Source organism: Streptomyces sp. NPDC002306 (genome assembly GCF_053593435.1).
This window is the reverse complement of sequence record NZ_JBSFCK010000014.1, coordinates 1-57671: the sequence shown is the minus strand read 5'-3', so window position 1 is coordinate 57671 and position 57671 is coordinate 1. Positions and strand designations below refer to the sequence as shown.

Sequence of the window (57671 nt, the reverse complement as noted above, 5' to 3'; positions counted from 1 at the left end):
TACTGGCGGCCTACGCCGACTGGCGCTGGATCTTCCTGGTCAACCTGCCGATCGGCGCGGTCGCGCTGTGGCTGATCGTGCGCCATCTGCACGAGCCGCGCCGGGAGTCGCGGCGCGCGTCCGGCGCACGCGCGCGGATCGACTGGGCGGGCGCGCTGACGGTGTTCGCGTGCGGTGGCGTCCTGCTGACGGCGCTGGTGCAGGGCGGGGTGGCGTGGCCGTGGCTGTCGACGCCGTCCATGGCCCTGTTCGGCACCGGACTCGCCCTGGTCGCGCTGGTCGTCGTGGTCGAACGCCGGGCCGCCGAGCCGATCATCCCGGGGTGGGTGTGGCGCCGCCGCACGATCGCGGCGGTGAACCTCGCGCTGGGGGCGCTGGGCCTGCTGATGGTGGCACCGACCGTGTTCCTGCCCACGTACGCGCAGTCGGTGCTGGGCCTGGCTCCCGTCGCCGCCGGATTCGTGCTGTCCGTATGGACGTTGAGCTGGCCGGTGGCGGCCGCGCTCAGCCAGCACGTGTACCGGCGGATCGGCTTCCGCGACACCGCGATGCTGGGCATCGGCGTGGCCACCCTGATCCTGTTCGCGTTCCTCTTCCTGCCCTATCCCGGCCAGGCCTGGCAGCCGACGCTGCTGATGCTGCTGCTCGGCGCCGCCCTGGGCCTGTTCCAGCTCCCTCTCATCATCGGCGTGCAGTCGACGGTCGGCTGGGCGGAACGCGGCACGACCACCGCGTCCGTGCTGTTCTGCCGGCAGACCGGCCAGACGATCGGCGCCGCCGTCTTCGGCGCGGTCGCCAACGGGGTGCTCGCGGCGCACCTGGGCGGGACGGGCGACCTGGACTCCGTCACCCGGGGACTGGACGGGGGCGCGGCGCCGGAGGCCACCCGCCGGGCCGTCGCGGACGCGGTGCACGCGGTGTACCTCGGCGCGGCCTGCGCCGCCGCGCTCGCCTTCCTGGTGCTGCTGTTCGTGGCACCACGCCGTTTCCCGGTACTGCGGAACTCCGCCGACCGGCCCACCGCGGAGGCCGGCCCGCCCACTTCGGAGACGGACCGGCCGGCTCCCGGCAGCGAACGACCCGCTCCGAAGACCGACACCATCCCGGGACCGGCCGACACCCTCCCGGGAACCGACTGATCCACTCCGGAGACCGACCCGACCCGACCCCGGAGGCCGACCTCGCCGACCCCGGAGGCCGATCCCATCCGCCCCGGAGGCCGACGCGGCCCGCGCCCCAAGACCGGCCGATCCGCGCCCGAAGACCGGCCGATCCGTTCCCGGAGACCGGCCGGCCCCCTCCCGGGTTAACGCGGGTAACACCGCAGGTCGCACGGGCAAGCGCATACCTACCGCCCAGTTCGGCGAAAAACGCCCGCACGGGAATCGGCCCGAGTAGCGTGCGGGAACCGCACCCCCACCTCCCTGCGGTCCGCCGCCACGGACCCGAGCCACGCAAGGAGCCCGGGATGACACATGACCCGTACTCGTCGTACCCACATCACCCGCACCACCCTCAGCACCCGCACCACCCGCCGCAGCAGCCCCCCACCTACCCCTGGCAGCCACAGCGGCCGCCGGAGCCCGTCCCGCGCCGCCGGCCCCGCCGCGAGTCGCTCGGCCGCCACAGCGACCTGCGGATCCTGCGCGGCGCCTACCGCCGGCAGCGGCGCGTGGCCACGCTCACCGCACTCGGCTACTTCACGGTGTTCCTGCTGCTGTCCGCCCTGGCACCGTCGTTCATGACCCGCCCGGTGACCGACGGCCTGCCCGCGGGACTGCTGCTCGCCCTGCTCCAACTCCCTGTCACCTGGCTGGCGATCGCGCTCTACGAACACACCGCCCGGCGCCATGTCGACCCGCTCGCGGACCGCATCCGCAGACTGGCCGAACTCGACGCCAAGCGGGGGGCCGCCCGATGACCGGCTTCAGCGACAGCGCGCAGAGCATGTCCCTGATCGCCTTCACGGCCGTGGCCACCCTCACCCTGCTGCTGTGTGTGATGACCGGCCCGGACAACGACGACCTCGACGCGTTCTACACCGGTTACGGCTCGCTCTCCCCGCTACGCAACGGCCTCGCGATCGCCGGTGACTACATCTCCGCGGCGACCGTCCTCGGCACCGGCGGGGTGATCGCCCTGTGCGGCTACGACGGGGTCGTGCTCGCGCTGAGTACCGCGCTGTCGCTGCTGCTCCTGATGTTCCTGCTGGCCGAACCCCTGCGCAACGCGGGCCGGTTCACCATGGGCGACGCGTTCGCCCGCCGGATGCCCGGACGTACCGTGCGGATGGCCGCGTGCGCGGTGACCCTCGCCGCGCTGCTGCCGCTGATGCTGGTGCAGCTCGCGGGAACCGGCCAGTTGCTCGCCTTCATCCTCGGCTTCTCCGGCGACTCCCTGAAGACGGCCTGCGTCCTGGGACTGGGCGCGCTGATGATCAGTTACGCGGCGATCGGCGGGATGAAGGGCACCGCCCTGATCCAGATGCTGAAGATCGTGATGCTGCTCGGCTCGGGCGCCGTGGTGGCCGTACTGATCCTCCAGCGCTTCGACTGGAACCCGGGCACCCTCTTCGACGCGGCGGCGCGGCAGAGCGGGGTCGGCGCCGCCTTCCTGCACTCCGGGCTGCAGTTCACCGGCGGTGCCCATCCCCGGCTCGACATGGTCACGTCCGAGTTGACCGTGGTGCTGGGCGGCGGCTGCCTGCCCCACATCACCATGCGCATGTACACCGCCTCCAGCGCCCGTCAGGTGCGCCGTTCGATGTCCTGGGCGGTGTCGGGCGTGGCCCTGTTCGTCCTCGTCATCACCGTCGTCGGCTTCGGCGCGACCGCGCTGCTCGGCCGGGCCGCGATCGCACGCGCCGACCCGCAGGGCAACACGGCCTATCTGCTGGGCTCGCGCGCGGCCTTCGGTCCCGACGTGTCGACGGCGGAGACCCTGCTGTTCACGACCGTCACCACGGCGATCTTCCTGACGGTGCTCGCCTCCGTCGCCGGGATGATCCTGGCCTGCGCCAACTCGCTGGCCCACGACGTGTTCGCGGCCCGGGCGCGGGAGATGACCCCGCGCCGCGAGATGCTGCTGGCCCGCCTCTTCGCCCTGGCGGTCGGCATCCCCGCGGTCCTGCTGGCCACCCAGGTCCAGCACCGCAGCCTCCAGCCGCTGATCACGCTCTCCTTCTGCCTGAGCGCCTCGGCCATCGCCCCCGCCCTGGTCTACGGCCTCTTCTGGCGCCGCTACACCCGGACCGGCCTGCTGTGGACGCTCATCGGCGGCTCGCTCTCGGTCCTGCTGCTGATGCCGGGCACCAACCTGGTCTCGGGCTCGCCCGCCTCCGCCTTCCCCGAGGCCGACTTCACCTGGTTCCCGTTCACCACCACCGGCCTGGTCACCATCCCGCTGGGCTTCGCCCTCGGCTGGCTCGGCACGGTCGTCTCGGGCCGCCGGCAGGCGCGGGAGCAGCGCCGGCAGTACGAGGCGGTGGAGGGCCGGCTGCTGGCGGGAGCGGTACGCGGGGACGAGTGAGACGCGCGAGACAAGTGAGACGAGCGAGCGGGTGGCGGGCCCACGGGCGGCGGGCCGGCGGAAGTGACCCGGCGTGCGAGCGGGCGTGGGGGCTACTCCACCGGTGCGCGGCCGGTCAGGGCGGTGAGGCTGCTGCGTACATGGTCCATGTGGGCGCGTACGTCGTCCCACCGCTCCCCGTGCTCCCGCAGCACCTGCTCCGTGTCCCGCGCGATCCGGTCGGCCCTGACCCGGGCCTCGGCCAGCAGCTCGGCCGCGCGCGCCCGCGCCTCCTCCTGCCCGCGATGCGCCGACCGCTCGGCGTCGGCGCACGCCTGCCGCGCCTCGCCGAGCCCGGCCTCGGCGCGCGCGACCAGGCCGGCGTGGCGGGCGTCGAGCGCGTCCGCGTGCTCGACCGCCACCCGCTCCGCCTCGGCCCACCGCCCGGCGTGCTCCTCGGCCTGTTCGGCGAGCGCCGCGGCGGTGCGCCGGCGCGCCTCGCGCAGTGCGGACAGGGCCTCGCTGCGGGCCTCCTTCACCTCCCGCCGGGTGCCGATGCGGAGCCCGTCGGCTTCGGCGCGTGCCACGAGCAGCCCCTGACCGGCGCTTTCCTCGGCCTCCTCGCGGATCCCGTCCGCGCGTTCCCGCGCCGTCCGACGCACCGCCAGGGCATCCTCCTCGGCCTGCGCGACCTGCTGCCGCGCCGCACCGCGCGCGTCTTCCCGCACCGCCGCCGCCTCTTCCTCCACGAGCCGGAACACCCGCTGCGCACGCTCCCCGAGCGACTCGTACGTCTGCGGGGCGAGCCGCGCGACCGTCTCGCGCAACCCGGCCGCCGCCGTCTCCATCTCCTTGGCGAGCACCGTGAGCCGGGCGGCGCGCTCCCAGGAGGCGTCACGCTCGCGGGAGAGCGCGGCCGTGCGCGCGTCGACCTGCTCGGGGCGGTAGCCGCGCCCTCGGACGGTCACGAAGCCGTGCGGCGACACCGATGCGCTGCTCATCCCGGGAGCCCCTCTCCACCATGCACACACGGCATGACGATGTGGCGCACATCCTGATATACCGGGCGCAAGTGTTCATAACGCGACACTCCGCAGACACGTCACGGCAGGAACGGACACAGAGCCCAAAAGGACGGCGGCCCCGGTCACTCGACCGGGGCCGCCCCGCTTGTCCGCTGGATCCGCCGCTCCTACCCGGTCAGAGCAGCCCGTCCCACATCTGCTCCAGCAGCACCGACCACCAGCTCTCCGGCGAGCCGAGCGCCGCCGGGTCCAGCGAGGCCAGCTGCGCCTGGAAGTCGACGGTCCAGCGGCCCGCCTGCTCCTGGTTCAGGCCGAAGCGCAGCCGCCACATGCGGCCGAGCAGTGCCAGACAGCGGGCGAACTCCGGCAGACCCGTGTTCACGAACTGCGGCGGCACCGACACACCGCCGGGCCCCGCCTCCACGGGCACGGCGACGATGTTCGCCGTGCCGTACTGCACACAGATCGCCTTGCCGAAGTCGCTGCCCATCACCAGGTAGGAGCCCGCGTCCGGCGACGGCTGCACACCACGCTCCTGCGCCAGCTCCGCGAGGGTCGGCACCGGCCGTCCCGGCTGGGCCTGCGCCCAGAAGAACGGGCCCATGTCCGCCGGCAGACCCGCCACCACCAGCGTGTGCGCCACGACCGGCGGCACACCCTGGCGGGACACCGCGGCCTGCTCGAACCGGAACACCCCCGGCCCGAACGCCGCCGCCAGCTCCTGCGCGACACCCTCGGGCGGGATCGGCGGCGCCGCCTGCACCGGCGGCAACGGTGCGCGCACCGGCGCCGGGCGCGCGGGTCCGTCCGCCACCTGATGCAACTCGCCCTGATGCGCCAGCAGTTGCCGCATGCCCTGCTGGCGGCTCGCGTGATCCGTGCCGTACGGCGCGATGCTCGCGATCCGTGCCTGCGGCCACTGCTCCCGGATCATCCGGGCGCAGTACGCACCCGGCAGCTCGCACGACTCCAGCTCCGTGTGCAGCTCCAGCACCTGGTCCGGCGGGACGTTCATGCCGCGCAGCTCGTGGAAGATCTGCCACTCCGGATGCGGCGTACCCGGCGCGGAACGCCGGATCAGCTGCTGCTCGGAACCGTCCTGGGCTCGGTAGCGCAACACGGCCTGGTAACCCGGACCGACCGTGGGCGGCGCGCTGGGCGACGGCATGGGCTGAACCGGCGGCGGCACGGCACCCGGCGCCATCGGCTGGGGCCCGCCCGGAGCACCCGGCACACCGGGCATACCGGGGGCGACCGGCGCGGGCGGCGGCGGGAACGCGCCGGGGCCACCCACCGGGGGCCCGGCCAGCATGGTCTCCGCGTGATGCACGGCACCCTGCCCGCCCCCTACGGAACCGGGGGCACCGGGAACACCCGGGACGCCCGGAACTCCCGGAGCGGCGGGTGCGCCCGGGAAACCGGGGACGCCCGGCGGGTGGGGCGCACCCGGAGCGCCGGGCGGATTCGGCGCGGTCGGCCCACCGGGAACGCCCGGAGGCTGCGGCGCGGGCGGCGTACCCGGGGCGCCCGCACCGATCCGGCCCGGGTCGGCCAGCATCGTGGCGGCGTGGTGGGCACCCCCCGGCGGTGTACCGCCGGGTGCGCCCGGCGCGGGCGGCATCCCGGGGGCGCCGGGCCCCTGGGGTCCCTGGGGCCCTTCGGGCCCGAGCGCCGACACCAACTGCGTGGGTACGTATCCGCCCGCCGGAGCCCCCGGCGCACCGGGCGCGCCGGGACCGGCCGGCGCGGCGGGCGACGGGCCGTCCGGCCGCGCACCCGGGACGCCCGGAACGCCCGGCGGAGGCGGCGGCGCACCGGCGCCACCGCGCGCACGACGCGGCGGTGCCGCCTTGCTGGTCGCGGCGTCGGCGATGTCCCCGGCGTTCGGCGGCAGCGGCCGGGGCGAGCCCTGCGGATTCCCGTACGCGGACGCCCCAGGCGCGGGCGCGCCCTGCGGCGGACCGGCGGGCGCGCCCGGCCCGCCGGGGGCCCCCGCACCCTGTGGATACCCGTACTGCGGGGCACCCGGCGGCGTACCCGGAGCGGGCCGCTGTCCCTGCGGATACCCGTACGTCTCGGCACCCGGCGGCACGGGCGGCGTACCGCCCGGCACGGTCCCCGGCACCGGCGCACCCGGAGCGGCGGGCGCACCCGGACCCTGCGGATATCCGTACGTCGCGGCCTGACCGCCCGGAGCCTGCTGCTGCCCCTGCGGATACCCGTACGGCGCGCCGGGCGCCCCCGGCGGGAACGAACTGTCGAGCACGGGCGTCACCGCCGTCGGCGGGAGCTGGCTGCCGCCCGACATCAGCGCCGTCTCGGCGTCCGGCCGCGCCGGGGACGGCGGGCCGTCGTCGGCGCCGCTCAGCGGCGGCGCGAACACGGTCGCGGGCAGCGGTACGGAACGGTCGTCACCGGAGTCCCCGTTGGTGTCCGTACCCGCCCAGGGCGTCGCCCCCGCGGGCACACCAGGCGCTCCCGCGCCGTCGTCACTCCCCGCCCCCGCGGCGGGCCACGACACCCCGCTGCCGGACGCGCCGCCCTGCGGGCCCTGCACGCCGGGCGCACTCAGCCCACCGCGCGCCCCCGAATGACCCGACGCACCAGCGGACGCGGCCGCCGCCCCCGGCACCCCCACCTGAGTCTCCGGAAGCGAACTCCCGCCCCCCGAAACCCCGTCGGGACCACCTGCGGCCGCCCGGGCGCCCTCGCCCCGACGGTCCGGAATGCCCAGCCTGTCCGCCGCCTCCTGCAACCACTCCGGCGGACTCAACAAGAACGACGTCTGGTTCAGATCCACCCGCGCCGCGGGCGCCGGCACCGCGTCGGCCACCGCGTCCTCGACACGGCCGTACTCCTCCTCGTACCGGCGGATCACCTCACCCACCGGCAGCGCGGGCCACAGCGTGGCCTCCCCGCTGTCCCGCGCGATCACCAGCCGCTGCGCGCCGCCGTCCGAACGCGGCCCGTCCGCGCGGTCCTCGGCCCACACCACGAACCCGAGGCCGAACTCCCGCACCCGCACCTCACGATGCTGGTACGCGGGGACGTCCCCGTTGACCCACTCCTCCGCGCGCTCCTGCGCCTGCGCGTACGTCACCATCGCCGAAGTCACTCCCCCACCGAAGCCGCTGACACGGCGGAAGCCGCCGAGGACACCGGCACCGCCCGCGCGAACCCGCCGTCCACCATCAGGTTCGCCACCGTCTCCAACTCCGGCGGGCTGCCCGCGAGCCGCGACAGGAAGACGTCGAAGTCCTCACCGCAGGGCAGCAGCAACCGCTCCACCCGCTCCGCCGGCGCCCAGCCCGGATCCGCGTCCCGCACATCGTCGTACGCGCAGAACCACACCGAACCGATCCGGTCGCCCTTCGCCTTCACGGCCAGCAACCCGCCCTGCACGAAACCGACCCCCAGGAAATCCTTGGTCAAATGGTCCCGCAGGCACTTGTTCACATACACCAGGTCGTTGACCGCCGCCTCGTCCCGCACCGTGAAGAACGGCTGGTCGATCAGCAGCCCCAGCTCCGCGTCCAGCGCGGTGCCCACCGGCGCACAACCGCCGGCCGCCTTCAGGAACGACCGGTACGCGCCCGGCAGCCGGTACCCCAGGTCCTCCTCGACCCCCTGCACCTGCTGCTCCGACACCGCGGCACCCGACTTCGGCAGCCCGAAGTGCGCGGGCCGCGTCTCCTGCAACGGCCGCGTCCCCCGCTTCCCCTGGTCGACCGACGTCGTCGCGATCCCGGCGTGGTGCCGCAGCAACGCCTTCACCTCGACCGGCACCAGCTCCAGACGCCGCGAACCCACCACGTGATGCCACGTCCAGCCATGGGGAGTGGCCACGTCGGCCACCGTGTCCCACAGTTCGTGCCCCGACGCCGACATCGCCGCGTTCGCCGACACGTAGTCCGTCAACCGCAACTCGTCGACCCCGAAACCCTCCGGCGGCTCCGCGATCTCCGCGGCGGCACGCGCGTACGGCGAGAAGTCGGGATAACCGTGCTCGTCGACCCGCACCCCCCTCGGGTGGCGGGCGGCCCGGACCGGATCCGGGAAGTGCACGACCTGCCCGGCATAGGCCGCGTTCGGCGGCGCGGCTTGCCCGAGCCGACCTGTCGTCATGGCGGTTGCCCCCTGCGGCACTCTGTACGACCCCCAGCGCTCCGGTTCCGCTTCCGGCTCCGGCGCACCACGGCCCGTATCGGACTGTCTCCTACGGTCGCGCACGCGCGTTGACCGCGCGCAGCACGGTGGCGACAGCCTATGCGGTACGACGACACCGGTCACCGGGCCTCCAGTTCCGTGACCAGCCGTCACCCCGCCGTGACAGCCCGCCCAAACCCGGGCGTGTCGCACCGCCCCAGCTTCCGCACCAGCCACGCGATTTGGCACCCTGGGTCCGCCGGGGGGATGCTCGGGAGGGGATGACGATCATGAACGCGACGCAAACGGGGCCGCACGCCGGGCCACGCTCAGCCACGTCCGGGGACCCACGGGTGGGCTGGAGCGCCACCGAAACGGCCCACGCGCCCACGCTCCACCACCGCCGCGACGGCATACTCCCCACCATCGCCGCCGCCCTCTCCGTACGCGGCGCCACCCTCACCGGCACCGCCGCCCGCGGCGACCAGCCCCCCGCCCTGCACCCCCTGGTCCAGGACTTCCTCGACACCCTCGGCAGCGCCCAGCGCGACCGGTTCACCGGCCGCTGCGCCGAGGCACTGCTCATCTCCCGCCACCTCGGCGCCGCCGACGCCGCCCGCAGCAAGCGCGCCGCCCGCAAACCGATGACCAACGGCGAAGCCCGCAAGATCCTCAAGGGCGCCAAACTCACCGCCCGCCACATCCGCGAGGACGGCGACCCCCTCCACGGCGGCTTCGCCACCCCCTGCCGCGCCTGCACCACCCTCAGCGCCCACTTCGGCGTCCGCGTCGTCGACCCCGCGGAAACCGTCGACTGACCCCCCTCACCCCCCCACAGGCTTCCCCCGCACCACCCCATGACCCCGACGAACGCAGGGCAGATGCACCCGGACCGCACCTCGACCACCCGTTTTCCCGTCCCCGTCGACGCCGCCCTGCGCGCCGCCGGCTGGCAGCCCGGACGGTGGGACATCAAACAGGCCGAGATCTGGGCCGACACCCTGCGCGAACACACCTCGCCCGCCGGACACCGCCACACCGTGTTCCCGGCCGCCGTGGAAGCCTGGGCCGAGTTCGGCGGCCTGCACCTGACACCCCCCGGCCCCGGCCGGGGGGTGACCCCCACCGCGCTCCACCTCGACCCCCTGCACGGCCTGCACATGGCCCGCACCCTCGGCGACCTCGGCCGCGCCCTGGACACCGAGGTCTGCCCCCTCGGCGCCGAGACCGACTCCCAGGCCGTCCTCACCATCGACACCGAAGGCCGCGTCTACACCCTCGACCACACCGGCGACTGGTACCTCGGCCCCGACCTCGACCAGGCCCTCGCCGTCCTCGTCTGCGGCATCGAACCCGTCCGGCTCACCGCGGGGTGAACCGCCGCGCCGACGCGACCGGCGGCACCGACGGAATCACCGCCGACACCCGGAAGCCCCCCGCGTCCGTCGGCCCCGACACGAACGCGCCCCCGAGCGCCGTCACCCGCTCCTTCATCCCGACCAGCCCGTTGCCCCCCGACGGCAGCCGCGCCGACGACGCCGAGGACCCCTCCGACGGCGGCTCGTTCTCCACCTGCATCGCGATCTCCGACCGCCGGTGCGCCAGCCGCACATACGTCTTCGCGCCCGCCGCGTGCTTGTGGACGTTCGTCAACGCCTCCTGCACCACCCGGTACGCCGTCTGCTCCACCTCCGGCGGATACGACCGCGACTCCCCCTCCACCGACAGATCCACGACCATCCCCGCGGCCGCCGACTGCCCCACCAACTCCTCCAGTTCCTCCAGGCACGGCCCCTCCGCCTCGTCGGCCGCCCGCGAGGCCGCCGCGGCCGCCGCCGCCCCCACCGCGGCCAACGGCACCGAGGGGCGCTCGCCCCGCCCCGCCGCGCCGTCACCGCTGCGCAGCACACCGAGCATCTCCCGCAGCTCGGTCAACGCCTGCCGCCCCATGTCCCCGACCAGGGCGGCGTTGCGCACCGCCTTCTCCGGATCCTTGCGGGCCACCGCCTGGAGCGCGGCCGCGTGCACCACCATCAGGCTCACCCGGTGCGCGACGACGTCATGCATCTCCCGCGCGATCCGCGTCCGCTCCTCGTTGCGCGCCCACTCCGCCCGCTCCTCCGCCCGCTCGGCCAGCAGCTGAAGCTCCCGCTCGAGGCTGTCGGCCCGCTCCCGCAGGCTCTCCATCAGCCGCCGCCGCGCCCCCACGTACAGGCCGAGCAGCACGGGCGGCGCCGTCAGCCCCAGCGACGTCGTGATCGAAGCGAACGGTATGAACCAGTCACCCAGCGCGAAATCCCCGCGCGCCATGTCCTGGCGCACCCGCACCAGCATCACGATCAGCGTCCCCACCAGGGACATCCCCGCCAGCGAGGCGATGATCCGACGGGGCAGCTCCGACGCGGCCAGCGTGTACAGGCCCACGATGCCCATCAGGTAACCCATCTGGGCCGGCGTGATCGCGATCGACACCAGCACGACGGCGATCGGCCACTTCCGCCGGATCAGCAGGACCGAACCGGCCAGCAGCCCGAACCCCACCCCCGCGGCCAACGGGATCCCCGCGTCCCGCCCGAATCGCACACCCTCGAACGCGCATTCCACCGCGGACAGCGCCGCCAGCGCCCCGTCCAGCGCGGCACTACGCCACCTCGCCCACCACCACGGCCCCGTGCGGGCCGCGGCGCGGTCTTCCCCCGTCGTGGTCATGTCCCCAGCCTACGGGCGGCGGCCCGGCCTTTTCCGGCGAGTTTCCACGACTGGCCCACACCACACCCCGCCATCGAAGAGCAACGAAACCCCCCGGTATCGCTCGAACTCCTGAACCACCACGTGTTCGACCACGGAACCTCACATTCCGTCCGGACGGCACGCCCATGGCACATGCGAGCGACGAGCACGCGGACGTCGAGGGGTTCGTTCTCCCCGCGGGTACGCCGGACCCGTCGGCGTCGAGAGCGCGATGTCGTACCGTCGCATGGAAGGCGCCTGGTACGGCATAGTGTTGGGTGCCAACTCGGCGGCCTGACCAAATGTCTGGTTCAGCCGATATTGTTCCCCCGTGGTGTAATTGGCAGCACTGTGGCTTTTGGTGCCATCTGTCCGGGTTCGAGTCCTGGCGGGGGAGCCGCAACACACAACACGCGTCCGGGCCCTGACAGCACTGTCGGGGCCCGCTCTCATGTCTCTCACGAAACGCCCCGGTATCCTGCGGATGTCCCCACCCTCCACAGCCGAAGGGCAACCCCGTGAGCGCCATCCGCCCGGCCGCCGTCGTCGTCCTCGCAGCGGGTGAGGGCACCCGTATGAAGTCGGCCACACCCAAGGTCCTGCACGACATCTGCGGTCGCAGTCTCGTGGGCCATGTGCTGGCCGCCGCCCGTGAGTTGAACCCCGCGCACCTCGTCGTCGTGGTCGGTCACGCCCGCGAGAAGGTCACCGCGCATCTCACCGAGATCGACCCCAAGGCCCGTACGGCCGTGCAGGAGCAGCAGAACGGCACCGGCCACGCGGTCCGCATGGGCCTGGAGGAGCTGGGCGAGACGGTGGACGGGACGGTCGTGGTCGTGTGCGGCGACACCCCCCTGCTCTCCGGGGAGACGCTGCGCCGGCTCGCCGCGACGCACGCCGAGGACGGCAACGCGGTGACCGTGCTGACGGCCGAGGTGCCGGACGCGACCGGGTACGGCCGCATCGTGCGCGAGGACGCGTCGGGCGCCGTGACGGCGATCGTGGAGCACAAGGACGCCAGTGACGCGCAGCGGGCGATCCGGGAGATCAACTCGGGTGTCTTCGCGTTCGACGGCCGGCTGCTTGCGGACGCGCTGGGCAAGGTGCGGACGAACAACAGCCAGGGCGAGGAGTATCTGACGGACGTGCTCGGGATCCTGCGTGAGGCGGGACACCGGGTGGGTGCCTCGATCGCGCGGGACCACCGGGAGATCGTGGGCATCAACAACCGGGTGCAGCTCGCCGAGGCGCGTCGCATGCTCAACGACCGGTTGCTGACCGCGGCGATGCTCGGCGGGGTCACGGTGGTGGACCCGGCGACGACCTGGGTGGATGTCACGGTGACGTTCGGGCAGGACGTGATCGTGCACCCGGGCACGCAGCTCCAGGGTTCGACGCAGCTCGCCGAGGGTGCGGAGGTCGGTCCGAACAGCCGGCTGAAGGACACGAGGGTGGGCGCGGGGGCCCGGGTGGACAACACGGTGTCCGACGGGGCGACCGTGGGTCCGGGGGCCAGCGTGGGGCCGTACGCCTATCTGCGGCCGGGGACGCGGCTGGGCCCGAAGTCGAAGGTCGGCACGTACGTGGAGACGAAGAACGCCTCGATCGGCGAAGGGACGAAGATCCCGCACCTGTCCTACGTCGGTGACGCGACGATCGGTGAGTTCACGAACATCGGTGCCGCGAGTGTGTTTGTGAACTACGACGGGCAGGACAAGCACCACACGACGATCGGCGCGCACTGCCGTACCGGTTCGGACAACATGTTTGTGGCTCCCGTCACGGTGGGGGACGGTTCCTATACGGCCGCCGGCTCCGTGATCACGAAGGATGTGCCGCCCGGTTCGCTGGCCGTGGCCCGTGGCCAGCAACGGAATATCGAGGGTTGGGTGGCTCGCAAGCGTCCGGGGAGCGCCGCGGCGAAGGCGGCCGAGGCGACTTCCCGGGAGCCGGCCGGCGAAAGCTGACCGGAAACGGGTGCGTCTGGGACGGCGTACCGTGATAAGTGCACACCCGCACCCCACCAGCTGAGACGGCCGTTCATAGTCAGCTGAGCAGGCCTCTCGACACCCAGCTGAGACACCTCTGAGGAGACAGTGCTGTGACCGGGATCAAGACGACCGGCGAGAAGAAGATGATGTTCTTCTCCGGCCGCGCCCACCCCGAGCTTGCCGAGGAGGTCGCCCAGCAGTTGGGTGTCGGGGTTGTCCCGACGAAGGCCTTCGACTTCGCGAACGGCGAGATCTACGTCCGCTACCAGGAGTCGGCACGTGGCGCGGACTGCTTCCTGATCCAGAGCCACACGGCTCCGATCAACAAGTGGATCATGGAGCAGCTGATCATGATCGACGCCCTGAAGCGTGCGTCGGCACGCTCCATCACGGTCATCGTGCCGTTCTACGGTTACGCGCGGCAGGACAAGAAGCACCGTGGCCGTGAACCGATTTCGGCGCGTCTGGTCGCGGACCTGATGAAGACGGCGGGTGCCGACCGCATCCTCACCGTCGATCTGCACACGGACCAGATCCAGGGCTTCTTCGACGGGCCCGTCGACCACCTGTTCGCGCTGCCGCTGCTCGCGGACTACGTGGGGCGGAAGGTGGACCGCTCCAAGCTGACCGTCGTCTCGCCGGACGCCGGCCGGGTGCGGGTGGCGGACCGCTGGTGCGACCGGCTCGGTGCGCCGCTGGCCATCGTGCACAAGCGGCGCGACAAGGACGTGGCGAACCAGGTCACCGTCCACGAGGTCGTGGGTGAGGTCGAGGGCCGGGTCTGTGTGCTGGTCGACGACATGATCGACACGGGCGGCACGATCTGCGCCGCGGCGGACGCGCTGTTCGCGCACGGCGCGGAGGACGTCATCGTGACGGCGACGCACGGTGTGCTGTCGGGTCCGGCGGCGGACCGTCTGAAGAACTCGCAGGTCAGTGAGTTCGTGCTCACCAACACCCTGCCGACGCCGGGTGAGCTGGAGGTGGACAAGATCACGGTGCTGTCCATCGCGCCGACGATCGCGAACGCGGTGCGTGAGGTGTTCGAGGACGGTTCGGTGACGAGCCTGTTCGACGAGCAGTAGTCAGCGGCGCCGTAAAGATCCTTTTGGGAACGGCCTCCCTGTCCGAGTAGACTGTCGAAGTTGCTCGGCGAGGGAGGCCGTTCTCCGTTCTCATGCGGGGAGTTCGGCTGTCCGTTATCGACGCGCTCTTCGTAGCAGGCCGTTCGTGGCCGGGTGACCACGTCCGCCTTTCTGACACTACGAGGAGTGATCATGTCCGAGATCAAGATCTCCGCCGAGACCCGTACCGAGTTCGGCAAGGGTGCCGCCCGCCGTATCCGCCGTGACCACAAGGTTCCCGGTGTGCTGTACGGCCACGGTTCGGACCCGATCCACCTGACGCTGCCGGGTCACGAGCTGCTGCTGGCGCTGCGTACGTCGAACGTCCTGATCTCCCTGGACATCGACGGCAAGTCCAACGAGCTGGCGATCCCGAAGTCCGTCCAGCGCAACGCCGTGCGCGGCGCGCTGGAGCACGTCGACCTTCAGCTCGTGAAGCGCGGCGAGAAGGTCACCGTCGAGATCCCGGTGCAGGCCGAGGGCGAGCTGGCCGCGGGCGGCAACCTGCTGGAGCACGTGCTCAACGCGCTGCCGGTCGAGGCCGAGGCCACGCACATCCCCGAGTCGCTCACGGTGTCCGTCGAGGGCCTGGAGGCCGGCGCCTCCGTCCTCGCCAAGGACATCACCCTGCCGTCCGGCGTGACGCTGAACGTCGACGGCGACACCGTCGTCCTCCAGGTGCTGGCCGCGCAGGCGGAGGAGGCGCCCGAGGGTGCCGAGGCCGCGGGCGACGAGGCCGCCGAGGCCTGATCCTCGCCGTCGTCGTTTTCTCTCGTCAGCCGCTGTTCCCTTCAGGGTTCTGAAAGGGAACGGCGGCTGGCGCGTATCCAAGGAGACATGCAGGTGACGACCGACGCCAACGCCCCCTGGCTGATCGTGGGGCTGGGCAATCCCGGGCCGGAGTACGCGATGAACCGGCACAACGTGGGGTTCATGGTGGCCGATCTGCTGGCCGAGCGGATCGGGGGGAGGTTCAAGCGGGCGGGCAAGGCACAGGCGCAGGTCGTCGAGGGCCGGATCGGTCCGCCGGGTCCGGCGAGCCGGCGGGTGATCCTGGCGAAGCCGATGTCGTTCATGAACCTGTCGGGCGGCCCGGTGAACGCGTTGCGGGACTTCTACAAGGTGCCGCTCGCGCACGTGGTCGCGGTCCATGACGAACTGGACATCGACTACGGGGTGCTGCGGCTGAAGTCGGGCGGCGGTGACAACGGGCACAACGGGCTGAAGTCGATGACGAAGGCGATGGGCGCGGACTATCACCGGGCGCGCTTCGGGATCGGCCGGCCGCCGGGGCGGATGCAGGTGGCGGATTTCGTGCTGAAGGACTTCTCGTCGGCGGAGCGCAAGGAGCTGGACTACTTCGTGGACCGGGCGGCGGACGCGGTGGAGTGTCTGGTCATCGAGGGCCTGGAGCGGGCCCAGTCGACGTACAACTCGTAGCGGATGTACGGCTCGTAGCGGACGCGGCGCCCGTAGCGGACGTATGGGTCCACGTCACGCACCGCATTGACTTTCCGCAAGGCGATGGCCAAGGATCGCGGCCATGCCTTCTGCCGTCCGCTCCACTCAGGGTGCCCAGGCCGCCATGCGCTTCGGCCGGTTCGCGGCGATGGGCACGGTCGCCGTGCTGATCCTCATCGCGGGGGTGTGGGCGTCCTGGGCGACCGCCCAGCACGTGATGCTGACGAAGGGCCGGGAGAGCGGCACGGTCCTGATCACCGGCTGCGGCACGGACACCTGCACCGGCCCGTACACCCCGCTGTCGGCCGGGTCGACGGCCCGCGCGGCGGTCGTCATCAAGAAGTCGGTCGCGGTCCGCAAGGGCCGGACGTACGACGTCGTGGTGAAACCGGACGCGGACGAGGTGGTCCGCTCGGGGCCGGCCGGAGTGCTCTACGCCTGGGTCCCGCTGGGCGGGGCGCTGCTGCTCGCCTCGGTGGTGGTCGCGGGCGGGCTGCGGCGGACCCGGGTGGCGTGGGTCATGGCGGGGGCGGGGGCGCTGCTGCTGACGACCGCGTTCGTGGCGGTGCAGTAGGCGCGGACGGCCCCGCGGACACGGATCGGCCCCCACGCGGCCGCACGGATACGCATCGGTCCCCACGCGGCCCCGGCGGACACGGATCAGCTCCCACGCGGCCCCGCGGACGCCCGGGGCCGGAGCTCCGGACACACCGGTGCCCCCGGACCCGTGCGGGTTCGGGGGCACCGGTGTGCGCGGACGCGGGTCAGCCGGTGTTGCGCAGGCCGGCCGCCACGCCGTTGACCGTCAGCAGCAGCGCCCGGGACAGCAGCGGGTCGGGCTGCTCGCCGGCCGCGGCGGCGTCGCGCTGCCGCTTGAGCAGGGTGACCTGGAGGTGGGAGATCGGGTCGAGGTAGGCGTCGCGGATGGTGAACGTCTGCTTCAGCACCGGCGTCGCGTCGAGCAGCTCCCGCTCGCCCGTGATGCGCAGCACCTCGCGGACGGTGAGTTCGTGCTCCGCCCTGATGGTGTCGAAGACGTGCTTGAGCTCGTCCGGGACCAGGGTGTCGACGTAGTGCCGGGCGATCCGCAGGTCGGTCTTCGCGAGGGTCATCTCGACGTTGGAGACGAAGTTTCGGAAGAAGTGCCACTGCTCGTGCATCTCGTCGAGCACGGTGTCGAGGCCCGCCTCGCGCAGCGCCTTCAGACCGGAGCCGACGCCGTACCAGCCGGGGACGATCTGCCGGGACTGGGTCCAGCCGAACACCCACGGGATGGCCCGCAGACCGCCGAGCCCGGCGCCGGTGTCGGGCCGGCGGGAGGGACGCGAGCCCAGGTGGAGGTCGGCGAGCTGGTCCACCGGGGTCGAGGCGAAGAAGTACGCCGGCAGGTCAGGGTCGTCGACCAGACCGCGGTAGGCGGCCTCGGCCGCTTCGGACACCACGTCCATCGCCGCGTCCCAGCGCGCCAGCGCCTCCCCCGACTGGCGGGGGGCGGTGTGCAGCGCGGAGGCCTGGAGGGTGGCCGCGACGGTCAGCTCCAGGTTCTCCCGGGCGAGGGAGGGGATCAGATACTTGTCGGAGATCACCTCGCCCTGCTCGGTCACCTTGATCTCGCCCTCCAGGGTGCCCCAGGGCTGGGCGAGGATCGCGTCGTGCGAGGGGCCGCCGCCGCGGCCGACGGTGCCGCCGCGGCCGTGGAAGAGGCGCAGCCGGACGCCGTAGCGGTGGGCGACGTCGCGCAGCCTGCGCTGAGCGCGGTGGATCTCCCACTGGGAGGTGGTGATGCCGCCGAACTTGGAGGAGTCGGAGTAGCCGAGCATGACCTCCTGGACGTCCCCGCGCAGCGCGACCAGGCGCCGGTAGGACGGGTCGGAGAGCATGTCCTCCAGGATCGTGTCGGCGGCCTTGAGCTCGTCGGTGGTCTCCAGCAGCGGCACGATGCCGATCCTGGCCCAGCCGCCGTGCAGGTCGAGCAGACCGGCCTCACGGGCCAGGACGGCGGCGGCGAAGACGTCGTCGGCGCCCTGGCACATGGAGATGATGTACGACTCGACGACCTCGGGGCCGAACACCTCCAGGGCCCGCTTGACCGTCTGGAAGACACCGAGGGTCTTCGCGCCGGCCGCGTCCACCGGCGCCGGGGTCGAGGCCAGCGGGCGCCGCGAGCGCAGCTCCTTGGCCAGCAGCTTCGTACGGTAGACGCGCGGCATGTCCGCGTACCGCCAGGACTCCTCGCCGAGCCGGTCGAACAGCTGACCGAGGGCGTGGTGGTGGGCGTCGGCGTGCTCGCGGACGTCCATGGTGGCGAGCTGGAGGCCGAAGGCGGCCAGCGTCCTGATGGTGCGGTCCATGCGGCCGTCGGCGAACAGGCCGCCGCGGTGTTCGCGCAGCGAGGTCTGGATCAGCGTCAGGTCGTGCAGCAGCTCGGCGGTGCCGAGGTAGTCGTGGCCGGGGTCGTGGGGCGTGCCCTTGGCCAGGCGCAGCTTGGTGTTCTCCAGCTTCTGCCGGATGCAGGTGGCCTTGAGCCGGTAGGGCTCCTCGGCGTTGAGCCGCTTGTAGCGGGGGCTGATCTCGGGCAGCCGTTCGAGGTCGGTGCGCAGGGAGTCCAGGAGCTCCTCGGTGGCGCCGGTGTAGCGGATGGAGTTCGACAGGAAGCCGCGCAGCTCGTCGATCATCTCCAGGGCGTCGTTGATGCCGTGCTCGTGCTGGAGGATCAGCACCTCCCAGGTGACCTCGGGGGTCACGTTGGGGTTGCCGTCGCGGTCGCCGCCGATCCAGGTGCCGAAGGTGAGCGGACGGGAGTCGTCGGGGAGGCTGACGCCGACGCGCTCCAGCTCCGCCGTGAGGTCCTCCAGGACGTCGCCGACGGCGCCCGCGTGCAGCTCGTCCAGGTAGTAGATGGCGTTGCGGGCCTCGTCGGCGGGTTCGGGGCGCACGACGCGCAGCTCGTCCGTCTGCCACACCAGGTCGATGTTCTCGGCCAGCCGGGTGTCGGTGCGGCGGCGGTCGGACTCGATGACGGGGCTGTCCAGGAGCGCGGCGATGCGCCGGAGCTTGTTCAGCACCGAGCGGCGCGCGGCCTCGGTCGGGTGAGCCGTGAACACGGGACGGACGTTGAGGTGCTTGACCGTCTCGCGCAGGTGGTCCGGATCGGCGTCCTTCAGCCGATCGGCCGTACGGGCGAGGAGGCCGCCCTCGGCGGCGCGGCGGGCGCGCAGCTCACGGCCTCGGTGCACCTGCTCGGTGACGTTGGCCAGGTGGAAATACGTGGAGAAGGCGCGGACCAGCTTGGCGGCGGTCTCCAGCTCGATACCGCGCAGCAGCTCGGCGGCGGCCTCGCCGTCCTCGCGGGTGAGGCGGCGGACCTTCTCGACCAGGTCGAGGAGCTCGGGGCCCTCCTGCCGGACGAGGGTCTCGCCCAGGAGGTCACCCAGTCGGCGGATGTCGGCGCGCAGCTCACTGCCGGTCGTCGTGGTCCGGTCGTCGGCACTGCTCACAGGTGCGGCTCCTTGCAGTGTTGAAGCTCGTCTGGGAGGGAACCCGGAGAACGTCTCGCGCGGCGGCTGCCGCATACGGGCCGGGCATCCGGGAATGAATCAGAGCGGACCGCGCTGTCCGACCGACTCCAAGGATAGGTGTCGACGCGGACGCGCAGGCTGTCGGGCTCTTGCCGCCGGGCGGCGCGCTGACATACTTACGACGCCGTAGGTTACGGAACCGTAGGGAAGCTCCACGCGGTCCCGTCGACGTCGCACCCCTCTCACCCTCGACCCCACAGGGGACGCCCATGACCACCCGCCCCGACGTGATCAAAGACGCCCCGCAGGCCGCCACGCCCGCAGCCACTCTGGGCGGCGAGCGAAAGGGTTCGATCGAGCAGCTCACCCTGCTGCTGTTCATCGTCGTCCCGTTCCTCGCGCTCCTCGCCACGGTGCCGCTGGCCTGGGGCTGGGGAGTGAGCTGGCTGGACATCGGCCTGCTGGTCTTCTTCTACTACCTGGGCTGCCACGGCATCACGATCGGTTTCCACCGGCACTTCACGCACGGTTCCTTCAAGGCCAAGCGGCCCCTGCAGATCGCTCTGGCGATCGCGGGGTCGATGGCGGTGGAGGGCCCCCTGGTCCGCTGGGTCGCGGACCACCGCAAGCACCACAAGTTCTCCGACGCCGAGGGCGACCCGCACTCCCCCTGGCGCTACGGCGAGACGGTCCCGGCCCTGATGAAGGGCCTGTGGTGGGCGCATATCGGCTGGATGTTCGACGAGGAGCGGACCCCGCAGGAGAAGTACGCGCCGGACCTGGTCAACGACCGGACGCTGCGGGCGATCTCGCGGCAGTTCATCCTGTGGACGCTGCTGTCCCTGGCGCTGCCCGCGCTGATCGGCGGCCTGGTGACGATGTCCTGGTGGGGCGCGTTCACCGGCTTCTTCTGGGGTTCGCTGGTCCGGGTGGCCCTGCTGCACCACGTCACCTGGTCGATCAACTCGATCTGCCACGCGGTCGGCAAGCGCCCGTTCAAGTCCCGGGACCGCTCGGGCAACGTGTGGTGGCTGGCCGTGCTGTCCTGCGGTGAGTCCTGGCACAACCTGCACCACGCCGACCCCACCTCCGCACGGCACGGTGTGGAGCGCGGGCAGCTGGACTCCTCCGCGCGCCTGATCCGCTGGTTCGAGCAGCTGGGCTGGGCGTCCGACGTGCGGTGGCCGTCACGCTCGCGTATCGATTCGCGCCGCAGGACAGGGGAGGACGGCTCCCGGCAGGGGACGGCGACCGCCGACGCGGCATGATTGACGGCGTGGCGACCGATCCGAGCAGCACCCCCAGCAATGAGAAGCCCCGGCGCGCTCGTCGCACCCGTATGACCGGTGCGGAGCGCCGACAGCAGTTGTTGGAGATCGGTCGCACGCTGTTCGCCGCGAAGGGCTTCGAGGGCACGTCGGTGGAGGAGATCGCGGCGAAGGCCGGGGTGTCCAAGCCGGTGGTGTACGAGCACTTCGGCGGCAAGGAGGGCCTGTACGCGGTCGTCGTGGACCGGGAGATGCGGCGGCTGCTGGACATGGTGACCGGTTCGCTCACCGCGGGCCATCCCCGTGAGCTGTGCGAACAGGCCGCGTTCGCTCTGCTGGACTACATCGAGGAGTACACGGACGGCTTCCGCATCCTGGTCCGTGACTCCCCCATCCCCCAGTCGACGGGGTCCTTCGCCTCGCTGATCTCGGACATCGCCACCCAGGTGGAGGACATCCTGGGCCGCGAGTTCAAGAGCCGCGGCTTCGACCCGAAACTCGCCCCCCTCTACGCCCAGGCCCTGGTCGGCATGGTCGCCCTGACCGGCCAGTGGTGGCTGGACGTGCGCCGCCCGAAGAAGGCGGAGGTCGCGGCACACCTGGTGAACCTGGCGTGGCACGGCCTGGACGGGCTGGAGGCCAAGCCCCGGCTGATAGGGCACCGCAAGAGCTGAGCCGCCCGCCACTCACCCGTCCGGCTCAAGGAACTCCAGCCGGTTGCCCACCGCCGGGGTGGCGAGTCGGACGTGGTGGATGGCTGTGAGCATGGCTCAGGCCTTCTTGTGGGCGACGGCGAAGATGCGGCGGAACGGGAACGGGGTGCCGTGGGCGCCCGCCGGGTAGGCCTCGCGCAGGGCGGCCCGGTAGGCGTCGAGGAACTCCGCGCGGGCCTCCGGGTCGTCGGCGAGGGCGGTGAGGACCGGCCGCAGCCCGGTGCCCTTCACCCAGTCGAGGACCGGGTCGCCACCGGTCAGCAGATGGACGTACGTCGTCTCCCACGCGTCCACCGCGCAGCCGAGGCCGGCCAGGTGTTCCAGGTAGGCCGCCGGGGCGAGAACGGCGTCGTCGTGGCGCAGGGTGTCGGCGAGGCGGTCCCGCCAGCGGGCGGAGCCGGCCAGGTCGCGCATCAGCCGGTGGCTGGGGGCGTCGAAGTTGCCGGGCACCTGGAAGGCGAGGGTGCCGCCGGGCGCGAGAGCGGCGATCCAGTCGGCGAACCGGCCGACGTGCCCGGGCACCCACTGCAGGGTGGCGTTGCTGATGATCAGGTCGTACGTCTCCGCGGGCGTCCAGGTGCGCACGTCGGCGTGGGCGAAGTCGAGGCGGCCGCCGGCCGGGGTGGGGCCCGCGTGGTCCACGTCGGCCTTGTCGAGCATCTCCGCCGAGTTGTCGTAGCCGGTGATGTGCGCGGTGGGCCAGCGCTCGCCGAGGTGGACGGTGACGTTGCCGGGTCCGCAGCCGAGGTCGGCGATCCGGGGCCGGTCGCCGGGGAGGTCCGGGACGCGGGCGAGGAGGTCGGCGAAGGGGCGGGCGCGGTGGTCGGCGTGGCGCAGGTACTGGGCGGGGTCCCAGGTGGGGCTGGTGGCGGACATGGGGGCGGGCCTCCTCGGAAGTCACCGGGTGCGCGGTCGCCGGTGGACGGGTGCGCGGTCGCCGGTGGACAGGTGCGTGGTCCGGTCGACGGGTGCGCGCTCGCCGGTCGGCGGGTGCGCGGTCGACGGCCGTCGGACGCGTGGTCGACGGCCACCGAGTGTGGTCGATCTCCAGACTGCCCTCCGAGATATCTTGACGTCAAGAGACTTCATGTCGACACAACCACTACACTGATCGTCATGGAGGACGAGGTCGATCGGCTGGTCGCAGCATGGCGCCGGGAGCGCCCGGACCTCGACGTGGAGCCGCTCGAGGTACTCAGCCGGGTGAGCAGGCTCGCCCGGCACCTGGACCGCGCTCGTCGCCTCGCGTTCTCCGAGCACAGCCTGGAGCCCTGGGAGTTCGACGTCCTGACCGCGCTCCGGCGCGCCGGTGCCCCGTACCAGCTCTCGCCGGGGCAGTTGCTCACGCAGACCCTGGTCACCTCCGGCACCATGACCAACCGCATCGACCGGCTGACGAAGAAGGGCCTGGTGGAGCGGTTGCCGGACCCCAGCGACCGTCGCGGCGTGCTGGTGCGGCTGACGGTCGAGGGCCAGGACCGCGCGGACCAGGCCCTCGCCGGACTCCTCGACCAGGAACGGGCCATCCTCGCGGAGCTCTCCCGTGCCCAGCGCGGTGAACTGGCCGCACTGCTGCGCCAGTTGACCGCGCCGTTCGACAACATCCCCGGCTAGGGCCCGTCGTCGGGGCCTCGACGAGCGTCGACGGGCTCCGCCGGACGTCATCAGGCAGGCACCCCGGTCAGGCGCTGCTGCTTTCCTCCACCCCGATCCGCCCGGCGGCGCCCAGGTCGACCGGTCCGACCCCGGCGCGTCGCGCGAGGGCGACGGCGGCGAGGGTGGAGTGCACGCCCAGCTTGCCCAGGACGTTCTGCATATGGGTGCGCACGGTGTGCGGGGAGAGGAACAGGCGCTCGGCGACGGCCTTGCGGCCGAGACCCGCGACCATGCAGCGCAGCACTTCCCGCTCGCGCGGGGTGAGGGACTCCACCAGCCGTTCGCTCTCGGTGCGGTGCTTGCGGGCGGCGGTCAACTCCCGCAGGACGCCGGTGAGCAGAGCCGGCGGCAGATGCGTCTCGTCGCGCAGCACCCCGCGGATCACGGTCAGCAGCCGGGACAGCGAGCAGTCCTTGGCGACCCAGCCGGAGGCCCCGGCCTGAAGGGCCAGCGCGGCCCGCCGCGGGTCGTCCTTCTCGGCGAGCACGACCGTGCGCACGTGAGGCTGGCCGGAACGGACCCCCGCGACCAGGGATATCCCGTCGACCAGCCCGTCCTCACCCACCTCCTGCACGGGCACCGCCGAACGCACGCCCGGCACGTTGCCGCCCAGATCGGCGTCGACGAGCAGCACGTCGTACCTGCGCCCCTCGGCGGCCGCGCGCTCCAGGCTGCGCAGTGCCGCCGGGCCGCTGCCGGCCGCGGAGACGTCGACGTCCGGCTCAGCCGCCAGTGCCGCGGCGAGCGACTCGGCGAAGATCCGGTGATCGTCGACGACCAGGACTCGGATACGAACCACGAAACCCCCTTCCCCAGGCTCCCGAAGAGCAGGGGACACCCCACCGTTTGGAGGACGCCGACCAATGCGGGTACGACGCCCGGGGCCGGCGCCACCGCTCGGCCGCCGCCGTGCGGAAACTGCTACCCCCGATGCGGGCGTCGTACCCGACTGTCTCGCCCCCTGATCAGCACCGGCCCCCACCGGTGCTGTTCAACAGAGTACGGCTGGGGGCCCGCAGCGGAAGCTGATTTACAGAACTGGTTGGCCAGGGCGTTTATGGTGTGCCGCATGTTTCGTATTGAGGCGGAAGTCGACAAAGAGCGGCGCGATCTGCTCCGTAAGCGCCTGCGCGACACGAACACGGCGGCCTCCCCGGTCCTGCGCGCGCTGCGCGGCACCCCCGGCGAACGTGAACTCCCGCTGCACATCTGGGCGTCGGACACCGCCGGTGACCTGGCCGGCGGCCTGGTCGGCCACACCTGGACGACCTGGCTGCACGTCACCTACCTGTGGGTCGACGCGCGTCACCGGGGCACCGGGCTCGGCTCCCTGCTGCTGGAGCGGGCGGAGCGGATCGCGCGCGAGCGGCGGGAGTGCCGGTCGGCGCGGGTGGAGACCTGGGACTTCCAGGCGCCCGAGTTCTACCGGAAACACGGGTACGAGGTGGTGTGCGTGATCCCCGACTACCCGCCGGGGATCACGGAGTACACGCTGACGAAACGGCTCGGCTGAGCCTTCCCCGGAGGTCGGCGGACGTCCGGGGAAGGGGCCGGTTCACACGCCCCGGGGTCAGGGCAGGCGGGTGGCGCCCGCCGAGGGGACCGCTTCGAAGACCCGTGGCGCGGTGAAGCCGGCCGTGGCGAAGGCGTTCTCGACCGCCTTGGTGACCGTCTCCACGTCCGCCTCCTCGACCAGGACGATCGCCGAGCCGCCGAAGCCGCCGCCGGTCATGCGGGCGCCCAGCGCGCCGGCGGTCAGCGCCGCGTCGACGACCAGGTCCAACTCCGGGCAGGAGACACGGAAGTCGTCACGCAGGGAGGTGTGGCCCTCGGTGAGGACGGGGCCGATGGCGCGGGTGTCGCCGGCCCGCAGCAGGGCCACGACCCGCTCCACCCGCTCGTCCTCGGTGACGACATGGCGCACCAGCCGGCGCACCTCCTCCTCGTCGCCGAGCCGCGCCAGTTCCGTGTCCAGGTCGGCGTACGCGATGTCCCGCAGGGCGTCGACGCCGAGCAGCGCGGCGCCCTTCTCGCAGCCGGCCCGGCGCTTGCCGTACTCGCCGTCGCTGTGGGCGTGCTTGACCTGGGTGTCGACGACCAGCAGGCGCATGCCCTCGGCGGCCAGGTCGAAGGGGATCTGCCGCTGGGCCAGGTCGCGGGTGTCCAGGAACAGGGCGTGGCCCGCCTCGCAGCAGGCCGACGCGGTCTGGTCCATGATGCCGGTGGGCGCGCCGACGTAGACGTTCTCGGCGCGCTGGCACAGGCGGGCCAGCTGCCAGCGCTGGAGGCCGAGTTCGTACAGGTCGTTCAGGGCCAGCGCGACGACGACCTCCAGGGCCGCCGAGGAGGACAGGCCCGCGCCCGAGGGGACGGTCGACGCGAGGTGGACGTCGGCCCCGGTGACGGCGTGGCCGGCTTCCCGCAGCGCCCAGACCACCCCGGCCGGGTACGCCGTCCAGTTCTTGTCGCTGCCCGGCGCGAGATCGTCGAGAGCGATGTCGACGACGCCTCCCTCGACGTCCGCCGAGTGCAGCCGCAGTCGGCCGTCGGTGCGCCGGGAGACGGCCGCGACCGCGGTGTGCGGCAGCGCGAAGGGCATGACGAAGCCGTCGTTGTAGTCGGTGTGCTCGCCGATGAGGTTGACCCGGCCCGGCGCCGACCACACCCCCTCCGGCGCGGCGCCGTACAACTCGGCGAAGCCCTCCTGGACCTGAACCCGCTGTGCCCCCACTGCTACTCCTTTGCGCTGCTTGCGATGTACTGCGCGAACTCCCACGCGTCCGCGACGATCCCGGCGAGGTCCGCGCGGGACGGCTGCCAGCCGAGCTTCTCGCGGGCGGTGGCGGCCGACGCCACCAGGACCGCCGGGTCGCCGCCGCGGCGCGGGGCGACCACCTCGGGGATCGGGTGGCCGGTGACCTGGCGGACCGTCTCGATGACCTCGCGCACGGAGAAGCCGTTGCCGTTGCCGAGGTTGCAGATCAGGTGCTCGCCAGGCTGTGCGGCCTGTACCGCCAGCAGGTGGGCCTCGGCCAGGTCCGCGACGTGGATGTAGTCGCGGACACAGGTGCCGTCCGGGGTCGGGTAGTCGTCGCCGAAGACCGAGATCGCCTCGCGGCGGCCCTGCGCGACCTGGAGGACGAGGGGGATCAGGTGGGACTCGGGGTCGTGGCGCTCGCCCTGGGCGCCGTAGGCGCCGGCCACGTTGAAGTAGCGCAGGGAGACCGCGCCCAGACCGTGGGCGGCCGCCTCGCCGGTGATCATGTGGTCGACGGCGAGCTTCGAGGCGCCGTACGGCGAGGTCGGGGCCGTCGGGTCGGTCTCGGTGATCGGGGTGTTGACCGGCTCGCCGTAGGTGGCGGCCGTGGAGGAGAAGACGAGCTTGCGCACGCCCGCGTCGCGCATCGCGCCGAGCAGCGCCATCGTGCCGCCGACGTTGTTGTCCCAGTACTTCTCCGGCTTCACGACCGACTCGCCGACCTGGGAGAAGGCCGCGAAGTGCAGGACGGCGTCGTAGGAGGAGTCCAGCCACTTGGCGGCGTCGCGGATGTCGCCCTCGACGAAGGCGGCGCCGGCGGGCACGCCCTCGCGGAAGCCGGTCGAGAGGTTGTCGAGGACGGTGACCTCGTGGCCTGCCTCCAGCAGATGCTGGGCGACCACGCTGCCGACGTACCCCGCGCCACCGGTGACCAGGTACTTCCCACTCATGAACTCGCTACCTCTCGCAGTCGCTCGGCCGCGCGCTCCGGCGGCACGTCGTTGATGAACACGTTCATGCCGGACTCGGAACCCGCGAGAAACTTCAGCTTGCCGGAAGTGCGGCGGATGGTGAAAAGCTCGAGGTGAAGCGCGAAATCATCGCGGACGACCCCGTCGAACTCCTCCAGCGCGCCGAACGGTGCCTGGTGCCAGGCAGCGATATAGGGCGTCGGAGGCTCACCCACCTCTCCGAAGATCCGGTCGAAGCGCCTCAAGACTTCCAGATAGACCTGGGGGAACTCTGTGCGGGCCCCCTCGTCGAGCGCGAGCAGGTCGGGGACGCGGCGCTTGGGGTACAGGTGGACCTCGTACGGCCAGTGCGCCGCGTACGGCACGAAGGCGACCCAGTGTTCACCCTCAAGGACGACCCGCTCATCGGCGAGTTCACGCTCCAGGACGACGTCGAAGAGGTTCCCGCCGCCCGTCGCCTCCTTGTGCGCGGCCAGTTGGCGCAGCATCAGGGCGGTGCGGGGGGTGGTGAAGGGGTACGCGTAGATCTGCCCGTGCGGATGACCGAGCGTCACGCCGATCTCGGCACCGCGGTTCTCGAAGCAGAACACCTGTTCCACGGAGGGAAGATGCGACAGCTCGGACGTCCGGTCGGTCCACGCGTCCAGCACCAGTCGCGCCTGTTCCTCGGTGAGGTCGGCGAAGGAGGCGTTGTGGTCCGAGGTGAAGCAGACGACCTCGCAGCGGCCGGAGTCGCCGGCCAGCGAGGGGAATCGGTTCTCGAAGACCACGACGTCGTACGACGAGTCCGGGATCTCGCTCAGCCGGTCGCCCCGGGAGGGGCACAGCGGGCACTCGTCGGCCGGGGGGTGGTAGGTGCGGCCCTGGCGGTGCGAGGCGATGGCGACCGCGTCGCCGAGCAGCGGGTCCCCGCGTACTTCCGAAGTGGTGACCGTGGGATCCAGCGGCCGTCGGTCCACGGCGTCGCGCACCGTGTCGTCCCGCAGGTCGTAGTAGATCAGCTCACGACCGTCGGCCAGCCGGGTCGAGGTCTTCTTCACCACGGCACTCCATCCGTACACCTAGCGAAGCTTCAAACAGAACCGAACACATCAAAGCACAAAACCCCACGTAGGTCAGGGTCACAACCGAACAAAGAACACCAAGCAAGGTGAGCTCTGGATGCAAACCCCCACTTCCCTGGCAGCGGAACTGCGGCTGCCCACCAATGCGCTCGACTACGCGATCATGGCGATCTACTTCGCCGTGGTGCTCGGCATCGGATTCGCGGCCCGCCGCTCGGTGAGGACCAGCCTCGACTTCTTCCTCTCCGGGCGGTCCCTACCCGCCTGGATCACCGGTCTGGCATTCATCTCGGCCAACCTCGCCGCCACCGAGATCCTGGGCATGGCCGCCAACAGCGCCCAGTACGGCGCGTACACCGTGCACTGGTACTGGATCGGCGCCATCCCCGCCATGGTGTTCCTGGGCCTGGTGATGATGCCCTTCTACTACGGCTCCAAGGTCCGCTCGGTCCCGGAGTTCCTGCTGCTCCGCTTCGACAAGTGGGCCCATCTGCTCGCCTCGGCCCTGTTCGCCTTCGCCGCCGTCCTGATCGCGGGCGTCAACCTCTACGCCCTCGCGATCGTCGTGGAGGCGCTGCTCGGCTGGCCCCAGTGGGTGGCCGTCGTCGTCGCCGGCTTCTTCGTCCTCGCCTACATCACCCTCGGCGGCCTGTCCTCGGCGATCTACAACGAGGTCCTCCAGTTCTTCGTGATCCTGGCGGCGCTCATCCCGCTCACGGTCGTCGGCCTGAAGAAGGTGGGCGGCTGGGACGGTCTGACGGACTCCCTGACCAGGACCCACGGCGCGGACTTCGTCACCGCCTGGGGAGGTACGGGCATCGGCGACCCGAACCCGCTGGGCGCGAACTGGCTGACCATCGTGCTGGGTCTCGGCTTCGTGCTGTCCTTCGGCTACTGGACGACGAACTTCGCCGAGGTGCAGCGCGCCCTGTCCGCGAAGAACCTCTCCGCCGCCCGGCGCACCCCGCTGATCGCCGCCTTCCCGAAGATCTTCATCGTGTTCCTGGTGATGATCCCGGGGCTGGTGGCGGCGGTCCTGGTGCCGCGGATCGGCAGGCCCGGCTCGGACCTCCAGTACAACGACGCCATCCCCTACCTCATGCAGGAACTGCTGCCCAACGGCGTGCTCGGCATCGCGGTGACCGGCCTGCTGGCCGCGTTCATGGCGGGCATGGCGGCCAACGTCTCGTCCTTCAACACGGTGTTCACCAACGACATCTGGGCGAGGTACGTGGTCAGGGACCGCGAGGACGCGTACTACGTGCGCTTCGGCCGGCTGATCACCGCGATCGGCGTCATGGCGTCGATCGGTACGGCCTTCCTCGCGTCCTCCTTCTCCAACATCATGGCCTACCTCCAGACCCTGTTCTCCTTCTTCAACGTGCCGATGTTCGTGGTCTTCGTCGTCGGCATGTTCTGGAAGCGGGCGTCGGTGAAGTCCGGCTTCTGGGGCCTGCTCGCGGGCACGGTCACCGCGATGGTCAACTACTTCGTCCTCTACCGGCGGGGCGTCATCGGCATCCCCTCCGACCAGGGCGCCAACTTCGTCTCGGCCATCGCCGGCTTCGTCGCCGGCGCGGTCGTCATGGTGGCGGTGTCCCTGTTCACCGCGCCGAAGCCGGCCGACCGGCTCCAGGGCCTGGTCTACGGCACCGTCTCCCCCGGCATGCAGGAACCGCCGGCCGCCGGCGACGGCGCCTGGTACCGCAGGCCGGCCCTGCTGGGCTGGGGCGCGGTGATCCTGGCCGCCGCCTGCTACCTCCCGTTCTCGTTCTCGCTCTGATCCCGGAAAGGACCGAGGCATCATGCCGGACCACCACGACTACTCCGAGCAGGACGTCCAGCGCGAGGTCACCGAACTGGAGGGCCGATCCGCCACCGCCGCCCGGATCTTCGACCTGCGCCTCATCATCGGCGGACTGTTCGTGGTCTACGGCGTCATGGTGACGATCGCCGGGATCTCCCCGTCCGACGCCTCCCTCGACAAGTCCGAGGGCATCGACATCAATCTGTGGACCGGGCTCGGCATGCTGCTGCTGGGCGTGTTCTTCCTGGTCTGGCTGAAGCTGCGCCCGACGCCCGCGCCGCCCTCGCCGGAGGAGGAGAAGGCGTCCGAGTAGCCCGTGCGCCAGGGCTCCCGCATTGTCCTGGTTGCATAATCATGCGCTTGGGTGAATACTCTTTCTATGTCCAAGGTTCTCACCTCCCTGCCCTCCGGCGAGCGCGTCGGCATCGCTTTCTCGGGCGGCCTCGACACCTCCGTCGCGGTCGCATGGATGCGCGACAAGGGTGCCGTCCCGTGCACCTACACCGCAGACATCGGCCAGTACGACGAGCCCGACATCGCCTCGGTGCCCGGCCGCGCGAAGACCTACGGCGCCGAGATCGCGCGCCTGGTCGACTGCCGGGCGGCCCTGGTCGAGGAGGGCCTGGCCGCGCTCGCGTGCGGGGCGTTCCACATCCGTTCGGGCGGCCGCGCCTACTTCAACACCACCCCGCTCGGCCGCGCCGTCACCGGCACCCTGCTGGTCCGGGCGATGCTCGAGGACGACGTCCAGATCTGGGGCGACGGCTCGACGTTCAAGGGCAACGACATCGAGCGGTTCTACCGCTACGGCCTGCTCGCCAACCCCCATCTGCGGATCTACAAGCCGTGGCTGGACGCCGACTTCGTCTCCGAGCTGGGCGGCCGCAAGGAGATGTCGGAGTGGCTGGTCGCGCACGGGCTGCCGTACCGCGACAGCGCGGCGAAGGCGTACTCGACCGACGCCAACATCTGGGGTGCCACCCACGAGGCCAAGACGCTGGAGCACCTCGACACCGGCGTGGAGACCGTGGAGCCGATCATGGGCGTGCGGTTCTGGGACCCCGAGATCGAGATCGCCGCCGAAGAGGTGACGATCGGCTTCGACCAGGGCCGCCCGGTGACGATCAACGGCAAGGAGTTCGCCTCCCCGGTCGACCTGGTGATGGAGGCGAACGCCATCGGCGGCCGGCACGGCCTGGGCATGTCCGACCAGATCGAGAACCGGATCATCGAGGCGAAGAGCCGCGGCATCTACGAGGCGCCCGGCATGGCGCTGCTGCACGCCGCGTACGAGCGTCTCGTCAACGCCATCCACAACGAGGACACCCTCGCCCAGTACCACAACGAGGGCCGGCGCCTCGGGCGGCTGATGTACGAGGGCCGCTGGCTGGACCCGCAGGCCCTGATGGTCCGTGAGTCCCTGCAGCGCTGGGTCGGCTCGGCGGTCGCCGGCGAGGTGACCCTGCGGCTGCGGCGCGGTGAGGACTACTCGATCCTCGACACCACCGGCCCGGCGTTCAGCTACCACCCGGACAAGCTGTCGATGGAGCGCACCGAGGACTCCGCGTTCGGCCCGGTGGACCGGATCGGCCAGCTCACCATGCGCAACCTCGACATCGCCGACTCACGCGCGCGGCTCGAGCAGTACGCGGGCCTGGGCATCGTCGGCACGACCCACCCCGAGCTGATCGGCGCCACCCAGGCGGCGGCGACCGGACTGATCGACACCATGCCGGAGGGCGGCGCCGAGGCCATCGCCTCCCGCGGCGAGGTCTCCGACGACGACGAGCTGCTGGACCGCGCCGCGATGGAGTTCGGCACCGACTGACGGGCGGCCTACCGAAGCGACCGCCCGAGGCGGCCGACCGGGCACGTACCACCACCGCGGGCGGCCTGTCCGCGGGACCGCCGGGCGCGGGACCGGGATCCTCTAGGACTCCGGTCCCGCGCCCGGCTGCGGAAGCGGGCCCGCTCTGTCCAGCAGCCCGGTGCGGGCCGCCAGGGCCGCCGCCTCCAGGCGGGAGCCGACGCCGAGTTTCATCAGGACGCGCTGGACGTGGGTGCGGGCGGTGGACGGGGCGATGCCCATGCCGGCCGCGATCAGCCGGGTGTCCTCGCCGTCGGCGACCCGGACCAGCACCTCGATCTCCCTCGGGGTGAGCATCTGCAGCAGGCGCTGGCCCTCGTCGTCGGGCTGGGCCGCCGGGTTGAGCAGTTCGCTGAACGCGCCCTGGAGAAGCTGAGGGGCCACGGCCGCCTCACCCGACCGCGCCTTCATGATGGCGCGCTCCACACCCTCTATGCGTTCGTCGTGGCGCACATAGCCCGAGGCACCCGCGGCGAAGGCCGCCGCGATCCCGCGCGGGCTCGGTACCGGCCCCAGGACCAGCACCGCGACCTGGGGGCGCTCCCGCTTGATCCGTATCACCGGGTCGAAGATCCCCGGTTCGGCCGGCGCCGCCGTGCCCAGCAGGCACACCTCGGGCGCGCGGGTGATCACCAGTTCCGCCGCACCGGCGGCCGGTGCCGCCGCGGCCAGCACCCGGTGACCCCGCAGCTTCAACGCCGAGGCCAGCGCCTCGGCGAGCAGTCGGTGGTCGTCGACCACCATCAGCCGCACTCCCACAGAGCAACCCCCCAGTCCCCCCAATGGATGCCCACTATGGATGCCCACTGGTCCGCATGGACAGAGGGCCCCCCGGCACCCCCGCCCTTCATGCCCCCGGAAGCTACACGCTTGTTCGACGTTGCGCTCCCCCTACTCGTGAGAAGTGCCCCGGATCGCCGAAATTCCTCGCATTCGAGGGTGATGAGCGGTACGCGCACGACCCCGCCCCTGAGCAGGGACGGGGTCGTGAACGCGGGACCCGGTGGGGAAGCTTCAGCCGCCGGTGGCGAACGCGATCGCCAAAGACTCCTTGTCCCCCGAACCGGTCAACGACTTACTGGCGAAGACCTGGGACATGTACAGGTGGCCCCGCGCGTACAGGATCTCCGCGTATTCGGGGAGCATGCTCTGCTCCGCGTCGTGCACGGCCCGCGTCGCCGGGTTCTCCAGCAGCGTCGTCTCCTTGAAATCGCCGCCGCCGATGCTCACGATCCGGCCGCCCTTGTCGTAGGGCGGCCGCTTGTACGCGATGAGGTCGGCGCCGTCCATCCGCAGCGGGGAGATCGTGTAGCCGTCGCCCGCGTCGGCGCGCCGGCCGGTCTGCTTGCCGGTCGCCAGGTCGAACTCGACGATCTCGTTCGTCCTGCTGCCCGCCTCGGTGCCGTCGCGCTCCTCGGTCGGCACGTAGAGCCGGTCGCCTGCCGCGACGACGCCCTTGCAGTACTCGATCCTGCTGATGCCTTCGCAGTGGGCCGCGTACTCGTCGCCCGGCGCCGAGATCCGGGTGCGCAGTGTGCCGGTCCGGTTGTCGATGGAGAAGAAGTCCGAGATGCCGCTGCCGTCGCCCGCGCTGTCGCCGACGTCGGCGGCGACGACCAGCGGGTCCGTCGACACGACGCTGGCGTACTCGATGCCCTTGGCCATCTTGTACTCCGAGATCACCCTCCCGGAGGCCGGGTCGAGGGTCTGGATGCCGAGCGTGCGGTCGTCGTACTCGCCGCACTTGCGTACCGCGACCAGCTTCGCGCCGCCGCCGTAGCCCGCGTCGTAGCAGGTGTCGGTCGTCTTCGGCGACCACAGCAGCCTGCCGGAGCCGATGTCGAACGCGGCGCCGCCCTCGGTGCTGCCCAGGGCCGCCGTGTGGGCGCTGACGGTGACGTTGTCGAAGGTGATGGGCTGGTCACCGGAGTCGACGGTCTTCGTCCACAGCTTCCGGCCCGCGTCGAGGTCGATCGCGGCGACCTGGCTGCACCCGTGCGAGGGGTCGGCCTTGGTCGGCATCGCGGGCTCGTAGAGGATCGCCGTCCTGTCGTCCTCGGTGACGTGCGCGCTGGCCTCGCACACCGGGCCGGGCAGCTTGATCGTCCACAACTTGGTGCCCTTGTCGGGGTCGTAGCCGACGATCTCGGCGGCGCCGCTCTTCACGTACGCCTTGTCGGTGAGCCAGGAACCCTTGGTGGTCACGGTGTTGGTGTCCTTGACCACGGGCATCGGGACCTGGAAGAGCAGCGTGGAGGCGGTGTCGCCGGGCGCCTTCTCCGAACCGCCGGAGGACCCGCCGGTGTCGCCCTTGCCGCCCTTGCCGCCGGTTCCCCCGCTGGAGCCCTTGGTGTCGTCCTTCTTGCCGTGGTCCTCGCCGGAGGACGAGTACCAGATGCCGCCGCCGACGATCAGCGCGATCGCCGTGACGGCCGCGACGATGATGAGCAGCTGGGCGTTGGGCCCGCGGCGGCCGCCGCCCGGTCCGCCCGCCTGGGGCTGGGGCGTCGTCGGCGGCTGCGGATAGCCGTGGCCGGGCTGCTGACCGTATCCGTACGCGCCCGGCTGGGCGTTGGGGTATCCGTACCCGGGGGGCTGCTGAGGCGCCTGGGGTGCCTGCGGGTATCCGTACCCGGGCGGCGTGGGCGGCGCGGGTGACTGGGCAGCCTGGGGGTAGCCGTAGCCGGGCGGCGGCGGGGCCTGCGGCGGGCCGAACCCGCCCTGCTGCGCAGGCTGTTCGCCAGGGGGTGGACCGAAGCCACCCTGCTGCGGCGGCTGTTCGCCCGGCGGCGGACCGAAGCCGCCTTGCTGCGGGGGATCGTTCGGGGGCGGGGGCGGCGGCTGGGTCATGGTCTGACTACCTCGGGGACGCGACGGGGACGGGGACGGGAACGCGGAACGGCGGTGCAGGCGGGTGCGCGGCGGCCGGTCCGGCTCACTTGCCGAAGGCGAGCATCAGCTTCTCCCTCGCGTCGTCCTTCCCGGTCAGCCGGGTGGAGGAGATGTAGAAGCGCCCGTCGACCCAGTCGACCGACCTGGAGGTGAAGCCGCCCTCGATCCGGGCGGTGCCCGCCGGGTTCTGGAGCAGCTTCGTCGTGGTGCGGGCCGAGCCCGTCGTGGGGATCGACACGACCTGGCCGCCCGCGTCGTACGACGGCTCGACGTACGCGACGAGCTTCCCGCCCTCGATCCGGACCGGCAGCATCGACGCGTCCGCGGGGGACTTCACCCGCCACTTCTCCTTGCCGGTGGAGAGGTCGACCGCGACGATCTCGTTGGCGCCGGTGGCCTCGGTCGGCAGATAGAGGGTGTTCGCGTCCGCCGCCACGCCCTGGCAGCCCTGGAGGTCGCGGTCGAGGACGGCCCAGCCGCAGTCGGGGGCGAAGTCCTCGTCGAATCCGACCTCCGAGCGGAACGTGCCGTCGCTCTTGATCGTGGAGATGTTCCAGGCGTTCTTGGCCTGGTTGGTCAGATAGAGCACGAGCGGATCGACGGAGTACGCGCGCTCGACCGTCCAGCCCTTGTCGAGCTTCTGCGTCCACAGGGTCTTGCCGGTCCTCGGGTCGAGGCCCTGCACCTCGTCGTGCTCGCCGGCGCCGGTGGCGTCGCAGGACGCCACCGAGACCAGCTGCGCGCCGCCGGCGAAGGCGGACGGGAAGCAGTCCGTGCCGTACCTCTTCTTGTCGAACAGCTTCTTGCCGCTGTGGACGTCGTACGCCGTGCCGGACTGCGAGCGGCCGGCCATCAGCGTGTCGCCGGCGAGCGTCAGCTCGATGGAGATCGCGCTGTCGAACAGGGCGCCGTCGGCGACCTCGGCGGTCCAGCCCTTCGCGCCCGTGGCCAGGTCGATCTGCTGGAGCTGGTTGCACTTCGCGCGGCTGCTGACGCCGTCCATGTACGCCACGACGATCTTGTCGTCGGATGTCTTGACGGGAGTGGCCGCGCAGATCTTCTGCGGGAACGTGATCGGCTCCCAGGTCGGCTTTCCGTCACCGACGTCGTAGGCGACGATCTCCTTGTAGGCCGCCTTCACCGCGGTCCTGTCGGTGATCCACATGCCGGGGGCGTCGGCGCCGGAGCCGGGTGCGTCGGGCGCTTCCTTGTACCAGAGCACCTTGGCCTCGCCGGGCTTGCGGCCCGCGTTGAGGTCCTCCGCCTCCGCGCCGCCGCCGTCGCCGTCGCCCGGGTCGACCGGGGCGGTGGGCTTGGCGTCGTCGCTCCTGCCCGCGACCGGCTTGCCGCCCTTGCCGCCCTTGTCCTCCTTGTCGTCATCGCCGCTCGTCAGCGCGACCACGACACCGCCGACGACGAGCAGCGCCACGACCACGGCCCCGACGACCTGCGCGGACCGCTTCCTGAAGGGGTTGCGGGAGCCGGTGGGCGGCGGGGTTCCGGGGGCGCCCGGGAACTGGGGCTGGGGCGGGTAGCCGTAGCCGGGCTGCGGGCCGTAGGGACCGGGCTGCTGGGGTGAGCCGTAGGGGCCCGGCTGCTGGGGTGAGCCGTAGGGGCCCGGTTGCTGTGGCTGGGCGTACGGACCGGGCTGCTGCGGCGGCGGCCCGTACGGCCCCGGCTGCTGCTGGGGGTCGTAGGGACCGGGCTGCCGCGGCTGGTCGTGCCCCGGTCGCGGAGGTCCCGGCGGCGGGGGCGGAGCCGCGCCGAAACCGGGGCCCGGACCGGGGCCGTGGCCGGGACCGTCGGACGACGGCCCGCCCCGCGGCGCTCCGAAACCGCCCTGCGGCGGCTGCTGGTCGGGCGGCTGCGTCATCAGCGTGTCTCCCCCTCGCTCACTGACTTCTCGCCACGCCCTGAGGTACGCGATGGACCCAGAGTCGCTCTCGGAGAGTTCTCAGAGGCTCTGTTCTATCACTCGGCACCGACGGCGCACGGGCGTGCGACCGCCCCTGTTCCCAAGGGAGAACCGGCCCGTGACGCCGTCGTTATGCGCCTTCACGCCCCCTTCACGCGACCTGCGCGCCGCGCGCTCCGAGCGAACCGGGGATCAGGCGTCCTCGGCGAGTTCCAGCCAGCGCAGCTCCAGTTCGTCCCGCTCGCCGGACAACTCCCGGAGCTGGGCGTCGAGTTCGGCCACCTTGGCGAAGTCCGTGGCGTTGTCGGCGATCTGGGCGTGCAGCTTGGCCTCCTTTTCGGTGACCTTGTCCAACTGCCGTTCGATCTTCTGGAGTTCCTTCTTCGCGGCGCGCTGGTCGGCGGCGCTCTTCTCGGTCGTGGCGGCCCTGGCCGGGGCCGCGGGCGCGGCGGCGGCCGCCGCCTCCTCCATGCGCCGGCGCCGCTCCAGGTACTCGTCGATACCGCGCGGCAGCATCCGCAGGGTGGCGTCGCCGAGCAGGGCGAACACCCGGTCGGTGGTGCGCTCGACGAAGAACCGGTCGTGGGAGATGACGATCATCGAGCCGGGCCAGCCGTCGAGGACGTCCTCCAGCTGGGTGAGGGTCTCGATGTCGAGGTCGTTGGTGGGCTCGTCGAGGAAGAGGACGTTGGGCTCGTCCATCAGCAGGCGCAGCAGCTGGAGGCGGCGGCGCTCACCACCGGACAGGTCGCCCACCGGCGTCCACTGCTTCTCCTTGTTGAAGCCGAACGTCTCGCACAGCTGCCCGGCGGTCATCTCCCGGCCCGTGCCGAGGTCCACGCGCTCCCGGACCTGCTGCACGGCCTCCAGGACCCGCAGCTTCGGGTCGAGTTCGGCGACCTCCTGGGAGAGGTAGGCGAGCTTGACGGTCCGGCCCACGTTGACGCGTCCGGCGGCGGGCTGCGTCTCGCCCTCCGTACGGGCCGCCTCGGCCATGGCCCGCAGCAGGGACGTCTTCCCGGCGCCGTTGACGCCGACGAGGCCGATGCGGTCGCCGGGGCCGAGCTGCCAGGTGACGTGCTTGAGCAGCACCTTGGGGCCCGCCTGGACGGTGACGTTCTCGAGGTCGAAGACGGTCTTGCCGAGCCGCGAGGAGGCGAACTTCATCAGCTCGCTGCTGTCGCGCGGCGGCGGCACGTCGGCGATCAGCTCGTTGGCGGCCTCGACCCGGAAGCGCGGCTTGGAGGTCCGCGCGGGCGCCCCGCGCCGCAGCCAGGCCAGCTCCTTGCGGACCAGGTTCTGCCGCTTGACCTCCTCGGTCGCGGCGATGCGCTCGCGCTCGGCCCGGGCGAAGACGTAGTCGGAGTAGCCGCCCTCGTACTCGTGCACGTCACCGCGCTGCACGTCCCACATGCGGGTGCAGACCTGGTCCAGGAACCAGCGGTCGTGGGTGACGCAGACGAGCGCGGAGCGGCGCTCGCGCAGATGTCCGGCGAGCCAGGCGATGCCCTCGACGTCGAGGTGGTTGGTCGGCTCGTCCAGCACGATCAGTTCCTGCTCGTCGATGAGCAGCTTGGCGAGCGCGATACGGCGGCGCTCACCACCGGAGAGCGGGCCGATGACGGTGTCCAGGCCCTGCGGGAAGCCGGGCAGGTCGAGCCCGCCGAACAGCCCGGTCAGCACGTCCCGGATCTTGGCGTTGCCCGCCCACTCGTGGTCGGCCAGGTCACGGATGACCTCGTGCCGGACGGTGGCCTCGGGGTCGAGCGAGTCGTGCTGGGTGAGCACACCCATCCGCAGCCCGCCGTTGTGGGTGACGCGACCGGAGTCCGCCTCCTCCAGCTTGGCGAGCATGCGGATCAGCGTGGTCTTGCCGTCACCGTTACGGCCGACCACCCCGATCCGATCACCCTCGGACACGCCGAGCGAGATGCCGTCGAGGAGGGTACGGGTGCCGTACACCTTGCTGACGTTCTCGACATTGACCAGGTTGACGGCCATTTCACTCCTGCGCAGGGGGACGGTCAGCCTCCCAGCCTAGTGCTCACCGGTCGCCCGCCGATCCCCGCAGGTCGGAGCCGGCCCCAGGATGCCCTCGACCGGCACCGGTCTGCGCCGCCCTGCGTTCCTCGTAGCGCCACATCGCCCGTACGAGGCCGGAATCCGGCCACCCGTCGACATCGAGCGGCCGCAGCCCGCCGACGGCCGCCTCGCAGCGCGGATCGTCCCGCCGCGCGAGGCCGTAGGCGGCGTGCACCCGGATCTCCCGCTCCTCGTCGTCGAGAAGACCGGCAAGTACGTCGGTGAGGCCGGGTGCCTCTCCGTGGCAGTGCGCCAGCCGGTCGGCCGCCCGCTCGCGCACCTCGGGGCTGGGATCGCGCGCCAGTGTGTACAGGGCGTCGAGTTCCACGTCCGGCACGCGTTCCCGCTCGTGCCGCAGATTGTCCGGCACCTCCCGGCGCACCCGCGGATCGGGATGTCCGACGTAGGACAGGGCGACGGTCTCGCGCTCCGGGGCGGCCTCCGAGGCGCCGTCCTCGGACAGCCCGCTCAGCACCAGGGCGAGCACCTCGGCATCCCGTTCCTGCTCGGCCCAGGGCAGGAACACCTGGGATGCGGACTTGTCGACGGTCGGCCGGTCCGGCGGCGGGGCGAACCCGATGACCAGGCACCGCAGCAGGTCCGCGGCGAAGAGGCGGTGCAGCCGGTCCGGGTGATCGCGCAGCGCCTCCGCGGCCGCCCAGGTCTCGTCGTCCCGGCGCCCGGCGAGGTGGACGACGGCGTCGGACCAGACACCGTGGTCCCGGTCCGGGCGGGTGAGTGCCCGCGCGAACAGTTCATCGAACGGCGTACGGATCCGGAAGCGCTCCTCCAGGACGGTGAGGACGCCGGGATGACCGTCCCACACGGTCTGCCCGCCGAGCGAGTACCGCTCGTAGTGGCAGTACCAGCGATCGACCCGTGCCCTGCTCCGCCGCACCGGCCCGTCCGCCCCCGTCCTTCGGCGCAGTTCGGCCCCGAGGTCGGCGTCGGCCCAGTACCGGGCGCGGGCCAGCAGGCCGGCTCGCGCGCAGGCGTCGAGACGCACGACCTCCGGCAGCAGGCCGAGGACCATCCACGAGGCGCCGCCGTCCACCGCCCTGGTCAGCGGGGTGTCACCGCCGGGCAGCCCGGGGTCCCCTCCCGGCACGCCCTCCAGCGTCCGCAGCGGATCGGCCCCGGCGTCGAGCAACGCCTCGGCGACGGATTCGTCGTACGCGGCCACGGCGAGGCAGAGCGGGGGCAGACCGTCGGCGCCCGGGTCGCACGCTTCGGGGTCGGCCCCGCGGTCCAGCAGGTCACGTACCGCGTCCACGTCCCCGCGCCGGACAGCCACCGCCAGGTGCTCGTCCGTTCCCATCCCCGCCCCCTCGTCCCGGCCTCCGGCGAAGCCGCCGGGGAGCCTAGGCGGGCGGAATCGGGAGCGGCAAGCGGATTTGGCGGACGGGCAGGCCGGTGGACAGGCCCGCGGGCCGACGGCTTCGCGGGGGCGTGCCGGACCAAGTGTCAGGCGTGGGGCACGATCGTGGCCCCCGGGGCAGGCCCCGACGCCGTGCGTACGGTGCGGCAGGTGCCTGAGGCGTCGAGTGCGCGTGCCACCTCGTCCGCCGCCGTGGGGTCGCGTACCAGGAAGGCGGTGGTGGGGCCGGAGCCCGAGACCAGCGCCGCGAGGGCGCCCGCGGTCCGGCCGGCCGCCAGGGTGGCGGCGAGCTCCGGGAACAGGGAGAGGGCGGCGGGCTGGAGGTCGTTGGAGACGGTGGCGGCGAGTGCGTCGGGGTCGCCCGAGGCGAGGGCGTCGAGCAGTTCCTGGGAGGCGACCGGCTCGGGGAGGTCGAGGCCCGCGCCGAGCCGGTCGAACTCCCGGAAGACGGCCGGGGTCGACAGACCGCGCACGGCCATCGCGAACACCCAGTGGAAGGTCCCGCCGGCCTCCAGGGCGGTCAGCTTCTCGCCGCGCCCGGTGCCCAGCGCCGCGCCGCCGACCAGGCTGAACGGGACGTCGCTGCCCAGCTCCGCGCAGATGTCGAGGAGCTCGCCGCGGGGGGCGTCCGTGCCCCACAGCGCGTCGCACGCCACCAGCGCGCCCGCGCCGTCCGCGCTGCCGCCCGCCATGCCGCCGGCCACGGGGATGTCCTTGGCGATGTGGATGTGCACATCGGGCGTACGGCCGTAGCGCGCGGCGAGCGCCTCGGCCGCGCGCGCCGCCAGGTTCGTCCGGTCCAGCGGGACCTGGCCGGCGTCCGGACCCGAGCAGGTCACCCGCAGCCCGTCGGCCGGGGTGACCGTGACCTCGTCGTACAGGCCGACCGCCAGGAAGACGTTGGCCAGGTCGTGGAAGCCGTCGGGACGCGCGGCGCCCACGCCGAGCTGGACGTTGACCTTGGCCGGGACTCGTACGGTGACGCTCACTGGTGACCGGACTCCTCGTCGCTCTCGATGCCGGCCTCGGGCTCCGCCCCGCTGCCCGCCTTGGGCTCCGCCTCGACGCCCGTCTTGTGCTCCGCGATGCGCGCGAACTCCTCCACCGTGAGGGCCTCTCCGCGTGCCTGCGGCGACACCCCGGCCGCGACGAGCGCGGCCTCCGCGGCGGCGGCGGACCCGGCCCACCCGGCGAGCGCGGCCCGCAGCGTCTTGCGGCGCTGGGCGAACGCCGCGTCGACGACGGCGAACACCTCGCGCTTGGTGGCGGTCGTACGGACCGGCTCGGCGCGGCGGACCAGGGCGACCAGTCCGCTGTCGACGTTCGGCGCGGGCCAGAAGACGTTACGGCCGATGGCACCGGCCCGCTTGACCTGCGCGTGCCAGTTGGCCTTCACGGAGGGGACGCCGTACACCTTCGACCCCGGCGCCGCGGCCAGCCGGTCGGCGACCTCGGACTGCACCATCACCAGGGTGCGCTCGATGCTCGGGAAGGTGTCGAGCATGTGCAGCAGCACGGGGACGGCGACGTTGTACGGGAGGTTCGCGACCAGCGCGGTCGGGGCGGGGCCCGGCAGCTCCGTGACGTGCATCGCGTCGCAGTGCACGAGCGCGAACCGCTCGGCGCGCTCCGGCATCCGGGCCGCGACGGTCGCGGGCAGCGCGGCGGCCAGGACGTCGTCGATCTCCACGGCCGTGACCCGGTCGGCGGCCTCCAGCAGCGCGAGGGTGAGCGAGCCGAGCCCCGGGCCGACCTCGACGACCACGTCGTCGGGGCGGACCCCCGCGGTGCGCACGATACGGCGGACCGTGTTCGCGTCGATCACGAAGTTCTGGCCGCGCTGCTTGGTCGGGCGGACACCGAGGGCGGCCGCCAGTTCGCGGATGTCGGCGGGGCCCAGCAGGGCGTCAGAGGGGGGGCTGCTCACGGCACCAGGGTACGGGGCCGCGGGCGGCCCCCGGTCCGGTCACCGGCCGCGCCCGCTCAGCCGCGCAGCCGCGCCCCGCAGTGCGGCCAGGGTGCCGCGCCCCGTCGCACGTACAGCTTCTTCGCCCGCAGCGTCTGCTCCGCCGCCGACGCGTCCTGCGGCCGGCCGCTCCCGCCGAGGCTGTGCCAGGTCTGCGTGTCGAACTGGTACAGGCCCCCGTACGTCCCGGACGGGTCGACGGCGTTCGGCCGCCCGCCCGACTCGCAGGCCGCGAGGCCCCGCCAGTCGAGGTGGTCGGCGCCGTGGGCCGACGGCGGCAGCGGCTTCGTGCCGACCTTCACCAGCTCGGCGCGTGGCTCCCGCACCACCTCGGACCGCTCGCGCCGCGGCTTCTGCCGGACGCCGTTGACGGTCCGCAGGGCGTACGTGACCCGTCGCAGCCCCGGCCGCCCGGCCCGCTCGACGACCTGCGTGCCCTTGAACAGCGAGGCGTCGTCGGTGTGCCGTACCGCGAACGGGATCGCCTCCTCCCGGACCTCCCGGCCGCCGGTGATGCGCAGCACGGTCACCGTCTGCCCGTCGCGCGGGAAGCTCTCGCCCGGGACGGAGGTGGTGTCCTGGCCGTGCAGGGTGATCCCGGCCTGCTCGACGGCCTCGCGCACGGTGGAGGCGTTGGTGCGTACGGTGCGGGCCCGGCCGTCCGCCATGACCGTCACGGCGCGTTCGGTACGGACGTCCAGCGCGAGGCCCTCGCGTCCGATGCGCCGGGAGCGCGAGGTGGACAGATACGCGCCCTCGGCGCGCACCCCCAGCTGCCTCAGCGCCTCCTCCACGGTGTGCGCCGTCGTCCACAGCTCGCGCCGCCGGCCGTCGATCGTGAGCCGGACGGGCCGCCCGTAGTGCACCGCGACCTCGTCGCCGCCGCTGAGGGCCGTGCCGGGGGCGGGCACCACCCGGTCGTGCGGCCCGACCGGCACGCCCTCCTCCGCCAGCAGTTCGGTCACGTCGTCGGCGAAGGTGTGCAGCGTGCGCGGCCTGCCGTCGACGTTCAGCTCGACGGCCTTGTCGTCGGCGACGAAGGCGGTGGTGCCGCCGGCCAGGAAGGCGACGACCAGTGCCTGCGGCAGCAGGCGGCGCACCTGGCTGTCCGCGCGCTCGGCGTACCGGGGCTTGCGCCGACGCGCGGAGCGCCGGTTCGCTCCGACGCGCTCGATCAGCGTGGGCACGTCGTCCGCGCTCACCGTCTGACGCGGGAGCGTCGCCGCGAAAGCGTCGAACACCTCGGCCGTCTCGAAGGCCTCGGACGTCTCGTACACCTCGGACGCCTCCAGCGCCTCGTACGCCTCGTACGCGGGCCGGTAGGTGTCCTGGTACGCGTCCGGACCGGACTGATACGGCCCGGACGCGTGGTACACGCCGTACGCCAGCGTCGGCGCGCTGTGCACGTCGAAGCCGGCGTCGGGCCCGGGGCCGGGGTCCGGGTCGGGCTCGGGGCCCGGTCCGCCGTAGTCCCCGTACGGCTCATGGGGCTCGTACGTCTCGTACGTCTCGTACTGCGAGTTGCTCACGCCGACACGCTCCAGAAGGCCAGAGGGGTCCGGATCGGGCCCCAAGAACCTAGCGGAGCGGCCGTCACTCTCCAAAGCGACGCGACTACGTACGGTTCGCGTCAGTAGTCGAAGGCGCGGCCCGTGTTCGCCGCCAGGGCCGTGGCCAGCGCGTCCTCGTCGATGCCCCGCACGGCGGCCAGGGCGCGGACCGTGACCGGAATGAGATACGGGGCGTTGGGCCGTCCGCGGTACGGGACCGGGGTCAGGAAGGGCGCGTCCGTCTCCACGAGGAGCAGTTCGAGGGGGGCCACGGCGACGGCGTCCCGCAGATTCTGGGCGTTCTTGAAGGTGACGTTGCCGGCGAAGGACATGAAGTATCCGGCGCGGGCGCAGACCCGCGCCATCTCGGCGTCGCCGGAGTAGCAGTGGAAGACGGTCCGCTCGGGAGCGCCCTCCTCCTTCAGTACGCGCAGGACGTCGTCGTGGGCGTCGCGGTCGTGGATGACGAGCGCCTTGCCGTGCCGTTTGGCGATCTCTATGTGGGCGCGGAAGGACCGCTCCTGCGCCTCCTTGCCCTCGGGCCCGGTGCGGAAGTAGTCCAGCCCCGTCTCGCCGACGCCCTTCACCTGGGGCAGCGCGGCCAGCCGGTCGATCTCGGCGAGCGCCTCGTCGAGCGCGGCGGCCCCGCCCGCCCGGCGCGCACCCTGCCGCGACCAGCCGTCGGGGTCGCCGTGGACGATCCGCGGGGCCTCGTTGGGGTGCAGGGCGACGGTCGCGTGGACGCTGTCGTGCGCGGCCGCGGCCTCGGCGGCCCACCGCGAGCCCTTGAGGTCGCAGCCGACCTGGACGACCGTCGTGACGCCGACCGACGCGGCCTTCGCGAGGCCCTCCTCGACGGTGCCCGACTGCATGTCGAGGTGCGTGTGCGAGTCGGCGACCGGCACCCGGAGGGGTTCCGGGAGCGGCGGCGCCGCGTTCTTGTCGTCGTTCGAAGGCATACCCCGATCCTACGAAAGGGGCATGCCCTCGCGGACCGCGCGGGGCGTCAGCTCGCCCTGCGGTGGAACGGGTGCAGGAGATCGGACAGCTGCCAGTGATGGTGCGTCGCCGCGGCCTCGGCCGCCGGCCGCTCGGGCTGTTCCGGCTGCCCCGCGAGCCGGGTCTCCGCCGTCTCCGACTCTGACTGTGACTGTGGCTGCGACTCTGCCTGTGACTCCGACCGCGGCCGCGCCTTCGCGTGCGCCGACCGCGGCTGGCGGTGCAGGAGGTTCTGCACCGAGGACACCTGGCCCGCGCGCATGATCCGCACGATGTGTCCGTCGCAGTTCACGCAGGCGGGACGGGTCAGCGGAGACGGCACGACCCGTCCGCCCGCCACGTACAGCACGAACGCGTGGCCGTCGGCGTCGGTGTGGTGCTCTATCTCGTACGACTGTTCCCAGCCGTGCCCGCAGCGCATGCAGGCGAACGCGTACGACTCGTTGACCACGGCCGTCGCTCCGCCGCGCGGGCCGGTCCGCCCTGAGATCTCACTCATGCCAGCTCCTGTTGGTCCGCTGGACAAGCGCCCCCGGGCAAGGGGATTCCCCCCGGAATTCCCTTGGAGGCGCGGGACGGGTGCGTCCCTGCTCCCAGTGGACGCCTTCACCGGCGCGGACGCATCAGGCCTGTCGAGTGTTGGAGCCGATTTGGACCTTCCTTGCCAAAGCGGCCTCGGCCGCAGGCCTGGGCTTTGCCTTGGAAGAGTCCCCTTTGCCCGTGCATGGGGCGGACGCTCAGCGTTCCGCGTTCTTGGCCGCCACCACCGCGTCGAACACCTCGCGCTTGGGCAGCCCGGCCTCGGCCGCCACCGCCGCGATCGCCTCCTTGCGGCGCTCCCCGGCCTCCTCGCGCACCCGCACCCGGCGCACGAGTTCCCCGGCGTCGAGCTCCTGCGCGCCCCGCTCGGGCGCGCCCTCGACGACGACGGTGATCTCGCCCCGTACGCCCTCGGCGGCCCACTCGGCCAGTTCGCCGAGCCCGCCCCGCCGGACCTCCTCGTACGTCTTGGTCAGCTCGCGGCAGACCGCGGCGCGCCGGTCGGCGCCGAACACCTCGGCCATGGCGGCGAGGGTGTCGTCGAGCCGGTGCGGGGCCTCGAAGTACACGAGCGTCCTGCGCTCCTGCGCCACCTCGCGCAGCCGCGACAGCCGCTCGCCCCCCTTGCGCGGCAGGAACCCCTCGAAGCAGAACCGGTCGACGGGCAGCCCGGACAGCGCGAGCGCGGTGAGCACGGCGGACGGCCCGGGTACGGCGGTGACCTTGATGTCCTTCTCGACGGCCGCGGCCACCAGCCGGTAACCGGGGTCGGAGACGGACGGCATCCCCGCGTCGGTCACCAGCAGCACGCGCGCGCCGCCCAGCAACTCCTGGACCAGTTCCGGCGTCCGGGCCGACTCGTTGCCCTCGAAGTACGACACCACCCGCCCCTTGGGCATGACGCCCAGCGCCTGCGTCAGGCGCCGCAGCCGCCGGGTGTCCTCGGCGGCGACGACGTCGGCGCCCGTCAGCTCGGCGGCGAGCCGGGGCGGAGCGTCCTGAAGGTCGCCGATGGGGGTGCCCGCCAAAACAAGGGTTCCAGTCACGTCACCATCCTCCCAGGGGCCGGCGCCCGGTAACGCATCCGGACCGGTAGGGCCCATGCACGGGACTCACACAGAACGGTTCCCTACGATGGCGCGGTGACCAGTACCGCGTCCTCCACGGACATCCGGCAGGGCCGGGCCCCGCACGATCAGCGGCCGTCGTGGCAGCAGCGGCTGCGCCGATTCGGCTACTCGCCGGCCGGGGGGCCCGGAGGCGACGTCCGCGAGCGGCTCGTACCGCCCTACGCCGAGCCGAGTCCGCGGCTGTGGGCGGCGCTCGGCGTCCCGCGCACACTCGCCGACCGGCTCGCCCGATGGTCGGGCTGGGGCGGCCCGCTGCTGGTCACCGCGCTGGCGGGGGTGCTGCGGTTCTGGAACCTGGGCAGCCCGAAGGCGGTGATATTCGACGAGACGTACTACGCCAAGGACGCGTGGGCGCTCGTCCACCGCGGCTTCGAGGTCAACTGGGACAAGAACGCCAACAACCTGATCCTCTCCTCGGGCGGGCATGTCACCATCCCGTCGGACGCGGCCTACGTCGTGCATCCGCCGGTCGGCAAGTACGTCATCGGGCTGGGCGAACTGATCTTCGGATTCGACCCGTTCGGCTGGCGGTTCATGACGGCGCTGCTCGGCACGCTCAGCGTGCTGCTGCTGTGCCGGATCGGCCGCCGGATCTTCCGCTCCACCTTCCTGGGCTGCCTGGCGGGCGCGCTCATGGCGGTCGACGGGCTGCACTTCGTGATGAGCCGGACCGCGCTGCTCGACGGCGTGCTGATGTTCTTCGTGCTGGCCGCGTTCGGCTGCCTGGTCGTCGACCGCGACCGGGCCCGCGCGAGACTCGCGGCGGCGCTGCCGGCGGACGCGGACGGCCGGGTCCGGCCGGACGCGCACCTCGCCGAGACCACCCGCCTCGGGTGGCGTCCCTGGCGCTGGGGGGCCGGCCTGATGCTCGGCCTGGCCCTCGGCACCAAGTGGAACACCCTGTACATCCTGGCCGCGTTCTGTGTGCTGACGCTGTTGTGGGACGTCGGCTCGCGCAAGGTCGCCGGCGCGCGCAACGCGTACCTGCCCGTCCTGAAGTACGACACGGGCATCGCGTTCCTCGCCACCGTCCCGGTCGCGATCGCCACCTATGTCCTGTCCTGGACCGGCTGGATCCTCTCCCCCGACAACGGCTCCGGCGGCTACTACCGCAACTGGGCCGTCACCGACGGCAAGGGCAGCAGCTGGTCCTGGCTGTTCCCGGACTGGTGGCGCAGCCTGTGGCACTACGAGCACGAGGTCTACGAGTTCCACGTCAACCTCTCCTCGCCGCACACCTACCAGTCGAACCCGTGGAGCTGGCTCGTGCTGGGCCGCCCGGTGTCGTACTTCTACGAGTCCCCCGCGCCCGGCGCCGACGGCTGCCCGGCCGACGCGGGCGAGAAGTGCGCGCGGGAGGTGCTGGCGATCGGCACGCCGATGCTGTGGTGGGTGGGCTGCTTCGCCCTCCTGTACGTGCTGTGGCGCTGGTTCTTCCGCCGCGACTGGCGCGCGGGCGCGATCGCCTGCGGCATCGTGGCCGGCTACCTGCCCTGGTTCATGTACCAGGAGCGCACGATCTTCCTCTTCTACGCCGTCGTCTTCGTGCCGTTCCTCTGCCTGGCGGTGGCGATGCTGCTCGGCGCGCTCGTCGGCCCACCGGGTTCGAGCGACACCCGCCGGGTCGCCGGCGCGACGGGCGCGGGCGTCCTGGTCCTGCTCATCACCTGGAACTTCATCTACTTCTGGCCCCTGTACACCGGCCAGGCCGTCCCGATCGACGACTGGAGATCGCGGATGTGGCTGGACACCTGGGTTTAGCTGCGCATACACGCCAGGACGGCCCGGCAGGATGCCGGGCCGTCCTGGTCGTTGTTGGTTGTCCGAGGCCGTCATAGGCCACCCTCAGACGGCCCGGAGACGGCCCAGCTGGTGCGGTCGGCAGGTTTACAGGCCGCGCGGAGGACGCCCCTCGAACTGCGGTTTCACAGCCCACAACCGCTGTCACCCCACGTCCGCCCCGCCGGAAGATCGCTCTGGTAACCAGTCAGCCAGGATCATCGCCGCATCGTCTGCCAAGTCGCCACCGGCGTGACGGATCAGCGCCTGGTGCAGGCGCTCCAGGAATTCCGGCGGGGTGGTGTCGACGCGTATCCCCTCCATGATTTCCGGCAGAGCGAAGAACTCGCCGTCCCGATCGCGGGCCTCGATCACACCGTCGGTATACAGCAGCAGACGGTCACCAGGGGTGAACGCATAGCTCTCAGGCTTCACGGGGAGGTCGGTGACGAGGTCTTCCAGGCCGAGAGGTGGCGACGGCAGGCCCGGCATCAGCGATGTAGCACTGCCCTGGTGCAGCAGCAGCGGTGGTGGATGTCCACGGTTGATCAACTGCACCACGGGTTCGTCCGGCACCTGCGCGATGAGCGCCGTGGTGAACCCTTCCAGCAGAACCTCCTGGCCATACGCACCCGGCACGGCGAATTCCCGTCGCAGCGCAGCCGCGCAACGATTCATAACGTCGAGCAGGTCCTCCTCGTAGTGCACGGCTTCCCGGAACGCACCCAGCACCACCGCGACGGCTCGCACCGCGGACAGTCCCTTGCCTCGGACGTCCCCGACGATCATCCGGACGCCGTACCGCGTCTGCACGGCCTCGTACAGATCACCGCCCACCTGTGCTCCCGTCCCAGCCGCAAGGCACAAGCTGCCGGCCAGCACTGGGCCCAGGCATGCGGGTACGGGCCGCAGCACGACCTCCTGGGCCGTTACGGCGATCCGGCGGACCTGGTCGAGCTCTCTCTGCCTGCGCTCCTGCACAGCGCGGCTGCTGATGAAACTAGCCACGGAGACCAGGGCCAGAGCCAGGAGATTGGAATAGACCTGCTGGGTGCCCCATGCCCCGTTATAGGTCGCGGTGGTCACGCTGATCGCCAGTGCGAGGGCCGCCGCCGCGGTGGTGCCCTTGGGTCCCAACGCCACTGCCGCCAGCGCCGGGACCGCGGTGAGAAGGGGGCCGGTATAGATGAAGTGCGCAAGCGTGAGCTCGATGACCAGCACGGCCAGCGCGATCAGATAGGGCACACACTGCATCAGGGTGAAGCGGACCCGGTTATGACCACCTGCTCCTGGCCGTGGAGGTGAACGCAAGAGCGACCTCATGCACCAAGCCTGCCCCGTTGCACCCCTCTGCTCCACCCTGCCGGCCGCCCAGGGCAGCCCAGAGACCGGCCCGGCCCTTTTACAGCGGGCTAAGTCCGCTATTTGTGACCTGCAAGTTTGCCTCTGCATGTCGCTGCTGGGGGATACCTGGGGAATCAGCGCCTGTTCCAGGCCTGCTCTATGTCCCGAACAACCTGAGGCCGGGCTGGGCGCGCGGGTACGGTCGGGATGTTGCATGCGACCGTGTTCGGGGGAGTTGTGGTGGCGGACGGGGCGGCGCGGTTCGGCGCTAATGGCGGGGATCACGTCGATTTCCGTGGCGGCTCGTTCGCTGGCCCGGTCACAGGCAAGGAAATCCACGAAGTCCACCACCACTCCGCTGCCCGGCGGCCCGCAGTCGTGTGGCCGCATCAGGTGGGGGTGATCCCGCCGAGGGCGGGCTGTTTCCAGACCCGCGCCGAAGCGTTCCGGCTGCACGAGGAACTCACGGGCGGACGAGCCGCGGTCCTGGTGGGGCAGGACACGGCCCGTGGTCGGGTACTGGCTGGCATGGGTGGGGTGGGCAAGACCCAGCTGGCCGCCGACTACGCCCGCACCGCCTGGCAGAACGATGAACTGGACCTGCTGGTGTGGATCAACGCGAGCAACGCCAGCACAGCCGCGTCCGGGTATGCGCAAGCCGCCGTGGAGATCCTGGGTGCCGACCCGGCGGACCGGGAAGCGGCCGCTCGCGCGTTCCTGGCCTGGCTGGAGCCCAAGGCGAACGCCTCGCCGTGCCGGTGGCTGGTCGTCCTCGACGACGTCACCGATCCCGCCGACCTGAACGGGCTGTGGCCGTCGGCCGGCCCGCACGGCCGGACCCTGGTTACCACCCGCCGCCAGGACGCCGCCCTGCCTGGCCGACTGATCAAGGTCGGGCTGTTCACCGAGGACGAATCCCTCGCCTACCTCACCTCCTCGCTGGCCATCCGTGACCGCCAAGAGCCCGACGAACAGCTCACCGCGCTCGCCAGGGACTTGGGGCACCTGCCGCTCGCGCTGTCACAGACCGCTGCCTACCTCATCGACGCTGGCATCGGCGCCGCCGCCTACCGGGAGCTGCTGGCCGACCGTGCCACCCTGCTCGCCGACACTGCCCCCGAGGCCCTGCCCGACGGTCAGACCCAGACCACAGCGGCAGCCTGGTCCCTGTCCGTCGACCGCGCCGACACCCTCCGCCCGGTCGGCCTGGCCCGCCCGATGCTCCAGTTCGCCGCGTTCCTCAGCCCCAACGGCATCCCCGAAACCGTCCTGACCAGCGCCCCCGCCCTCGCCCACCTGACCCGGCATCGCGCCCACACCAACTCTCAGGCAACACCCCCGCCCACACGCCAGCCGGGAGAACGGGGCAAGGCTCCCGTGTCCGTCACTGCGGCCGAGGCGGCTAGAGCTCTGCGGGCGCTGGACCAGCTCAGCCTCATCGACCACACCCCCGCCACCCCTCACCAGGCCGTCCGTGTCCACCAAGTCATCCAGCGCGCCACCCGTGACACGCTCACCCCCGACCAGTACGACCAACTCGCCCGCACCACCGCCGACGCCCTCACCACTGCCTGGCCCGCCATCGAACGCGACACCGAACTCGCCCAGACCCTGCGCGCCAACGCCACCACCCTCACCAGCACTGGCGGAGATGCCCTGTACCGGCCCGATGCGCATTCGGTGCTGTATCGGGCTGGACGAAGCCTCGGCGAAGCTGGCCAGGTCACCGCCGCCAAAGCCCACTTCCATCGCCTGACCGAGACCACCGTCCAGCACCTCGGCCCCGATCACCCCAACGCCCTGACCGCTCGTCACAACCTCGCCCGATGGCGAGGCGAGGCGGGAGATGCGGCCGGCGCCGCAGCCGCGCTGGAGGAGCTGCTGGCCGACCAGGTCCGGGTGCTGGGTGAGCACCACTCCCACACTCTGACTGTCCGTCACAACCTCGCCCGGTGGCAAGGTGAGGCGGGAGATGCGGCCGGCGCCGCAGCCGCGCTGGAGGAGCTGCTGGCCGACCAGGTCCGGGTGCAGGGTGAGCACCACCCCCACACCCTGACCACCCGAAGCAACCTCGCCCGGTGGCAAGGTGAGGCGGGAGATGCGGCCGGCGCCGCAGCCGCGCTGGAGGAGCTGCTGGCCGACCGGGTCCGGGTGCTGGGGAAGGACCACCCACACACCCTGAACACCCGCCACAACCTCGCCCGGTGGCGGGGGAAGGCGGGAGATGCGGCCGGCGCCGCAGCCGCGCTGGAGGAGCTGCTGGCCGACCGGGTCCGGGTGCTGGGGAAGGACCACCCTGACACCCTGACCACCCGCCACAACCTTGCCCACTGGCGAGGCGAGGCGGGAGACGCGGCCGGAGCCACAGCCGCGCTCGAAGAGCTGCTGGCCGACCGGGTCCGGGTGCTGGGAAAGGACCACCCACACACCCTGAACACCCGCCACAACCTTGCCCACTGGGGTGGCGAGGCGGGAGACGCGGCCGGAGCCACAGCCGCGCTGGAGGAGCTGCTGGCCGACATGCTGCGGGTGCTGGGGAAGGACCACCCCGACACCTTGAACACCCGCCACAACCTTGCCCACTGGCGAGGCGAGGCGGGAGACGCGGCCGGAGCCACAGCCGCGCTCGAAGAGCTGGTGGCCGACCATGTCCGGGGGCTGGGTGAGCACCACCCCGACACCCTGAACACCCGCCACAACCTCGCCCACTGGCGAGGCGAGGCAGGAGACGCGGCCGGAGCCACAGCCGCGCTGGAGGAGCTGCTGGCCGACATGCTGCGGCTGCTGGGGAAGGACCACCCCGACACCCTGACCACCCGCCACAACCTCGTCCACTGGCGAGGCGAGGCGGGAGAGACACCCCGCGCTTGATCGCTCTCGGCTGACATCCTTACCCACAGGGTCCGTCCATCGCACCGGACGTCAGTCATCCGAAGGAGCATCGGCGTCCAACGATCGGCAGTTTTACAGTCCCCTCAAAGCGAAACCTCTCGGGTGGTGGTGACCTGCGGAAATAGACGTGTGATCGCCCGACCGTCACGCGGTCGTCCACGCCTCGTCCAGGCTCCGTGTACGTCAGTACTCGAGCTCAGGGAACGGAAGCTTCAGGAGCCCCGCCAGGGCGTACATGATCTGACTCATATCAGCGGTCGACAGCAGCTCAACTGGTTCCTGCCCGACAGCGAACTGGACGTCAACCGCGCGGAGCTGGTCTACGAGTGCCAGGGTCTCGATACCGTCGACGACCACCGCCGGACGAAAAATCGCGGACTGCGCACTCGTTGACGTTGGAACCACCAAAGCCGTTGACCACCCCGCGTACGGGTGGGCCACCACGATCGCGTACCGCCTGCCGATCTGCTCGTGGCCGCGCTTATCGGTGGGCTTGCCGAAGTTGAACTCGTAGACAGCTCCTCGGATCACCGGTTCGCCGCCCGTCGGCGCAGCGCGCGAAGATGCTGGAGCTTCCAGTTCGCGGCTGGAGTCGGGGTGAACTGGTGGGTAGAAGCTGTGACCGTGGTCGACCCTCCACTGTGTAGGGGGAAACGGAAGCGGACTTTCGGAATGTCCACCGTGTTCTGCACGTCCTGTAGGTGGAGTCGGACGCCCCGCTGGTCAAAGGCTGCTAGTTGTGAAGTCGCCACGGATGCAAGGAGTTCGGCTTCCCGCTGTACTGCCTCAAGTGTATGTGCAAGGAAAAGCCCGCTTCCGGCGGTCGGGTCGAGTACCTCCGCTGGCAGTCGAGGCGCCACGCGTTGGACGATCCCCTCGCCCTCGTAGAACTTGAGGAGATCCCGGACGGCGCTGGCGGGAGTGGGAGCCAGCCACCGTTCGTGGTCAGTCTTCCTGCGATGAGGGACTGGGTCTCTATCCTCAGCCGGCGCACTCGCTGCCGCAGTCGCAGCCTCAGCAATGTCGAAGAGTTCCTGCTGAGGGGCCTGCTCGGACTCCCGAGCACCCACCCAGTCGTTCTCAAGGCGAAGGTCGACACGGTTCCCTTCGCCGTCGAAGCCCCACTCGTCGGGCTCCAACGACAGGTCCTCGCCACTCGCGGCGATACGTTCCATGTCCTGGCGCGCCTGGTCTTCCCACCTCTGCCGCTCCAGCGCCCGCAACCCCTGGCGGAGAACATCCGCCTCCGACTCGCCCCGGCGCATCAACCGCCGGATGATCCGGGCGTCAGCGTCCGTGGGCTCGTATACTGCGCTCATCTGGCGAGCCTACTCCCGGTGTAAGCGCACGGGAACCAGACGTGTAAGCGCACGGGAACCAGACGGGAAAATCCAGGGTAGTCGCCCCGCTACTCCAGGAATCCCAACGCCGAGTCCGGCCGACACTTCGAGCATGGCGGAACCTGCCGACGCAACGCGTCCAGCGACTGCGCCCGAGTTTCCGGAGAACGGCGCTTCCCCGGGGTCCTAACAGTCGCCGCGGTGCACAGCGATCAGATTCCCGCGATTCAAGCCCTGCCCGTCCCACCACTCAGGGGCCGACGGACGCCTTCTCCCTCCAGGCACACCCTTCGCGGGTGCCGCTGACCTGCACAGATACGCATGCCTGCACCCACTGCCCTCCAGTCGTCCGCGTCTCGTCCACCGAACACGTTCGGTGGACTGCCGGAACCCTACGTCTCAGGCAGCGCTGCGCCCCATCCGCTCCGTGGGCTCGCCCCCCCAACACTCCGTGGGCTCACCCCCCCCAATACTCAGAGCGCCGGTCGTCCGCTTCGCTGGGGGCGGAGCACCCGTACGTCCCATGCGACTGCTTGGACCGGTCGTAGCTCTCGACCTACTGGAAGGTGTCGCAATTATCCTTGAATAACATCGGTACGCACCCCCGGAATCGCCATATGAGTGATCACCTCACCGTCGACGGCCCGACATCCAGCGAACGTCACCTCCGTAAGGCCTTCTAGCTTTTTGAAGATCAGAGGGTCTGTAGGCACGACGCAGGTGTAAAGGTTCAATTGCTTCACTGACGGCAAAGTCTCACTGGATTCCGTGAACCAAGCATGCACGTCATACCAGTAGAGAGAAAGACTTTTGAGGTTACTCATCGCTGCGATCTCTTGAAAACCTAGCGCAGTAGCCTCCCCGGTACCGACCAAATGCACGTCCCGCAGGCCCGTGAGGTCGGCAAGGGGGCTCAGGTCAATTGCCGCTCCAACGTGGGATAGGCTAATGGCCTGAAGTTTAGGAATCGAACACAGGACGCCGAGGTCGAATCCTTCGGTAAGAGGTAGAGCCACGGCAATTAGCTCTTTGAGGCCCGCGATAACCGACTCCCCCTTAATCGGCCCGTCGCCAAATAGCATGAGTTCCTGCAATTCCGAATGACCCTGGAGGCCGGAGAGATCACCCCCCTCTAGCAAAGTTATCCAGAGCGCTTCCAGCGACGAGACCTCAGAAAGGAATCCCAGGTCCCCAACCGGATGATCCACGCGGAGACGCGTCATCGAACGCAATCGACCTAGACTAGCCAACTGGCCGGAATGAGTGAGCAAAACATCATGTCCGGCCAGCGGCAGCCGAGAAAGAATCGCGTCAGTGTACGCATTTGCATCAAAATATCTCCATGCATGGATGAGTGCATCTATAACACCCCCGCGTCGATCCTCGACATATCCCTTCAATAGTTCCAGAGCGTCCTCACCTCCGATCAGAGCCCCCGTCCGTACCGTCTGTATCGCGGCTGTCTCTGTCAGTTGCGACAAGGACCGTGGCAACCAGCGCAGCAGACTGGGACCCACCGCCGCCAGTGCGGGAGGATCCGTCCTGCGGCGTGCCGGAAGCAGCATGGTCACGGCCTCGTCCAACCGAGTCGCGATCCCGCCGGTCACAGAAGGCAACGTCTCCTGGCAGGCTGCCGCTAGCAGTCGCAGTGTGCGCGCGTGGCGAGGTTCCTCCATGGCACGGTCGAGAATGCCTCCGAGTAACTCTTCTCGTTGGCGGGTGTTTGCGTGGCCCGCCGCCATGATGATGGTCTCTCGCCACAGGTCCAGGTGCGCTCGGCCAACTAGGTTACCAATGCGGTCCTCCTCCGCGGCCTCATTAGCGGCCAGGTACTCCTGAAAGGTCCGGTGCACGAAGTCCATGCGCCCTTCTGCGGGCGACCGAAGAACACCAGAACGGTGACGTAGTTGCTCCAATACCTGCTCGCCGTCCAGGACGTCCAAGTGGCGCATCGTCGTCAGTTTGCCCCCGACATAACCAGCGGCCCTCTCCAGTTCGATCTCACTACGGTTGTTGTCCGACAACCGCCACGCGAGGTCCCTGAGTATGACGAGTTTGTCGCCGAGGCTAAGTTTACTGTCCACGGCACTCGGCACATTCCTGTCAGCATCCCGGTCATGGACCAAGGTGTGGAGGGCATTGCGATACAGCTCCATGCGATCACGCGGCAGTTGACGTCCCCGGTTCAAGTGCATTGCGCAGAGCATGGCGGCTAGCAATGGCGTGCTCGCCAGCGATTGGAGGTGCGTGCGGTCTTTAAGGCTGGTGAGCAGTGACTGCTCATACTGTGGCAGTTCCTCTACGGCGCAGGGTAGTTCACCACCCAGATCTCGTACCGCTTGGTGCCACTGCCGTACAAATGCCGCCAGATCTGGAGGAGCCATTCGGTCCAAGTGGAGGGCCTGAAAGTCCTCACGTCGTAGCCAGTCCGCACTGGCCGCCGCCGGGCGGGAGGTGACGACCACACGTATACCGCTGTACTGCCCCAACAGCTTGCGCAGCCATTCCCGTACCGCCCGGCGTTCCCGGTCAAGTAACTCGTCCACACCGTCAAGCAGGAGCAATGTCTCACCGCCATCGAGCTGACGTTCCACCCACCCCCTTGGCATGATGCCAGCAATGGGCCCGGCAACTCCATCCAACATCGCTTCTGGAGTAGGTGGCGTACGTCCACTGTATTCACGCAACTTGATAAAGATAGGGACGAGTCCATTCCAGGCGGCCAGCTTGCCTGAGAAAGCCCCGCGCGCTGCCGTGACAGCAAGCCATCGCAACAATGTCGTCTTGCCTGAGCCAGCTTCTCCCCGCAGCAGGACCCGAGAAGCACCGCTCAACGCAGCTTCGACCCGCATGCCGGAGCTCTCGCCGGCCGCTTCTTCCCACAGGCTCATGTCAGGTCGAAGGAGCGGCAGCGACCGGGCAGCGCGCCGGAGTTGCCCGTCGTCCGCCGTCGCCCGCAGGCTGACGTACGCAACCGACAGCCGGACGCGGGGGGCGGTCGCCTGGCCGGACGTACGACGGAAGAGCTCCACTTCGTCAAGGTCTCTGCTGACCAATTCCAGGTACATGCGGCGAAACGCCATGTCGTGGTCAGCACCTTCCGGCGCAAGCAGTGAACGGTCCGGAAGGCGTTCCAACAGGCGCGCTACCTCAGTGCCCAGTGTTGCCGTACGCGCCAGCAATTCCCCCGCTGCCCGCTCCTCGAAGACCGGAAGACTCCGGACGATGCGGACGTAGTAGTCCACGCACTCAGCGAAGAGCACCTCGTACAAGTGCGTTTCCGCCTCGTTCAAACCGACCGGCGCGGTCACGGAACCGGTGATGTGGCGGAGCAGTTCCGTTGGCCGTGTATTCGCGTCAAGGAGGGCCTCGTCTGAGAGATCCGCCCGCGTGAGCGTGTCGGACACCGCGTCGATCACAGCCTGACGGCCGCCGTCGTCCAAGCGCTGGAACGCGTGCTTCAAGAACGGTTCCAGCCGATCGAATACCGCGTTCGTTATCTGCTCGAACTGCTGCCTCACCTCACGCTGGAGCCTCATGCCGGGGACCCTCACCCGGACAAGTTCCTCCATCGGCAGCAACCGCTCCTGCTCCCGCTGCTTGCCTCCCAGCCACAACCGCCCCGCCGCGTTTGCCACCGCCGTACCCAGCCGTAACGCTGCCGTCTCCGCGAGCATTGGTACCCCCTCCTTCACGTGACGCAGGCATTGTGACAGCAGATAACGGCAAAGGGGCGTTCTCCGCCGGAAAAGGACACCTTTACCGACCTTTGCCATCGTGGCCACCCTCCCTAGGTTTCGACAAGGCAGGGGCGCTCCTGGCATAGCAGCCTTACAGCAAGCTGGCCTCCAAGCGCCCGACCTGCGGCTTTCGCCACTGAGGGGAAGATGGGGGCCCGCCCGAGGCGCCTAGCGCCCGGACAGCCACTGAGCCAGTGGCGGGCCCGCCGCTACGACTGCGAGGGCAGCACCAAGAGGTAGAGCGAAGGAGGGGAAGAAATGGACGAGTACCCCAACTACCACAGCTACGGCCGCGAGGGCAGCCACGAGAGCACCCCGTCGGGACGTCCCGCGACGGGGCGGCATGCTGCGGGGCCCGACGCCTCGCACCCTCGCTTTCCTCAGAAGTTGAGGCCTGGGGATCAGTCGGTACTGTCATTACTGGGGTCTGGTGCAGGTTCAGGTGACAGGTTCGGTCACGCGGCCTGGAGGGCCGATGTGATCATGACGGTCTCGAATTCGACGGGGGTCAGCCGGCC

General features: G+C 71.1%; 45 protein-coding genes and 1 tRNA gene (1 of these 46 running past the window's edge). 20 read left to right on the top strand and 26 right to left on the bottom strand.

The annotated features are described in order from the left end of the window. The 3 genes from ACWCQK_RS25585 to ACWCQK_RS25575 form a co-directional block, all read left to right on the top strand. On the top strand, positions 1 to 1139 hold the 3' portion of the coding sequence (locus ACWCQK_RS25585) for an MFS transporter (RefSeq protein WP_451158631.1). The gene continues 499 nt to the left of window position 1, outside the view; only the last 1139 of its 1638 coding nucleotides appear in the window; its start codon lies off the left edge, out of view; it ends in the stop codon at positions 1137 to 1139. Between the two features lie 329 nt (positions 1140 to 1468). After that, positions 1469 to 1921 (top strand): DUF485 domain-containing protein, encoded by a 453-nt coding sequence (locus tag ACWCQK_RS25580; protein WP_451158629.1) that lies wholly within the window; start codon positions 1469 to 1471, stop codon positions 1919 to 1921. After that, complete coding sequence (locus tag ACWCQK_RS25575; protein WP_451158627.1) at positions 1918 to 3528, top strand: sodium/solute symporter; 1611 nt, start codon at positions 1918 to 1920, stop codon at positions 3526 to 3528. The genes ACWCQK_RS25580 and ACWCQK_RS25575 overlap by 4 nt, the downstream gene beginning before the upstream one ends. Positions 3529 to 3620: 92 nt before the next feature. Here the strand turns inward: ACWCQK_RS25575 and ACWCQK_RS25570 are convergent, their stop codons facing one another. From ACWCQK_RS25570 to ACWCQK_RS25560, 3 genes are all read right to left on the bottom strand, one after another. Further along, positions 3621 to 4508, bottom strand: a complete 888-nt coding sequence (locus tag ACWCQK_RS25570; RefSeq protein ID WP_451158625.1) for a cellulose-binding protein — start codon at positions 4506 to 4508, stop codon at positions 3621 to 3623. Between the two features lie 199 nt (positions 4509 to 4707). Next, complete coding sequence (locus ACWCQK_RS25565) at positions 4708 to 7635, bottom strand: SUKH-4 family immunity protein (RefSeq protein WP_451158806.1); 2928 nt, start codon at positions 7633 to 7635, stop codon at positions 4708 to 4710. An 8-nt stretch (positions 7636 to 7643) separates the two neighbouring features. Continuing rightward, positions 7644 to 8657 carry an HNH endonuclease gene (locus ACWCQK_RS25560; RefSeq protein WP_451158623.1) on the bottom strand — a complete coding sequence of 338 codons (1014 nt, stop codon included), beginning with the start codon at positions 8655 to 8657 and terminating at the stop codon, positions 7644 to 7646. A gap of 302 nt (positions 8658 to 8959) precedes the next feature. On the opposite strand from ACWCQK_RS25560, the gene ACWCQK_RS25555 reads away from it, so the two are divergent. Together ACWCQK_RS25555 and ACWCQK_RS25550 are read left to right on the top strand one after the other, a co-directional pair. Next, positions 8960 to 9496, top strand: a complete 537-nt coding sequence (locus ACWCQK_RS25555; RefSeq protein WP_451158621.1) for a YwqJ-related putative deaminase — start codon at positions 8960 to 8962, stop codon at positions 9494 to 9496. Between the two features lie 63 nt (positions 9497 to 9559). After that, positions 9560 to 10054, top strand: a complete 495-nt coding sequence (locus tag ACWCQK_RS25550) for an SUKH-3 domain-containing protein (protein ID WP_451158804.1) — start codon at positions 9560 to 9562, stop codon at positions 10052 to 10054. Here ACWCQK_RS25550 and ACWCQK_RS25545 read toward each other — a convergent pair. Continuing rightward, positions 10041 to 11387, bottom strand: coding sequence for a sensor histidine kinase (locus ACWCQK_RS25545; RefSeq protein WP_451158619.1), 1347 nt, complete (start codon positions 11385 to 11387; stop codon positions 10041 to 10043). The genes ACWCQK_RS25550 and ACWCQK_RS25545 overlap by 14 nt on opposite strands. Positions 11388 to 11733: 346 nt before the next feature. Between ACWCQK_RS25545 and ACWCQK_RS25540 the strand changes: the two genes are divergently transcribed. From ACWCQK_RS25540 to ACWCQK_RS25515, 6 genes are all read left to right on the top strand, one after another. Then, positions 11734 to 11805, top strand: a tRNA-Gln gene (locus ACWCQK_RS25540). Positions 11806 to 11926: 121 nt separating this feature from the next. Further along, on the top strand, positions 11927 to 13375 hold the full coding sequence (glmU, locus tag ACWCQK_RS25535) for a bifunctional UDP-N-acetylglucosamine diphosphorylase/glucosamine-1-phosphate N-acetyltransferase GlmU (protein ID WP_451158617.1): 1449 nt from the start codon (positions 11927 to 11929) through the stop codon (positions 13373 to 13375). Positions 13376 to 13509: 134 nt separating this feature from the next. Next, positions 13510 to 14484 carry a ribose-phosphate diphosphokinase gene (locus tag ACWCQK_RS25530; RefSeq protein WP_451158615.1) on the top strand — a complete coding sequence of 325 codons (975 nt, stop codon included), beginning with the start codon at positions 13510 to 13512 and terminating at the stop codon, positions 14482 to 14484. Positions 14485 to 14676: 192 nt separating this feature from the next. Further along, positions 14677 to 15273: a 50S ribosomal protein L25/general stress protein Ctc gene (locus tag ACWCQK_RS25525; protein WP_451158613.1), complete on the top strand. Its 597-nt coding sequence runs from the start codon at positions 14677 to 14679 to the stop codon at positions 15271 to 15273. Between the two features lie 87 nt (positions 15274 to 15360). Continuing rightward, entirely contained in the window at positions 15361 to 15963 is a 603-nt protein-coding gene (pth, locus tag ACWCQK_RS25520; RefSeq protein ID WP_451158611.1) for an aminoacyl-tRNA hydrolase, read from the top strand. Between the two features lie 103 nt (positions 15964 to 16066). Continuing rightward, entirely contained in the window at positions 16067 to 16558 is a 492-nt protein-coding gene (locus ACWCQK_RS25515; protein WP_451158609.1) for a hypothetical protein, read from the top strand. A gap of 190 nt (positions 16559 to 16748) precedes the next feature. Here the strand turns inward: ACWCQK_RS25515 and ppc are convergent, their stop codons facing one another. Beyond that, on the bottom strand, positions 16749 to 19481 hold the full coding sequence (gene ppc, locus ACWCQK_RS25510) for a phosphoenolpyruvate carboxylase (protein ID WP_451158607.1): 2733 nt from the start codon (positions 19479 to 19481) through the stop codon (positions 16749 to 16751). A gap of 290 nt (positions 19482 to 19771) precedes the next feature. Between ppc and ACWCQK_RS25505 the strand changes: the two genes are divergently transcribed. Beyond that, positions 19772 to 20770, top strand: coding sequence for an acyl-CoA desaturase (locus ACWCQK_RS25505; RefSeq protein WP_451158605.1), 999 nt, complete (start codon positions 19772 to 19774; stop codon positions 20768 to 20770). Further along, positions 20767 to 21444, top strand: a complete 678-nt coding sequence (locus tag ACWCQK_RS25500) for a TetR/AcrR family transcriptional regulator (protein ID WP_351144349.1) — start codon at positions 20767 to 20769, stop codon at positions 21442 to 21444. Before ACWCQK_RS25505 ends, ACWCQK_RS25500 begins: the two co-directional genes overlap by 4 nt. A gap of 96 nt (positions 21445 to 21540) precedes the next feature. On the opposite strand, the gene ACWCQK_RS25495 is transcribed toward ACWCQK_RS25500, so the two are convergent. Further along, positions 21541 to 22359 carry a trans-aconitate 2-methyltransferase gene (locus ACWCQK_RS25495; protein ID WP_451158603.1) on the bottom strand — a complete coding sequence of 273 codons (819 nt, stop codon included), beginning with the start codon at positions 22357 to 22359 and terminating at the stop codon, positions 21541 to 21543. Positions 22360 to 22599: 240 nt separating this feature from the next. Between ACWCQK_RS25495 and tamR the strand changes: the two genes are divergently transcribed. Continuing rightward, complete coding sequence (gene tamR, locus ACWCQK_RS25490) at positions 22600 to 23097, top strand: MarR family transcriptional regulator TamR (protein ID WP_451158601.1); 498 nt, start codon at positions 22600 to 22602, stop codon at positions 23095 to 23097. Positions 23098 to 23164: 67 nt separating this feature from the next. On the opposite strand, the gene ACWCQK_RS25485 is transcribed toward tamR, so the two are convergent. Further along, a complete protein-coding gene (locus ACWCQK_RS25485; RefSeq protein ID WP_451158599.1) occupies positions 23165 to 23938 on the bottom strand; it encodes a LuxR C-terminal-related transcriptional regulator in 774 nt (257 codons plus the stop codon). A 258-nt stretch (positions 23939 to 24196) separates the two neighbouring features. On the opposite strand from ACWCQK_RS25485, the gene ACWCQK_RS25480 reads away from it, so the two are divergent. Next, complete coding sequence (locus ACWCQK_RS25480; RefSeq protein WP_451158802.1) at positions 24197 to 24652, top strand: GNAT family N-acetyltransferase; 456 nt, start codon at positions 24197 to 24199, stop codon at positions 24650 to 24652. Between the two features lie 57 nt (positions 24653 to 24709). Here ACWCQK_RS25480 and galK read toward each other — a convergent pair whose 3' ends face one another. Genes galK through galT form a run of 3 tightly spaced genes read right to left on the bottom strand, consistent with a single transcriptional unit; the run spans position 24710 to position 27908 of the window. Beyond that, positions 24710 to 25870, bottom strand: coding sequence for a galactokinase (galK, locus tag ACWCQK_RS25475; RefSeq protein WP_451158597.1), 1161 nt, complete (start codon positions 25868 to 25870; stop codon positions 24710 to 24712). Positions 25871 to 25872: 2 nt separating this feature from the next. Beyond that, positions 25873 to 26847, bottom strand: a complete 975-nt coding sequence (gene galE, locus ACWCQK_RS25470) for a UDP-glucose 4-epimerase GalE (protein ID WP_451158595.1) — start codon at positions 26845 to 26847, stop codon at positions 25873 to 25875. Further along, entirely contained in the window at positions 26844 to 27908 is a 1065-nt protein-coding gene (gene galT / locus ACWCQK_RS25465) for a galactose-1-phosphate uridylyltransferase (RefSeq protein WP_451158593.1), read from the bottom strand. Before galT ends, galE begins: the two co-directional genes overlap by 4 nt. A 121-nt stretch (positions 27909 to 28029) precedes the next feature. Here galT and ACWCQK_RS25460 point away from each other — a divergent pair, with 121 nt between their 5' ends. The 3 genes from ACWCQK_RS25460 to argG all read left to right on the top strand — a co-directional run bounded on the left by ACWCQK_RS25460 (position 28030) and on the right by argG (position 31567). Beyond that, on the top strand, positions 28030 to 29715 hold the full coding sequence (locus ACWCQK_RS25460) for a sodium:solute symporter family protein (RefSeq protein ID WP_451158591.1): 1686 nt from the start codon (positions 28030 to 28032) through the stop codon (positions 29713 to 29715). 22 nt (positions 29716 to 29737) lie between these two features. Next, positions 29738 to 30052, top strand: a complete 315-nt coding sequence (locus ACWCQK_RS25455; protein ID WP_451158589.1) for a hypothetical protein — start codon at positions 29738 to 29740, stop codon at positions 30050 to 30052. Between the two features lie 66 nt (positions 30053 to 30118). Further along, complete coding sequence (argG, locus tag ACWCQK_RS25450; RefSeq protein WP_451158587.1) at positions 30119 to 31567, top strand: argininosuccinate synthase; 1449 nt, start codon at positions 30119 to 30121, stop codon at positions 31565 to 31567. A gap of 102 nt (positions 31568 to 31669) precedes the next feature. On the opposite strand, the gene ACWCQK_RS25445 is transcribed toward argG, so the two are convergent. The 11 genes from ACWCQK_RS25445 to rsmI form a co-directional block, all read right to left on the bottom strand. Further along, positions 31670 to 32350 (bottom strand): helix-turn-helix transcriptional regulator, encoded by a 681-nt coding sequence (locus ACWCQK_RS25445; protein WP_451158585.1) that lies wholly within the window; start codon positions 32348 to 32350, stop codon positions 31670 to 31672. A gap of 270 nt (positions 32351 to 32620) precedes the next feature. Then, positions 32621 to 34456 carry an outer membrane protein assembly factor BamB family protein gene (locus ACWCQK_RS25440; protein ID WP_451158583.1) on the bottom strand — a complete coding sequence of 612 codons (1836 nt, stop codon included), beginning with the start codon at positions 34454 to 34456 and terminating at the stop codon, positions 32621 to 32623. Between the two features lie 85 nt (positions 34457 to 34541). Beyond that, a complete protein-coding gene (locus ACWCQK_RS25435; protein ID WP_451158581.1) occupies positions 34542 to 36371 on the bottom strand; it encodes an outer membrane protein assembly factor BamB family protein in 1830 nt (609 codons plus the stop codon). Positions 36372 to 36605: 234 nt separating this feature from the next. Further along, positions 36606 to 38414, bottom strand: a complete 1809-nt coding sequence (locus ACWCQK_RS25430; protein ID WP_451158579.1) for an ABC-F family ATP-binding cassette domain-containing protein — start codon at positions 38412 to 38414, stop codon at positions 36606 to 36608. 43 nt (positions 38415 to 38457) lie between these two features. Continuing rightward, complete coding sequence (locus tag ACWCQK_RS25425) at positions 38458 to 39813, bottom strand: HEAT repeat domain-containing protein (protein ID WP_451158577.1); 1356 nt, start codon at positions 39811 to 39813, stop codon at positions 38458 to 38460. A 146-nt stretch (positions 39814 to 39959) separates the two neighbouring features. Next, positions 39960 to 40862, bottom strand: a complete 903-nt coding sequence (locus tag ACWCQK_RS25420) for a 4-(cytidine 5'-diphospho)-2-C-methyl-D-erythritol kinase (protein ID WP_451158575.1) — start codon at positions 40860 to 40862, stop codon at positions 39960 to 39962. Continuing rightward, the gene (rsmA, locus tag ACWCQK_RS25415) at positions 40859 to 41800 is read right to left on the bottom strand and encodes a 16S rRNA (adenine(1518)-N(6)/adenine(1519)-N(6))-dimethyltransferase RsmA (protein ID WP_451158573.1); all 942 of its coding nucleotides are present in this window, start codon (positions 41798 to 41800) and stop codon (positions 40859 to 40861) included. The genes ACWCQK_RS25420 and rsmA overlap by 4 nt, the downstream gene beginning before the upstream one ends. Before the next feature lie 56 nt (positions 41801 to 41856). Further along, positions 41857 to 43368 carry a ubiquitin-like domain-containing protein gene (locus tag ACWCQK_RS25410; protein ID WP_451158571.1) on the bottom strand — a complete coding sequence of 504 codons (1512 nt, stop codon included), beginning with the start codon at positions 43366 to 43368 and terminating at the stop codon, positions 41857 to 41859. A gap of 101 nt (positions 43369 to 43469) precedes the next feature. Next, positions 43470 to 44348, bottom strand: coding sequence for a TatD family hydrolase (locus tag ACWCQK_RS25405; RefSeq protein WP_451158569.1), 879 nt, complete (start codon positions 44346 to 44348; stop codon positions 43470 to 43472). Positions 44349 to 44395: 47 nt separating this feature from the next. Continuing rightward, the gene (locus tag ACWCQK_RS25400; RefSeq protein WP_451158567.1) at positions 44396 to 44887 is read right to left on the bottom strand and encodes a hypothetical protein; all 492 of its coding nucleotides are present in this window, start codon (positions 44885 to 44887) and stop codon (positions 44396 to 44398) included. 238 nt (positions 44888 to 45125) lie between these two features. Continuing rightward, on the bottom strand, positions 45126 to 45974 hold the full coding sequence (gene rsmI, locus ACWCQK_RS25395) for a 16S rRNA (cytidine(1402)-2'-O)-methyltransferase (RefSeq protein ID WP_451158565.1): 849 nt from the start codon (positions 45972 to 45974) through the stop codon (positions 45126 to 45128). A 96-nt stretch (positions 45975 to 46070) separates the two neighbouring features. Here rsmI and ACWCQK_RS25390 point away from each other — a divergent pair, with 96 nt between their 5' ends. Then, positions 46071 to 47819, top strand: coding sequence for a dolichyl-phosphate-mannose--protein mannosyltransferase (locus ACWCQK_RS25390; protein WP_451158563.1), 1749 nt, complete (start codon positions 46071 to 46073; stop codon positions 47817 to 47819). A gap of 183 nt (positions 47820 to 48002) precedes the next feature. Here ACWCQK_RS25390 and ACWCQK_RS25385 read toward each other — a convergent pair whose 3' ends face one another. Further along, positions 48003 to 49091: a PP2C family protein-serine/threonine phosphatase gene (locus tag ACWCQK_RS25385; protein WP_451158561.1), complete on the bottom strand. Its 1089-nt coding sequence runs from the start codon at positions 49089 to 49091 to the stop codon at positions 48003 to 48005. Between the two features lie 489 nt (positions 49092 to 49580). Between ACWCQK_RS25385 and ACWCQK_RS25380 the strand changes: the two genes are divergently transcribed. Next, positions 49581 to 52052, top strand: coding sequence for a tetratricopeptide repeat protein (locus ACWCQK_RS25380; protein WP_451158559.1), 2472 nt, complete (start codon positions 49581 to 49583; stop codon positions 52050 to 52052). A gap of 204 nt (positions 52053 to 52256) precedes the next feature. On the opposite strand, the gene ACWCQK_RS25375 is transcribed toward ACWCQK_RS25380, so the two are convergent. From ACWCQK_RS25375 to ACWCQK_RS25360, 4 genes are all read right to left on the bottom strand, one after another. Next, on the bottom strand, positions 52257 to 52604 hold the full coding sequence (locus ACWCQK_RS25375) for a type II toxin-antitoxin system PemK/MazF family toxin (RefSeq protein ID WP_451158557.1): 348 nt from the start codon (positions 52602 to 52604) through the stop codon (positions 52257 to 52259). Beyond that, a complete protein-coding gene (locus ACWCQK_RS25370; protein ID WP_451158555.1) occupies positions 52601 to 53392 on the bottom strand; it encodes a hypothetical protein in 792 nt (263 codons plus the stop codon). Before ACWCQK_RS25370 ends, ACWCQK_RS25375 begins: the two co-directional genes overlap by 4 nt. Positions 53393 to 53481: 89 nt before the next feature. Further along, positions 53482 to 53622, bottom strand: coding sequence for a DUF6233 domain-containing protein (locus ACWCQK_RS25365; protein ID WP_451158800.1), 141 nt, complete (start codon positions 53620 to 53622; stop codon positions 53482 to 53484). Positions 53623 to 53988: 366 nt separating this feature from the next. Beyond that, on the bottom strand, positions 53989 to 57090 hold the full coding sequence (locus tag ACWCQK_RS25360) for an NACHT domain-containing protein (RefSeq protein WP_451158553.1): 3102 nt from the start codon (positions 57088 to 57090) through the stop codon (positions 53989 to 53991). Positions 57091 to 57671: the final 581 nt, after the last annotated feature.

What these genes read in the sequence shown, in the direction of transcription:
- ACWCQK_RS25545 (WP_451158619.1), bottom strand. Translation starts at nt 11,387, where the DNA reads ATGACCACGACGGGGGAAGACCGCGCCGCGGCCCGCACGGGGCCGTGG.
- pth (WP_451158611.1), top strand. Translation starts at nt 15,361, where the DNA reads ATGCAGGTGACGACCGACGCCAACGCCCCCTGGCTGATCGTGGGGCTG.
- ACWCQK_RS25435 (WP_451158581.1), bottom strand. Translation starts at nt 36,371, where the DNA reads ATGACGCAGCCGCCCGACCAGCAGCCGCCGCAGGGCGGTTTCGGAGCG.
- ACWCQK_RS25515 (WP_451158609.1), top strand. Translation starts at nt 16,067, where the DNA reads ATGCCTTCTGCCGTCCGCTCCACTCAGGGTGCCCAGGCCGCCATGCGC.
- ACWCQK_RS25360 (WP_451158553.1), bottom strand. Translation starts at nt 57,090, where the DNA reads ATGCTCGCGGAGACGGCAGCGTTACGGCTGGGTACGGCGGTGGCAAAC.
- tamR (WP_451158601.1), top strand. Translation starts at nt 22,600, where the DNA reads ATGGAGGACGAGGTCGATCGGCTGGTCGCAGCATGGCGCCGGGAGCGC.
- ACWCQK_RS25565 (WP_451158806.1), bottom strand. Translation starts at nt 7,635, where the DNA reads ATGGTGACGTACGCGCAGGCGCAGGAGCGCGCGGAGGAGTGGGTCAAC.
- ACWCQK_RS25455 (WP_451158589.1), top strand. Translation starts at nt 29,738, where the DNA reads ATGCCGGACCACCACGACTACTCCGAGCAGGACGTCCAGCGCGAGGTC.
- ACWCQK_RS25425 (WP_451158577.1), bottom strand. Translation starts at nt 39,813, where the DNA reads ATGGGAACGGACGAGCACCTGGCGGTGGCTGTCCGGCGCGGGGACGTG.
- ACWCQK_RS25555 (WP_451158621.1), top strand. Translation starts at nt 8,960, where the DNA reads ATGACGATCATGAACGCGACGCAAACGGGGCCGCACGCCGGGCCACGC.
- ACWCQK_RS25405 (WP_451158569.1), bottom strand. Translation starts at nt 44,348, where the DNA reads ATGCCTTCGAACGACGACAAGAACGCGGCGCCGCCGCTCCCGGAACCC.
- ACWCQK_RS25580 (WP_451158629.1), top strand. Translation starts at nt 1,469, where the DNA reads ATGACACATGACCCGTACTCGTCGTACCCACATCACCCGCACCACCCT.
- ACWCQK_RS25495 (WP_451158603.1), bottom strand. Translation starts at nt 22,359, where the DNA reads ATGTCCGCCACCAGCCCCACCTGGGACCCCGCCCAGTACCTGCGCCAC.
- ACWCQK_RS25525 (WP_451158613.1), top strand. Translation starts at nt 14,677, where the DNA reads ATGTCCGAGATCAAGATCTCCGCCGAGACCCGTACCGAGTTCGGCAAG.
- ACWCQK_RS25400 (WP_451158567.1), bottom strand. Translation starts at nt 44,887, where the DNA reads ATGAGTGAGATCTCAGGGCGGACCGGCCCGCGCGGCGGAGCGACGGCC.
- ACWCQK_RS25560 (WP_451158623.1), bottom strand. Translation starts at nt 8,657, where the DNA reads ATGACGACAGGTCGGCTCGGGCAAGCCGCGCCGCCGAACGCGGCCTAT.
- ACWCQK_RS25570 (WP_451158625.1), bottom strand. Translation starts at nt 4,508, where the DNA reads ATGAGCAGCGCATCGGTGTCGCCGCACGGCTTCGTGACCGTCCGAGGG.
- ACWCQK_RS25460 (WP_451158591.1), top strand. Translation starts at nt 28,030, where the DNA reads ATGCAAACCCCCACTTCCCTGGCAGCGGAACTGCGGCTGCCCACCAAT.
- ACWCQK_RS25370 (WP_451158555.1), bottom strand. Translation starts at nt 53,392, where the DNA reads ATGAGCGCAGTATACGAGCCCACGGACGCTGACGCCCGGATCATCCGG.
- ACWCQK_RS25440 (WP_451158583.1), bottom strand. Translation starts at nt 34,456, where the DNA reads ATGACCCAGCCGCCGCCCCCGCCCCCGAACGATCCCCCGCAGCAAGGC.
- ACWCQK_RS25430 (WP_451158579.1), bottom strand. Translation starts at nt 38,414, where the DNA reads ATGGCCGTCAACCTGGTCAATGTCGAGAACGTCAGCAAGGTGTACGGC.
- ACWCQK_RS25575 (WP_451158627.1), top strand. Translation starts at nt 1,918, where the DNA reads ATGACCGGCTTCAGCGACAGCGCGCAGAGCATGTCCCTGATCGCCTTC.
- ACWCQK_RS25500 (WP_351144349.1), top strand. Translation starts at nt 20,767, where the DNA reads ATGATTGACGGCGTGGCGACCGATCCGAGCAGCACCCCCAGCAATGAG.
- ACWCQK_RS25505 (WP_451158605.1), top strand. Translation starts at nt 19,772, where the DNA reads ATGACCACCCGCCCCGACGTGATCAAAGACGCCCCGCAGGCCGCCACG.
- ACWCQK_RS25480 (WP_451158802.1), top strand. Translation starts at nt 24,197, where the DNA reads ATGGTGTGCCGCATGTTTCGTATTGAGGCGGAAGTCGACAAAGAGCGG.
- ACWCQK_RS25385 (WP_451158561.1), bottom strand. Translation starts at nt 49,091, where the DNA reads ATGCAGTGTGTGCCCTATCTGATCGCGCTGGCCGTGCTGGTCATCGAG.
- ACWCQK_RS25445 (WP_451158585.1), bottom strand. Translation starts at nt 32,350, where the DNA reads ATGGTGGTCGACGACCACCGACTGCTCGCCGAGGCGCTGGCCTCGGCG.
- galE (WP_451158595.1), bottom strand. Translation starts at nt 26,847, where the DNA reads ATGAGTGGGAAGTACCTGGTCACCGGTGGCGCGGGGTACGTCGGCAGC.
- ACWCQK_RS25550 (WP_451158804.1), top strand. Translation starts at nt 9,560, where the DNA reads ATGCACCCGGACCGCACCTCGACCACCCGTTTTCCCGTCCCCGTCGAC.
- argG (WP_451158587.1), top strand. Translation starts at nt 30,119, where the DNA reads ATGTCCAAGGTTCTCACCTCCCTGCCCTCCGGCGAGCGCGTCGGCATC.